The organism is Serinicoccus kebangsaanensis, from assembly GCF_008919445.1.
Lineage (GTDB): Bacteria > Actinomycetota > Actinomycetes > Actinomycetales > Dermatophilaceae > Ornithinicoccus > Ornithinicoccus kebangsaanensis.
The window spans coordinates 1-56196 of sequence record NZ_VSLG01000017.1 but is presented as its reverse complement, the minus strand read 5'-3'; the positions used below and the strand labels follow the sequence as shown (position 1 = coordinate 56196).

52 protein-coding genes (1 of these 52 only partly in view) are annotated in these 56196 nt (G+C 71.6%); 28 read left to right on the top strand and 24 right to left on the bottom strand.

The genetic code is table 11. The features are described 5' to 3' along the window. The 3 genes in view from FXF60_RS14915 to FXF60_RS14905 are tightly spaced (each overlapping or abutting the next) and all read left to right on the top strand, a layout consistent with a single transcriptional unit that may run on beyond the window. Positions 1-358 carry the final stretch of a sulfotransferase family protein gene (locus FXF60_RS14915; RefSeq protein ID WP_151526766.1) on the top strand. It extends 461 nt beyond the left edge of the window, so the window shows 358 of its 819 coding nt (coding positions 462-819); the start codon falls outside the window, past its left edge; its stop codon occupies positions 356-358. Further along, positions 355-2904, top strand: a complete 2550-nt coding sequence (locus FXF60_RS14910) for a hypothetical protein (protein ID WP_151526765.1) — start codon at positions 355-357, stop codon at positions 2902-2904. The genes FXF60_RS14915 and FXF60_RS14910 overlap by 4 nt, the downstream gene beginning before the upstream one ends. Then, complete coding sequence (locus FXF60_RS14905; protein WP_151526764.1) at positions 2901-3812, top strand: glycosyltransferase family 2 protein; 912 nt, start codon at positions 2901-2903, stop codon at positions 3810-3812. Before FXF60_RS14910 ends, FXF60_RS14905 begins: the two co-directional genes overlap by 4 nt. 15 nt (positions 3813-3827) lie before the next feature. Here the strand turns inward: FXF60_RS14905 and FXF60_RS14900 are convergent, their stop codons facing one another. The 5 genes from FXF60_RS14900 to FXF60_RS16695 are packed head-to-tail and all read right to left on the bottom strand — an operon-like array spanning position 3828 to position 13224. Beyond that, a complete protein-coding gene (locus tag FXF60_RS14900) occupies positions 3828-4703 on the bottom strand; it encodes a sulfotransferase domain-containing protein (RefSeq protein ID WP_151526763.1) in 876 nt (291 codons plus the stop codon). Further along, positions 4700-6538, bottom strand: coding sequence for a sulfotransferase family protein (locus tag FXF60_RS14895; protein WP_151526762.1), 1839 nt, complete (start codon positions 6536-6538; stop codon positions 4700-4702). The genes FXF60_RS14900 and FXF60_RS14895 overlap by 4 nt, the downstream gene beginning before the upstream one ends. Positions 6539-6572: 34 nt before the next feature. Further along, positions 6573-7379, bottom strand: coding sequence for a hypothetical protein (locus FXF60_RS14890; protein WP_151526761.1), 807 nt, complete (start codon positions 7377-7379; stop codon positions 6573-6575). Next, positions 7376-8065 (bottom strand): hypothetical protein, encoded by a 690-nt coding sequence (locus FXF60_RS14885; protein ID WP_151526760.1) that lies wholly within the window; start codon positions 8063-8065, stop codon positions 7376-7378. The genes FXF60_RS14890 and FXF60_RS14885 overlap by 4 nt, the downstream gene beginning before the upstream one ends. 14 nt (positions 8066-8079) lie before the next feature. Then, the gene (locus tag FXF60_RS16695) at positions 8080-13224 is read right to left on the bottom strand and encodes a PKD domain-containing protein (RefSeq protein WP_202879655.1); all 5145 of its coding nucleotides are present in this window, start codon (positions 13222-13224) and stop codon (positions 8080-8082) included. Between the two features lie 234 nt (positions 13225-13458). Between FXF60_RS16695 and FXF60_RS14860 the strand changes: the two genes are divergently transcribed. After that, a complete protein-coding gene (locus tag FXF60_RS14860) occupies positions 13459-14151 on the top strand; it encodes a winged helix family transcriptional regulator (RefSeq protein ID WP_151526759.1) in 693 nt (230 codons plus the stop codon). 16 nt (positions 14152-14167) lie between these two features. On the opposite strand, the gene FXF60_RS14855 is transcribed toward FXF60_RS14860, so the two are convergent. After that, on the bottom strand, positions 14168-15409 hold the full coding sequence (locus tag FXF60_RS14855; RefSeq protein WP_151526758.1) for an ATP-grasp domain-containing protein: 1242 nt from the start codon (positions 15407-15409) through the stop codon (positions 14168-14170). Positions 15410-15491: 82 nt separating this feature from the next. On the opposite strand from FXF60_RS14855, the gene FXF60_RS14850 reads away from it, so the two are divergent. Next, the gene (locus tag FXF60_RS14850) at positions 15492-15947 is read left to right on the top strand and encodes a DUF3817 domain-containing protein (RefSeq protein ID WP_238335878.1); all 456 of its coding nucleotides are present in this window, start codon (positions 15492-15494) and stop codon (positions 15945-15947) included. Between the two features lie 298 nt (positions 15948-16245). Then, positions 16246-17145, top strand: coding sequence for a PDDEXK family nuclease (locus FXF60_RS14845; RefSeq protein WP_151526756.1), 900 nt, complete (start codon positions 16246-16248; stop codon positions 17143-17145). A gap of 307 nt (positions 17146-17452) precedes the next feature. Here FXF60_RS14845 and FXF60_RS14840 read toward each other — a convergent pair whose 3' ends face one another. Further along, the gene (locus FXF60_RS14840; RefSeq protein WP_151526755.1) at positions 17453-18196 is read right to left on the bottom strand and encodes an esterase family protein; all 744 of its coding nucleotides are present in this window, start codon (positions 18194-18196) and stop codon (positions 17453-17455) included. 155 nt (positions 18197-18351) lie between these two features. On the opposite strand from FXF60_RS14840, the gene FXF60_RS14835 reads away from it, so the two are divergent. The 11 genes from FXF60_RS14835 to FXF60_RS14785 all read left to right on the top strand — a co-directional run bounded on the left by FXF60_RS14835 (position 18352) and on the right by FXF60_RS14785 (position 29198). After that, positions 18352-18972, top strand: a complete 621-nt coding sequence (locus FXF60_RS14835) for a DUF4956 domain-containing protein (RefSeq protein WP_151526754.1) — start codon at positions 18352-18354, stop codon at positions 18970-18972. Further along, the gene (locus tag FXF60_RS14830; RefSeq protein ID WP_151526753.1) at positions 18969-19727 is read left to right on the top strand and encodes a polyphosphate polymerase domain-containing protein; all 759 of its coding nucleotides are present in this window, start codon (positions 18969-18971) and stop codon (positions 19725-19727) included. The genes FXF60_RS14835 and FXF60_RS14830 overlap by 4 nt, the downstream gene beginning before the upstream one ends. Before the next feature lie 37 nt (positions 19728-19764). After that, positions 19765-21324, top strand: a complete 1560-nt coding sequence (locus FXF60_RS14825) for a carbohydrate-binding domain-containing protein (protein WP_151526752.1) — start codon at positions 19765-19767, stop codon at positions 21322-21324. Between the two features lie 93 nt (positions 21325-21417). Continuing rightward, positions 21418-21807 (top strand): hypothetical protein, encoded by a 390-nt coding sequence (locus tag FXF60_RS14820; RefSeq protein WP_151526751.1) that lies wholly within the window; start codon positions 21418-21420, stop codon positions 21805-21807. A 124-nt stretch (positions 21808-21931) separates the two neighbouring features. Beyond that, a complete protein-coding gene (locus FXF60_RS14815; protein ID WP_192796765.1) occupies positions 21932-23167 on the top strand; it encodes a sensor histidine kinase in 1236 nt (411 codons plus the stop codon). Further along, positions 23164-23829: a response regulator gene (locus FXF60_RS14810; RefSeq protein WP_151526749.1), complete on the top strand. Its 666-nt coding sequence runs from the start codon at positions 23164-23166 to the stop codon at positions 23827-23829. The genes FXF60_RS14815 and FXF60_RS14810 overlap by 4 nt, the downstream gene beginning before the upstream one ends. A gap of 426 nt (positions 23830-24255) precedes the next feature. Beyond that, positions 24256-24957, top strand: a complete 702-nt coding sequence (locus tag FXF60_RS14805) for a 4-hydroxy-tetrahydrodipicolinate reductase (RefSeq protein ID WP_151526748.1) — start codon at positions 24256-24258, stop codon at positions 24955-24957. Then, positions 24954-25982: a 4-hydroxy-tetrahydrodipicolinate synthase gene (dapA, locus tag FXF60_RS14800; RefSeq protein ID WP_151526747.1), complete on the top strand. Its 1029-nt coding sequence runs from the start codon at positions 24954-24956 to the stop codon at positions 25980-25982. Before FXF60_RS14805 ends, dapA begins: the two co-directional genes overlap by 4 nt. Continuing rightward, complete coding sequence (locus FXF60_RS14795) at positions 25979-26782, top strand: 2,3,4,5-tetrahydropyridine-2,6-dicarboxylate N-succinyltransferase (protein WP_151526746.1); 804 nt, start codon at positions 25979-25981, stop codon at positions 26780-26782. The genes dapA and FXF60_RS14795 overlap by 4 nt, the downstream gene beginning before the upstream one ends. Continuing rightward, complete coding sequence (locus tag FXF60_RS14790) at positions 26779-28005, top strand: pyridoxal phosphate-dependent aminotransferase (protein WP_151526745.1); 1227 nt, start codon at positions 26779-26781, stop codon at positions 28003-28005. The genes FXF60_RS14795 and FXF60_RS14790 overlap by 4 nt, the downstream gene beginning before the upstream one ends. Then, the gene (locus FXF60_RS14785; protein WP_151526744.1) at positions 28002-29198 is read left to right on the top strand and encodes a type III PLP-dependent enzyme domain-containing protein; all 1197 of its coding nucleotides are present in this window, start codon (positions 28002-28004) and stop codon (positions 29196-29198) included. The genes FXF60_RS14790 and FXF60_RS14785 overlap by 4 nt, the downstream gene beginning before the upstream one ends. Positions 29199-29234: 36 nt before the next feature. Here the strand turns inward: FXF60_RS14785 and FXF60_RS14780 are convergent, their stop codons facing one another. After that, a complete protein-coding gene (locus tag FXF60_RS14780; RefSeq protein ID WP_151526743.1) occupies positions 29235-30158 on the bottom strand; it encodes an NADP-dependent oxidoreductase in 924 nt (307 codons plus the stop codon). A 65-nt stretch (positions 30159-30223) separates the two neighbouring features. Beyond that, complete coding sequence (locus FXF60_RS14775; RefSeq protein ID WP_151526742.1) at positions 30224-31489, bottom strand: MFS transporter; 1266 nt, start codon at positions 31487-31489, stop codon at positions 30224-30226. Between the two features lie 72 nt (positions 31490-31561). Between FXF60_RS14775 and FXF60_RS14770 the strand changes: the two genes are divergently transcribed. Beyond that, a complete protein-coding gene (locus tag FXF60_RS14770; RefSeq protein ID WP_151526741.1) occupies positions 31562-32104 on the top strand; it encodes a CGNR zinc finger domain-containing protein in 543 nt (180 codons plus the stop codon). 13 nt (positions 32105-32117) lie between these two features. Here the strand turns inward: FXF60_RS14770 and FXF60_RS14765 are convergent, their stop codons facing one another. Further along, positions 32118-32693: a GNAT family N-acetyltransferase gene (locus FXF60_RS14765; RefSeq protein WP_151526740.1), complete on the bottom strand. Its 576-nt coding sequence runs from the start codon at positions 32691-32693 to the stop codon at positions 32118-32120. Positions 32694-32770: 77 nt separating this feature from the next. Here FXF60_RS14765 and leuE point away from each other — a divergent pair, with 77 nt between their 5' ends. Beyond that, positions 32771-33421, top strand: coding sequence for a leucine efflux protein LeuE (leuE, locus tag FXF60_RS14760; RefSeq protein WP_202879654.1), 651 nt, complete (start codon positions 32771-32773; stop codon positions 33419-33421). Positions 33422-33576: 155 nt separating this feature from the next. Here the strand turns inward: leuE and FXF60_RS14755 are convergent, their stop codons facing one another. Then, the gene (locus FXF60_RS14755) at positions 33577-34071 is read right to left on the bottom strand and encodes an Lrp/AsnC family transcriptional regulator (protein WP_238335877.1); all 495 of its coding nucleotides are present in this window, start codon (positions 34069-34071) and stop codon (positions 33577-33579) included. 110 nt (positions 34072-34181) lie between these two features. Between FXF60_RS14755 and pdhA the strand changes: the two genes are divergently transcribed. The 4 genes from pdhA (at position 34182) to FXF60_RS14735 (ending at position 38779) form a co-directional block, all read left to right on the top strand. Then, positions 34182-35321: a pyruvate dehydrogenase (acetyl-transferring) E1 component subunit alpha gene (gene pdhA, locus FXF60_RS14750; protein WP_151526738.1), complete on the top strand. Its 1140-nt coding sequence runs from the start codon at positions 34182-34184 to the stop codon at positions 35319-35321. Beyond that, a complete protein-coding gene (locus tag FXF60_RS14745) occupies positions 35321-36346 on the top strand; it encodes an alpha-ketoacid dehydrogenase subunit beta (RefSeq protein ID WP_151526737.1) in 1026 nt (341 codons plus the stop codon). Before pdhA ends, FXF60_RS14745 begins: the two co-directional genes overlap by 1 nt. Then, positions 36343-37719 carry a dihydrolipoamide acetyltransferase family protein gene (locus tag FXF60_RS14740; protein ID WP_151526736.1) on the top strand — a complete coding sequence of 459 codons (1377 nt, stop codon included), beginning with the start codon at positions 36343-36345 and terminating at the stop codon, positions 37717-37719. Before FXF60_RS14745 ends, FXF60_RS14740 begins: the two co-directional genes overlap by 4 nt. Positions 37720-37846: 127 nt before the next feature. Next, on the top strand, positions 37847-38779 hold the full coding sequence (locus FXF60_RS14735) for an aminoglycoside phosphotransferase family protein (protein WP_192796764.1): 933 nt from the start codon (positions 37847-37849) through the stop codon (positions 38777-38779). 156 nt (positions 38780-38935) lie between these two features. Here the strand turns inward: FXF60_RS14735 and FXF60_RS14730 are convergent, their stop codons facing one another. From FXF60_RS14730 to FXF60_RS14695, 8 genes are all read right to left on the bottom strand, one after another. Continuing rightward, a complete protein-coding gene (locus FXF60_RS14730; RefSeq protein WP_151526734.1) occupies positions 38936-39907 on the bottom strand; it encodes an electron transfer flavoprotein subunit alpha/FixB family protein in 972 nt (323 codons plus the stop codon). Then, entirely contained in the window at positions 39904-40674 is a 771-nt protein-coding gene (locus tag FXF60_RS14725; protein ID WP_151526733.1) for an electron transfer flavoprotein subunit beta/FixA family protein, read from the bottom strand. The genes FXF60_RS14730 and FXF60_RS14725 overlap by 4 nt, the downstream gene beginning before the upstream one ends. Further along, positions 40671-43220, bottom strand: coding sequence for a GcvT family protein (locus FXF60_RS14720; RefSeq protein ID WP_151526732.1), 2550 nt, complete (start codon positions 43218-43220; stop codon positions 40671-40673). The genes FXF60_RS14725 and FXF60_RS14720 overlap by 4 nt, the downstream gene beginning before the upstream one ends. Further along, on the bottom strand, positions 43217-43933 hold the full coding sequence (locus tag FXF60_RS14715; protein ID WP_151526731.1) for a hypothetical protein: 717 nt from the start codon (positions 43931-43933) through the stop codon (positions 43217-43219). The genes FXF60_RS14720 and FXF60_RS14715 overlap by 4 nt, the downstream gene beginning before the upstream one ends. After that, positions 43914-45191, bottom strand: coding sequence for an RNA polymerase sigma factor (locus FXF60_RS14710; RefSeq protein ID WP_238335876.1), 1278 nt, complete (start codon positions 45189-45191; stop codon positions 43914-43916). The genes FXF60_RS14715 and FXF60_RS14710 overlap by 20 nt, the downstream gene beginning before the upstream one ends. Beyond that, positions 45175-45567 (bottom strand): YciI family protein, encoded by a 393-nt coding sequence (locus tag FXF60_RS14705; RefSeq protein WP_151526730.1) that lies wholly within the window; start codon positions 45565-45567, stop codon positions 45175-45177. Before FXF60_RS14705 ends, FXF60_RS14710 begins: the two co-directional genes overlap by 17 nt. 94 nt (positions 45568-45661) lie before the next feature. Further along, the gene (locus tag FXF60_RS14700; protein ID WP_151526729.1) at positions 45662-46030 is read right to left on the bottom strand and encodes a nuclear transport factor 2 family protein; all 369 of its coding nucleotides are present in this window, start codon (positions 46028-46030) and stop codon (positions 45662-45664) included. 221 nt (positions 46031-46251) lie between these two features. Further along, positions 46252-47469 carry a WD40/YVTN/BNR-like repeat-containing protein gene (locus tag FXF60_RS14695; RefSeq protein WP_238335875.1) on the bottom strand — a complete coding sequence of 406 codons (1218 nt, stop codon included), beginning with the start codon at positions 47467-47469 and terminating at the stop codon, positions 46252-46254. Between the two features lie 167 nt (positions 47470-47636). Here FXF60_RS14695 and FXF60_RS14690 point away from each other — a divergent pair, with 167 nt between their 5' ends. Beyond that, positions 47637-49004: an aminomethyl transferase family protein gene (locus FXF60_RS14690; RefSeq protein ID WP_151526728.1), complete on the top strand. Its 1368-nt coding sequence runs from the start codon at positions 47637-47639 to the stop codon at positions 49002-49004. Positions 49005-49081: 77 nt separating this feature from the next. Here the strand turns inward: FXF60_RS14690 and FXF60_RS14685 are convergent, their stop codons facing one another. From FXF60_RS14685 to FXF60_RS14675, 3 genes are all read right to left on the bottom strand, one after another. Further along, the gene (locus FXF60_RS14685) at positions 49082-49885 is read right to left on the bottom strand and encodes an IclR family transcriptional regulator (RefSeq protein WP_151526727.1); all 804 of its coding nucleotides are present in this window, start codon (positions 49883-49885) and stop codon (positions 49082-49084) included. 70 nt (positions 49886-49955) lie between these two features. After that, the gene (locus FXF60_RS14680; RefSeq protein ID WP_151526726.1) at positions 49956-50822 is read right to left on the bottom strand and encodes a methylenetetrahydrofolate reductase; all 867 of its coding nucleotides are present in this window, start codon (positions 50820-50822) and stop codon (positions 49956-49958) included. An 82-nt stretch (positions 50823-50904) separates the two neighbouring features. Then, the gene (locus tag FXF60_RS14675; protein WP_151526725.1) at positions 50905-52131 is read right to left on the bottom strand and encodes a metal-dependent hydrolase family protein; all 1227 of its coding nucleotides are present in this window, start codon (positions 52129-52131) and stop codon (positions 50905-50907) included. Positions 52132-52205: 74 nt separating this feature from the next. Between FXF60_RS14675 and FXF60_RS14670 the strand changes: the two genes are divergently transcribed. The 4 genes from FXF60_RS14670 to FXF60_RS14660 all read left to right on the top strand — a co-directional run bounded on the left by FXF60_RS14670 (position 52206) and on the right by FXF60_RS14660 (position 55335). Continuing rightward, positions 52206-53081: a MurR/RpiR family transcriptional regulator gene (locus FXF60_RS14670; RefSeq protein WP_151526724.1), complete on the top strand. Its 876-nt coding sequence runs from the start codon at positions 52206-52208 to the stop codon at positions 53079-53081. A 93-nt stretch (positions 53082-53174) separates the two neighbouring features. Further along, positions 53175-53975: a sodium:solute symporter family protein gene (locus FXF60_RS16900; protein WP_254712346.1), complete on the top strand. Its 801-nt coding sequence runs from the start codon at positions 53175-53177 to the stop codon at positions 53973-53975. Between the two features lie 11 nt (positions 53976-53986). Continuing rightward, positions 53987-54613 carry a sodium:solute symporter family transporter gene (locus FXF60_RS16895; RefSeq protein WP_254712345.1) on the top strand — a complete coding sequence of 209 codons (627 nt, stop codon included), beginning with the start codon at positions 53987-53989 and terminating at the stop codon, positions 54611-54613. Next, complete coding sequence (locus tag FXF60_RS14660) at positions 54613-55335, top strand: HAD-IA family hydrolase (RefSeq protein ID WP_151526723.1); 723 nt, start codon at positions 54613-54615, stop codon at positions 55333-55335. The genes FXF60_RS16895 and FXF60_RS14660 overlap by 1 nt, the downstream gene beginning before the upstream one ends. Before the next feature lie 4 nt (positions 55336-55339). Here FXF60_RS14660 and FXF60_RS14655 read toward each other — a convergent pair whose 3' ends face one another. Then, on the bottom strand, positions 55340-55729 hold the full coding sequence (locus tag FXF60_RS14655; RefSeq protein ID WP_151526722.1) for a type II toxin-antitoxin system VapC family toxin: 390 nt from the start codon (positions 55727-55729) through the stop codon (positions 55340-55342). After that, complete coding sequence (locus tag FXF60_RS14650; RefSeq protein ID WP_151526721.1) at positions 55726-55995, bottom strand: type II toxin-antitoxin system VapB family antitoxin; 270 nt, start codon at positions 55993-55995, stop codon at positions 55726-55728. Before FXF60_RS14650 ends, FXF60_RS14655 begins: the two co-directional genes overlap by 4 nt. Positions 55996-56196 lie beyond the last annotated feature (201 nt).

Sequence of the window (56196 nt, the reverse complement as noted above, 5' to 3'; positions counted from 1 at the left end):
GACCAGCCTGAGCTCCCTGGTGGAGCACTGGTTCGTCGCGCACGACGCCCTGCTGCGTGATGTGGCCGACCTGGAGCGGGTGCACGTCCTGCGGTACGAGGACCTCGTCGCCGACACGGACGCCGCCCTGGCCCCTCTCACGAGCTTCCTCGGCCTGAGCTTCCCGCTGGTCAACAGCGGTCAGGTCAGGTCGACCTACTCCGACCGGTACCGCAGCGCGTGGTCCGCGATGTCCGGTCCCCTCTCGGGGCGCGAGCGTCGCCGGATCGTGAGCCGGTTCGACGACGCCGCCCGCCGCTACGGCTACGACATCGAGGATGTCGACGCACGCCACGACTGGAGCCTGCCGGCACCATGAGCATCGACAGCCCTGCACGGCCCGACGTGCGGTCACCGAGGGGCGGCGCCCCTGAGCCGGTGACCGACGAGGAGGCACCGACGGCGCTGCTCGCCCCCGGCTGGCCGCTGACGATCGCCTTCGTCGGCATCCCCCTGTGGTGGGTGCTGGGACTCTTCCAGGTCGTGTTCTTCCTGGCCTGCATCCCCATGGTCATCCAGCTCGCGCAGCGTCGGGTGATGGTGCCGCGCGGCTTCGGGACCTGGCTGCTGTTCCTGGTCTGGGTGATCGGCGGAGTCTTCGTCCTGCAGGTGGACGCCCCGGCGACGATCCCGGGCGAGGGGGCGTCGCGCTACTTCACCTTCGGCTACCGCTACGGGTGGTACCTCGCGGCCACGATCGCCTTCCTCTACACGGTCAACATGCGGGCCGAGCTGTCCACCCTGCGCATCAGCCGGGCGATCGGCTGGATGTTCGTCATGCTGGCCTCCGGCGGCATCCTCGGCCTGCTGGTCCCGACGCTGGAGTTCCCGTCCGTCGCCGAGCTGCTCCTGCCCGGGGCGATCGCCAACAACGGTTTCGTCCAGTCCCTGATCCATCCCCAGGTGGCCCAGCTGCAGGACTTCCTCGGCTACGTGGAGCCGCGCCCCAGCGCGCCTTTCGCCTACGCCAACCAGTGGGGCATCGCCACCGCCGCGACCATCCCGCACTTCGTGGCGTCGTGGTGGGTCGGCAACACGTGGCGGCGCTGGGTCGTCATCATCGGGCTCCCGCTGGCCATCTTCCCCATCGTGGGGTCCCTGAACCGAGGGATGTGGGGTGCCCTGGTGATGATGACGCTCTTCGTCATCGTCAAGGTCGCTCTCACCGGCCGCCTCCAGGTGCTGTGGGCCAGCCTCGTCGTGGTCATCCTCATCGGGGCCGCGCTCGTCGTCTCGCCCCTCGGGGACCTCATCCTGGACCGGCTCAACACGCCGCACAGCAACGAGGGCAGGGCGAACCTCAGCACCCAGGCGGTGGTCAGCACCTGGCAAGGCTCACCCTTCGTCGGCTACGGGTCCACCCGTGACGTCCAGGGCAACTTCAACTCCATCGCGACCGGGTCCAGCGCCCTCTGCCCCAACTGCTCCCCGCCGCCGCTCGGCACCCAGGGACAGCTGTGGCAGGTGGTCTTCGCGACGGGCTTCGTGGGCGCCGCCCTCTACGTCGGCTTCATCGTCGGTCAGTTCTTCCGCTCGCTGCGCCGGTCGACCGTCATCATGGTGGCCGCGCAGGCCAGCACGGTGGCGGCGCTGGTCACAATGCCGGTCTACACCGTGATCCACCCCGCCATCGTGGTCATCTTCATCTCCCTCGGTCTCCTGGTGCGGGAGAACCCAGGGGCGCACCTGAGACCCCTCAACAGCCTGATCGTCCCGCCACGGAGGAACGTCGCGACCGTCCTCGTCCTGACCGTCGTCGGCGCTCTGGCCGGGGCCGGTCTCCAGCTGACCAAGGAGCGACCCTACGCCGCCACGCAGTCCGTGCTGCTCAGCACCACGTCGCTGGTCAACGCGCCGCAGGCCCGTCCGTTCACCCTCGACACCGAGGCCCAGCTGGCCACCTCCAGGGTGGTGCTCGACGCGGTGGCCCAGGCGACGGGCATACCCGGCGGTGCGGACGAGGCACGTGAGCGGATCCTCATCACGGCCGAGCCCAACACCCGGATCCTCAACCTGACCTTCTCCCACCCCGACCGCGAGGCGGCCGTCGCGGGAGCCCGTGAGGGCGCGAACCGCTACCTGGACCTGCGGCTGAGCATGGCGGAGGAGGCCAGCAGCGAGCGCGCGGAGGACCTCCAGAACTATCAGGAGGCGCTGGCGGAGTCCGTCTCCCTCACCAGCGGCGTGGTCGAGACGGACGAGCCGACCGGCCCCGAGGCGGAGGACGAGGAGGAGCCGCTCGTCTTCGGTGCGCTGCAGGGCACTCTCATCGACCTGCGGCGCGAGTACGCGCAGGTCTCCTCGACCTGGCTGGGCCTGCGGCGCGAGAGCATCAATCCTGGCCAGGAGTTCAACGACGTCACGGTCACCCGCTCCCAGGACCCGTGGTTCGTCTATCTCACCAGCGGCGCGATGCTCGGACTCTTCGCCGGTCTGCTCGTCGCCCGGGCCACGGACGGTCGACGGGACCGTCTCGGCCAGGACCCGGCCGAGCGTCTCGACCTCGGCGTGCCCGTGGTCGGCCGGGTCGGCGTCACCGCGTCCGGCGGCTTCGCAGCGGCAGAGCTCGAGGAAGCAGCCTGGGTCGCGCGCACCTACACCCCGCTGGCCGGGATCTTCCCGGTCACCACCTCGATGGTGGCCGTCGACCTGGCCGAGCAGCTGGACGGGGCGCTGCGCGGACCCGTCGACCGCCGCGGCGAGCGCGTGCTGCTCGTCGCCACGTCGGACTCCGCCGCCCGACCCGTGCGGCGGCTCTACCGGGAGGCCACCGCCATGGGCCTGCAACCGGTCGGTCTGCTCCTGGTGGACTGGTCGGAACGGACCGCCGAAGCCAGCACCGCCAGTCGAGGAAGGACCCCATGACCCGCCCCAGCGTCACCGCTGTCGTCCCCGCCCATGCACGACCTGAGGAGCTGCGTCGTGTCATCCGGGCCATCCGCGACCAGGACTACGACGGCGCCCTGGACGTCGTCGTCGTGTTCGACCGTGCCGAGCCGGACCTGTCCCTGGTCGAGGAGGGCGAACGACCGGTGCGGGTCCTCGAGAACACCCGGACCCCCGGCCTGGCGGGCGCGCGGAACACCGGCGTCCTGGCCGCCGAGGGCGAGCTGGTCGCGTTCTGCGACGACGACGATTACTGGCTCGCGCACAAGCTCGACCGGCAGGTGACCCTCGTCGAGCTGGACCCTGCAGCGGTGATGGTCTCCTCGGGGATCTTCATCGACAACCACGGCCGGTCCACCCCCCGGACCACCGCCACCCCGTACGCGACGCACGCCATGCTCAGACGCTCTCGGCTGTCGATGCTCCACTCCTCGACGTTCGTCTTCCGTCGGGAGGCCCTCATCCACGACATCGGCCTGGTGGACGAAGGGCTGCCCGGCAGCCAGAGCGAGGACTGGGACCTCCTGCTGCGCGCCTCGACCCTCCATCCGGTCCTCGTCGTCGTGGAGCCCCTGGTCACCGTGACCTGGGGCCAGAAGTCGTTCTTCCGGCACGACTGGCCGACCAAGATCGCCAGCAACCAGTACCTTCTCGAGAAGCACGACGACGTCCGGAAAGACCGTGTCGGCGCGGCCCGGCTCATGGGCAAGATCGCCTTCGCCCAGGCGTGCTCGGGTCAGCGCGGTGCTGCGTGGCAGTGGGCTGCCCGCACCGTGCTGGCCGACCCGAGGCAGTGGCGCGGGCCGCTGGCCGCCGCAGCGGCAGTGCACCCACGGGTCGGTCGCACCGTCCTGGACACGCTCAACAAGCGCGGTCGAGGCGTCTGAGCCGACGGGGGTCCGCTAGTCGCCCGTCGGCCACGGCGCAGGCCGCCCGACGAACTCCTCCAGCGCACCACGACCCTCGGCGAAGTGCGCGCTGAGGCGCGACCGCGCCGCTGCCGGCATCGAGGCGCTGGGGCGGGCGTTGTACTGCTTCGCCTCGAGGGTCTCCAGGGGGTCGATCCCCAGGAAGGAGCACAGGCCCGAGAACTCGCCTCTCGGGTCACGGAAGAAGTCCTCGCTGTACATCACGTACAGCTGATCGCGGGACAGCAGCGAGGTGTAGCGACGAAGCTGGTCGAGGTACTCCCCCCGCCCGCGGTAGGCCTGGTGCCGGTGGACCGCGCTGTAGTAGCCGGGGTCCTTCCGCATCCGGGTGACCTCCGGACGCACCCTCTCGTCCTCCAGCTCCAGCGCATCCTCGAAGCTCGCGGTCTCGAAGCCGCGGGCGTGCTCGTGCTTCCACGCCGAGTAGGCGCGCTCCACGGGGTCACGGAGCAGCGCCACCAGCTTGATGTCCGGGAGGTCGGCCGCGATGCGCTCGGCCGCCCACGGGTGGAACATGTAGTAGCCGCTCGCCTCGAAGGCGACGGGTGACTCCGGAGCGGTGCTCGCCTCGGCACGCCGCTGCAGCGGGAAGTGCGCGGCATACCACTCCGGACCACGGTGGTAGCTGACGTCGAAGTAGTTGATCCCCTTGTGGAAGGAGGGTCGGATGACGCGGGGATGCTGCATCAGGGCACGGAACAGCGACGTGGTGCCGCAGCGCTGACCGCCGATGAGCAGGAACTGCGGCTGCACCCGCTGCAGCCCTGGGACGAGCCGGCCCGTCTCGACGTAGGCCTGCCTCCCGACCCGCTGCAGCGGCGCAGGGACGCGTTGACGCAGTGCCGTCATGCGGTCCACCCCCAGCGCTCCCGGAGGTTGAACCCATACCGGTCGTCGAGGTCGGCCACGTCGTCCGCGAGCTCGCGGTGCACTCGGGCTCGATCCTCGGCCGACATGCGTGGCGCCTCGCCGCCGAACGGGACGTACAGCACCCGGTGCACCAGCGGGGAGCGCTTGACCTGACCGACGAGCTCGGCACCGTTGAGGCTCCGCACGACGTTGGCCGCGAGGCGGACGCTCCAGGCGAGCGGGACGTTGCGTGCCCGGCTGGCGGGAAGCTTGCTGTCCTCGTCGCCGTCGCTCAGATCCATCCTGTCCACCTCCAGCCAGTCCAGGACCCTGTCCAGGAACGACTGCGGGTCCGCCTTGAGGTCGTCGAACACCGCGACGTGCAGCGCCTCGTCCGGGAAGACCTCGCGGTAGTTCTCCAGCAGGGCACCGTAGCGGCCGTGCTCCACGAGCTTGGGGATCCGGTCCAGGGCCTCGCTGAAGGTCGCCGGTGCACGACCGTGCTTGCGCATGTAGAGGTAGGACGAGAAGGCACGCTCGGAAGGATCGCGCAAGGTCACCATCATCTTCGGTGTGCCCAGCACCTCGCGGATCCGCGCCGGGGCGGCCGGGTCGAAGAGATAGTCCTGGCAGACCTCGCCGACCACCCGCTCGTGGTCCGCGCCCGCGAAGAACCTGCGGTACCACTCGACCCCGCGCTGGTAGTACCGGTCGAAGAAGTACAGATCCTTGGCAGGGGTCAGGAAGATGTCCGGGTGCTTGACGAGCACCTCGTGCAACCACGTCGATCCAGCCTTGTCGGGTCCGATGTAGAGGAAGTTCGGCAACGGACCGCGAGCCCGGGTGGCGGGAGCCGACGACGTCCGGGGCTCAGCGCCGGCCGGGTCCTCACGGCGCCGGGTCAAGGTGGACAGCACGAGATAGGGCGAGGCCACGGCGCCGACGGCCAGCTGCTGCGGTCGCGGCATCGAGCCCTTCCAGGCCTCGTCCATCCGCAACGGCACCTCGCCCTGCTGGAACCTGGACGGGTTGCCCGACAGGCCATGGCTGGACGGGAGATGGGCGACACCCTCGCCGACATGGTCGAGCGCGTCGGGCGCGACATCGACCCCCAGCTCCCCCAGAGCCGTCTGGATCACCTCTCGCGGAGAGGGGATCAGGTCCTCGTAGCGCACCGTGGCGGTCCGCTCACCCAAGCGGGCCAGCAGATCGATCTCGGTCTGGCAGGCCAGCCACCGTCCGGCCGCCTCCAGCGGGGCCTGTCGGTGCATCGTCTCCCGGGCCGCCACCGAGTGAGGGCGGGCGACGTCGCGCTTGGCCTGCGACCAGGAGACCCCACGCACGTCACGGAGCAGGTGCAGCACCCTCACGTCGATACCTGACCCCCGCAACGCGAAGAGGTGGGCAGGCTGCTTGCTGGCGTCCACCACGAAGTCTGCCCCCGAGACGGTCTGGATGGCGTTGTAGAGCCGCCGGTAAGCGTCCTGGTACTCACGCCGCGCTCGAGCAAAGTCGGTGCGATGGCGCACCTTGAGGTGCAGCGGGATGTGCCGTTGCCGGGCCACCTCCCGCTGCAGCGCGGCCACCTCGGCCAACGGCGCCCGGGACCAGCCGCCCCAGCCGTAGTCGCCGACGGACGTCCAGAAGGGGCAGGCGGAGAAGGCCTGTCCGCAGCCGCACAGCTCGTCACCGGCATGGACCCGGCGGAAGATGTCGGTCACCTCACCGACGTTCACGAGGTTCGGCATGGAGCCCAGGAGTCGCTCCAGGAGGGTGCTGCCCGACCGCCCCGATCCAGCGATGTAGAGAACGTTCGGTCGGCTGTCGGTGCTCATCCGTGTCTGTCCCTCTTCCGTCGACCGCCCCACGTCAGCCGACACGTCGTGTTCTTCCGCGCAGCCAAAAATACGCGACGAGCAGCAGGAAGCCGACGAAGGCCTCGTGCGACCTGCCCAGGTAGTTCAGCATGAGCGGGAGCCAGGTGTCCCCCGCCCGCGCCGCCCGACCGAGCCCGGAGACCACCACCGGGACGAGCAGGAGGCCGACCAGGGTGGGCACCAGCAGGGCACGACCCCGCCGGGACCGGTCCAGGATCCAGGGGCAGGTCAGGTCGAGCACGATCGGCGCCAGGAAGATGAGGGCCATCATCTCGGCCGTCGCGATGACCCAGTTGACCGATCCCAGCTGCACACCGGGCTGCGGATCTCCCGCCCAGAGGCCGATCGCAACGATGATCAGCACGACCAGCGACAGTCCCAGCGGGGCCCAGCGCGGGAGCGGTCGAGGCAGGCTGGCGTACGGCACGAGCACCGCCAGCGCCAGAGCCGGCTCGTTCAGCGTGGCGATGGACGAGCGCAGCCCGTCGATCGACAGGAGTGCCAGCCCGAGTGCAGCGAAGGCCACCCCGGCACCGGCCGCTATCGACAGGCCACGGGAGCCCGACGGCAGCCGCGGCAGGCCGAACTGGATCCAGGCGGCCATGAAGAAGGCGAAGAAGTAGCCCTCGGAGTTGTAGGCGAACGTGCTCGCCGCCGCCCCGGGCAGGACCCGTGTGTGCAGCCCGAGGATGATCACCAGCATGGCCAGGCCGAGGCCACCGTAGAAGATCCAGGCCAGCCGCCGGCCGCTCTCGGTGGCTACCGGTGCCGGGCCGACCGAGACGGGCGAGCCGCTCACCGGTCGCACCCGACCTCGGAGACGGCGGCCTGCGACGGGAGCTGCTCGATCAGTTCGTTCGCCTCGCTCAGGTAGGCCGCTTCCTCTGCGGTCAGTCCTTGCTGCGACGCGGCGAGGGCGTTGTCCCAGTGCTGCAGGATCACCCCCGCACGACGGATGTCCTCGGCCGCGTCGGGGTACTGCTCCTGCAGCCCCGTCCAGATCCCGACCTGATCGCTCAGACCCACGACGGTCAGCTGCATGCTCTCGGAGACCCGGCCGTCCACCAGCGAGGCGTCGCGCTGACCCACGAAGTAGTCCCGCGTCAGGTTGCACAACGTCTCCACCTCCTGCGGCGCGGGTTCCGGCACATCCTCGTACTCGAACTCGCCGACGGCCGTGGGTTCAGCCGCTGTGGTGACGCTCACCGAGGCCTCGGGGTCCGTCTCGCCCTCGTCGGAGCCGGCGCTGTCGCCGCCGTCCGTGCCGGACGTGGGGCTCGCGCCGGCGTCGTCGGTGCCGGTGGGCTCAGCCCCCTCGGATCCGGACGGCTCTCCTGCCGCCTCGCCGGTCGTGGGAGAGGCGCTGGACGTCGCCTGGTCCTCCCCGTCGTCGGACCCGCTGCAGCCGGTGAGCAGCAGCGACCCGACCAACAGGCAGGCCGTGAGGAGCCGTGGGCGACGCGCTCGCGAGGTGGGTGGGCTCATCACCCGATTATCCGTCATGCCTCGTCAGGTGCGAGGACGAGGGTGATGACCATCGACCGCGGCGACTGGGGCGTGCTCGTCGCCACCAGGCTCGGGTAGGTACCCGGACCAGAGGTGTCGTCCACCAGCAGCGAGGACACGCGTCCACCACCGGCACCGACCTGCGTCGACCGGACCTCCACACCCGACGGGGCCTGCCAGGCCGTGGTCGAGCTCGACCGGTCCGACCAGTAGGTCACCACCGTGCGACCCGGACCAGCCACCGCGACCTCCGCACTCGGGTGCTGGGTCTGGTTCACCAGCGCCACATCGGCCATCGCCTCGATCGGGTCACCCGCGACACCGCGGTACACCGACATCGTCATGTCCGTCTTGGTCCAGTCCGTGACGTCCAGGGTGATGATCTCGTCGCTCTCCGCGCCCGAAGCCACCCGGGAGTAGACCACGACGTTCTGCGGACCGTTGTCCAGCCGCGTCACGACCTCCCACTCACCGACACCGGTCGGCGGAGCAGGGTCACGATCCTTGCTCATCACCACGTGCAGCAGGAGCAGGTCACCCTCCTCCACACCTTCAGGCACCCGCATCGACGAGGTGTTCCCGTGCGTCTGCACCGCACCACTGGTCACGAACGCCGGCGCACCCACCGGAGCATCGGAGACCGTCACCTCCTGCGAGGACGTACCCTGCGCGCCCTCGTCGTCGGTCACCGTCAACGTCACCGTGTACGTCCCGGACTCCGCGTACGTGTGCTCCGCGGTCACCCCGGTCGCCGACCCACCGTCACCGAAGTCCCACTCGTAGGACACGACCTCACCGTCCGGGTCAGCCGACCCCGACGCATCCACAGCGCAGCTCAGCTGGTCGCAGGGCGGCAGCGTGAAGGCGGCACTGGGTGCCACGTTCGCCGGGGGCGGGCTGTCACCGGGTGCGAGGACGAGGGTGATGACCATCGACCGCGGCGACTGGGGCGTGCTCGTCGCCACCAGGCTCGGGTAGGTACCCGGACCAGAGGTGTCGTCCACCAGCAGCGAGGACACGCGTCCACCACCGGCACCGACCTGCGTCGACCGGACCTCCACACCCGACGGGGCCTGCCAGGCCGTGGTCGAGCTCGACCGGTCCGACCAGTAGGTCACCACCGTGCGACCCGGACCAGCCACCGCGACCTCCGCACTCGGGTGCTGGGTCTGGTTCACCAGCGCCACATCGGCCATCGCCTCGATCGGGTCACCCGCGACACCGCGGTACACCGACATCGTCATGTCCGTCTTGGTCCAGTCCGTGACGTCCAGGGTGATGATCTCGTCGCTCTCCGCGCCCGAAGCCACCCGGGAGTAGACCACGACGTTCTGCGGACCGTTGTCCAGCCGCGTCACGACCTCCCACTCACCGACACCGGTCGGCGGAGCAGGGTCACGATCCTTGCTCATCACCACGTGCAGCAGGAGCAGGTCACCCTCCTCCACACCTTCAGGCACCCGCATCGACGAGGTGTTCCCGTGCGTCTGCACCGCACCACTGGTCACGAACGCCGGCGCACCCACCGGAGCATCGGAGACCGTCACCTCCTGCGAGGACGTACCCTGCGCGCCCTCGTCGTCGGTCACCGTCAACGTCACCGTGTACGTCCCGGACTCCGCGTACGTGTGCTCCGCGGTCACCCCGGTCGCCGACCCACCGTCACCGAAGTCCCACTCGTAGGACACGACCTCACCGTCCGGGTCAGCCGACCCCGACGCATCCACACCGAGGTCGAGCCCCGAGGAGTTCGCGGTGAAGGAGGCCGACGGCGAGACGTTGGCCGCCTCGACGCTCACCTCCTCGGTGGCGGTGCCGGTGTCACCGTCGTCATCGGTGACGGTCAGCGTCACCGTGTACGTGCCGCCCTCGGCGTAGGTGTGCTCAGCCGTCACACCGGTCGCCGACCCACCGTCGCCGAAGTCCCACTCGTAGGACACGATGTCGCCGTCGGAGTCGGAGGACCCCGAGCCGTCGGTGACGATCATGAGATCGGTCGCCTCGACGGTCAGGGCCGCCGTGGGCTCCACGTTGGCCAGCGAGACCGTCACCTCCTGCGCGACGAGGTTGGTGGCCTCGTTGTCGTCGGTGACCGTGAGCGACACGGTGTAGGTGCCGGCCTCGGCATACGTGTGGTCCACCGTGGCACCCGTGCCGGACTCGCCGTCGCCGAAGTCCCAGTCGTAGGAGACGATCTCACCGTCCGGGTCGCTGGAGCCGGTCGCGTCGAAGCTCGCCGTCAGGCTCGTCGACTCGACCGTGAACTCCGCCACCGGGCTCTCGTTCTCGAAGACGACCGTGACGTCCTGGGTGGCGGTGTCGGTCGCACCCTCGTCGTCGGTGACGGTCAGCGTGACCTGGTAGGTCCCGCCCTCGTCGTAGGTGTGCTCGGCCTCGATGCCCTCAGCCGTGCCACCGTCGCCGAAGTCCCACTCGTAGGAGACGATCTCGCCGTCGGAGTCGCTCGAGCCGGAGGCGTCGAAGGACGCGGTCAGGCTGGTCGAGGTCGACTCGAACGCGGCGACCGGGTCGATGTTGGGGACCGGTGGCGGGTCGCCCGGACCGGGGAACACCGCACGGAACGCCCAGTTGACCCCGTCCACGTCGGGACCGCTGACCACCTCGGAAGTGCCCGAGACTGACGTGCCGTCCAGGTCGATCCGGGAGAGGTTGCCGGTCGTCGCGGTCGCGAAGTAGAGCGACTCACCGTCCTGGTCGACGAAGATGCCGGCCGGGGAGGGGGCGGAGAAGCCGGCGACCGTGCGCTCGGCCGGATAGATCACGCCGCTGTCGGGACTGAAGGTCCGGTAGAACAGCTGGTTCGAGCCCGCGCGGGTGTAGTAGAGCCGGCCGTCGTCGTAGGCCATGCCGGTCAGGTTCGGGATCTGTGCGTAGAAGTTCGGCACGGTCCCACGGAACGTCTGGCCCGATCCGGTGTCGACGTTCACCCAGTCCGGGTCGTTGTAGGGGTCGATCAGGACCGGGTCGCCGTAGTCCGTGCCGTCGAAGGTCCGGCGCACGAACGTGCCGTTGGCCGTCCCGTAGAAGAGCTCGCCGTCGATCATGGTGGCCCCACGGACCTGCTGCCAGTCGATGTCGCCCGCCGGGGCCGGCTGGGCCGGGAACGGCGAGGCGCCGCCCTCGTAGTAGAGGTAGCTGAGCCCGGTGTCCTCCGCCGGAGGCTCGGTGCCGTCCGTGCGTCGCACGATCTCGATCCCGTTGATCAGCGGGTTCTCCGTGACGTGCCCGAAGACGATGTCGACGGTGCCGTCCGAGGTGATGTCGAACGACTTCATCGTGCCGACGTCGTGACCCACGTCCGCGCTGATGTCGTAGTCGTTCAGCACGGTCGAGCCCTCCAGCTGGACGTCGAAGCGCCGCTCGCCGGGGTCGTTGGTGCAGGTGCACCGGTTGGCCAGATACAGGCGGACGCTGATGTCCTCGCCGGCCGGGATCGGGATGGCCCAGGTCATCTCCGGGTCACCGTTCGGGTCCCACCTCTCGGACTCGTAGAGCGCCCTGGGCGCGGACGCCGGGACGTTGGGCGTGACCGTCGGGACCGCCCCGTAGCCCGCCGCGTTGCTGCCGCTGTTGCGCACGTCGCTCGCCGCGTCGGTGTCGGCGCGCCACGACGGGCCACCGTCGAAGGCCGGGATGGCCGGACCGCCCGCGTTCACGCGGAACAGCGCGTCCGCGCCGGCACCGGCACCGGTCTCCGCCCGGTAGACGTTGGAGGGCAGCGATCCGCTCTCACCGGCACCGAGCTCATACCCGCCCGAGAGGGGGAAGAAGGCGATGCCCGGGCGCCACTCGTCGCGGTCACCGATCCAGTTGGTGTCGTGACCGACCCACAGTCCCTGGTCGGTGGCGAGGAGAGCCTCGGCGCCTGCCCCGCGAGGGTTGCGGCCCGGGTTCCACTCGATGGGGATGCCGCTGTTGGGGTCGACGGCGCCGATGCCGGGCCGCGGCACCGCACCGGGGTTCGGCCGGTCCCGACCGTTGAGGTTGTTCATCCAGCGCTGGTGCCCACCGGCATACACCGTCGCCCCGCTCGACGCCACGCTCAGCAGCGTGTCGCCGCCGGTCTCGTCGGTCCACAGCGGGTCGACGTCCTGGCCCGTGGCCTCCGGGTCGAAGCGCGTCAGCGTGTCGCACAGGGTGCCGGGGAAGGGGCCACCGGTCGTGGCGACGGAGAAGTACTCACCGTCGGGCGAGAAGTGGACGTCACGCACGTAGGAGTCGAAGGCACCCGATGCGCAGGTGGCCTCGTAGCCGGTCGTGCGCCAGTCCGTCCGCAGCTGGGCGCTGCCGCCGGAGATGTCCAGGAGGGCGAGCTGGTCGCGGGTCAGCCCGTCGACGGTCTTGAAGTTGCCCATGACCGCGAGGTGCTGACCGGTCGGGTCGATCGTCAGCGCCTTGGGACCGACCGGCGCCTTCGCGCCGTTGGAGCCCTCGAACCAGTTGTGATTCCCAGCAACGGTGGAGGTCAGGAAGCCGTCGACCGCTCCCGTGGTCGGGTTCATCGTCACCAGCCCGCCGCGAGGCTGGTTGTTCACCATCGTGAAGGAGCCACCGACGAAGAGCCGGCCGTTGCGGAGCACGACGTCCTGGACGGCGCCGTTGGTGCGCACCGGCGTGAAGGAGCTCACGCGCGCGCCGGTCTGCGCGTCGAGCAGGAAGAGCTTGCCCGTGACGCCGTCGATGCCCTGGAACGTCCCCCCGACGTAGACCGTGCCCGGTGTCGGTCCGGGCTCGATGGCCCGCACGTCACCGACGATGCTGGGGTCGAAGCCCGTGTTGATGGCCCCGCTCGTGGCGTTGAAGGAGACGATGCTGCTCCGGCTCAGCACGGGCGAGCCGTTGCTGCCGGCCACCTCGGCGAACCGGCCGCCGGCGACCACGCTCTGGCCGGACTGCGCGATGTCGAAGACTCGGCCGTCCCGGATCTGCGGGGTCCAGTTGACCGAGGACTCGGACACGATCGAGTCGTGCGGTATGACGTCTGGGACGACCGTGGGAATCGCGATCGCGGTCGCCGCCGGCTGGGGGACCGCTGCTGCGGCCTGTGTCCCCCCGACCGTGAGCCCGACGAGGAGAGCCGCGAACATCGCGGTGGCACGTTGTGCGAGTGAGTACATGGCGATTCCACTTCGATCTGGTGTTGCGGCATGGCGCCTACGGGCAAGCCCCTGCGATCCCTGACAGACGGGAACGATACGCTGGTTTGGCGCGAATGCGAGGAATCGTTACCTGATCGTGACAATCTCGATTTTCCCCGCGTGGCTACAGGCCTGAAGGCGCCTGGCTATGGTCAAGATCGTGTCAAGACCCTCGCGAATCTGGTGTGATGGTCCCGAACACAGGAGTGACCGATGCCAGAGCACACGATGTGGATCATCCCGACGGACGGGGTGATCCCCCCGCAGGAGCCGACCATCGCCATCAGCCGTGCCCTCGGCTGCTCGGTGGTGTCGGTCGCGCCTGGGGGCCTGCAGGAGCGCATGTCCGCGGAGCAGCCGACCACCGCGGTGATCCATGGTGGGTGCTTCTCGACCGCCATGGTCGAGGCCCAGCGGTGGCTGAACCAGGGACGGGTGCCGACGCTCATCCTGGCCGAGAAGCTGACCGAGCAGCACGAGGCCTTGCTCCTGGGGCGTGGGGCCAAGGACGTCATCGGCCTGCCCGTGTCCGAGACCCGGCTGCGGAGTCGGCTCGAGGTGTTCGTGCGCAACTACGCCGACCGTCCGCGGCACGAGCTCCATGAGGAGTCCCTCGCCGACGTGCACCTGGACCTGCAGGGACGCTTCGTCCTGGCGTCGGGGGTGCCGGTGGCCCTCACCCGCTCGGAGCTGGACCTGCTGTCCCTCCTGGCCGATCAGTCCGGCCAGGTCGTGTCCCGCCGCGACCTGGCGACCGCCCTCGGCAAGGCGCAGCTGAGCGACCGCGCGCTGGAGTCGCACATCAGCAGGCTCCGCCTCAAGTTCCAGGCCGCCGGCTCCAAGCGTGTCATCGAGTCCGTCCGGGGCCAGGGCTACCGACTGATCGGCACGACCGAGGTCGTGTAGAGACCAGGCCTGAGGGTCAGGCCCGCTGGTCCTTCGCCCACAGGCCGGTCAGGCCCCGGAAGTGCGCGATGAACTTCTCGTGCTCGTGCTCGGGATAGTGCCCGCGCACGGTGTCGACGAGCAGCCGGTCGAAGTCGTCCGAGCCGACCCAGTCCAGCACCCGCTCGGGCAGGTGCGGCAGGTGCTTCTCGCACCACTCCCAGTAGCGGTCGGTCTCGAACTCGGCGTCCGCGAGCTCGCGGTAGCCCTGCATCTTCTCCTGGTAGGTGCGGTCCGGGTCGTCACCGATGGCGAAGTAGTCACGCGGGTTGCGCACCCCGATCGCCGACTTGCGACCGGTCACCAGGCAGTAGGTGGACCAGCGCACCAGCGCCGTGATGGCCCAGGGGAAGTAGTAGTGCAGCGAGGTGATCGCCACGTCGGGGCAGGCGTTGGCGTAGTCGATCGGGTAGACCTCGTCGCCCGCGACCAGCATCTCGGCCGAGTTGAACTCCCAGCCGAAGAAGGCGTTGACGACCTTGCTCACCGTCTCGGCCTCCCACCCTGCCTGGGGTGACAGGAAGTCGTGCGTGACGGCATACCTGTCGTGCATCGGCTCGTCCGGGCGGAAGTCCATGACCATGGTCTCCGGACCGATCGTGAGCGCCCGGGCGAACTTGTCGTAGTCGACCGTCGCCTGCAGGTGCATGAGCATGTTGCCGGACTCGTCGTAGGCCTTGTGCAGCCCCTCGACGTCCTTGACCTTGGAGACCCCGCGCCAGCCGCCACCGTCGAACGGCTTCATGAAGAGCGGGTAGCCGATGTCGGCGGCGATGGTCTCCAGGTCGAAGGGGTCGTTGTACTTGCTCGAGGTGTAGGCCCAGCGCACATTGTCCACCGGGTTCTTGTAGGGCACCAGCACCGTCTTGGGGATCTTCATGCCCAGGCGCAGCATCGCCACGTAGGCGCTGTGCTTCTCCATCGACTGGAACGTGAACGGGCTGTTGAGCAGGTAGGTGTCGTTCATCAGCGACGTCTTCTTCAGCCACTCGCGAGGGTGGTAGTACCAGTACGCGAGCCGGTCGATGACCAGGCCGTGCCGCACCGGGTCGGTCAGGTCGAAGGGATGGATGCGCACCCGCTCGCTGGTGATGGAGTGCGTGGCACCATCGGCCTCCACCGGCCCGACGAGCGACAGGATGGACTCGAAGGCGCGGGGCCAGTCCTCCTCCGCGCCGAGCAGCAGACCGATCAGGTGGGTGCGCACGTCGTTGCCCATGGTCGGAACGTTAGCGCTTCCCGGTCCTCGCGTCAGGAGGGGTCCGTATGCCCGCGGCCGGCCGGTGATCGACAATGCAGGGGTGCTCTCCCCCGGACCCGGTCGCCTGCTCCGCCTGCTCGCCGACGCCGAGGCGGTGACGTGGGCGCTGCTGCTGCTCGGCATGACGCTGAAGTACCTCACCCGCACCACCGACCTCGGCGTGAGCATCGCCGGCCCGGTCCACGGCTTCGTCTTCCTGGCCTACTGCGTCGTGGTGCTGGTGGTGGGCGTGGACCAGCGGTGGGGCGCCCGGCGGATGGTGCTCGGGCTGGCCAGCGCGGTGCCGCCGTTCACCACGATCCCCTTCGAGCGGTGGGTCAGGCGTCGTGGGCTTGCCGGTGAGCGGTGGCGGCTGCGCGAGAGCGGTGCCAGGACGGCGGTCGAGCGCGCGCTCGCGGCCGTGCTCCGCCGCCCGTTGCCCTCGGCCGTGGTGGCGCTGCTGGTCGTCGGTGCCGTCTTCAGCGCCCTGCTGGCGATCGGCCCTCCCGTCGGCTGACCTGCCGGGCTCCCCCCAGGGCTCCCCCGCCACGGGCATACCCCTGGCCACCGCGGTCGGTAAGCGTGGCCCTGGCAACCTCTAGCCACCGCGGTCGTTATGCGCGCCCCTGACAACCTCTAGCCACCGCGGTCGGTGCCAGCAGGGAAGTCACCGCGGTGGGAAAGTGTCGCCGGAGCCACACGAAGCCACCGCGGTCGGTATGCCTGTGGATGACTTCGGCGCCCGGTCGGTCCGAGCAGCCACTCTGGAGCCCATGAGAAAGGTGACCTCGCGCCGCCAGGCACTCGCGGACGGCATGACGATCGCGCAGATCCGGCACCGACTGGACAAGCACTCCTGGCAACAGGTCTTCCGAGCGACGTATGTGACCCACACCGGGCAGGTCACATGGCTCGAACGCGTCGAGGCGGCGGTCTTGGCGCGCGGGGCTGGGGCAGTCGTCAGCCTGCGCTGCGCCTTGCACCTGTGGGACCTGACGTCGGACCAACCAGCCATCATCACGCTGGCGGAGCACTTCGACACGCACCGCACCAGCACGTTCACGGGCGTCAAGACCCGTCGGCGTCGCCGGTTGACGGTGGCACGGCGACACGGACTTCCGTTGACCACGCTGCCGCAGACCATCATCGACGTCATCGCCCTCCGCCCGAACGACATCGACGGTGCCATGGCGCTCATCACGCGTGCCGTCTCCTCACGCAAGGTCACCGTGGCTGAGCTGCGCGCCGAGCTCGTGCACCATCCACGTCACCCCGCACGCGATGTGCTCACGGAGGCCCTGATGGCCGCCGAGGACGGGCTGGGTAGCGCCGCCGAGGCACGCTACGTCCGCGATGTCGAGACGGCGCACGGCCTTCCGCGCATGTGCCGTCAGGATCCGATCGGCGGCGCGGACGGTCGCGCCCTCGGACGGACCATGGATTTCCGTGACCGTGCGCGGGCGCTGGGCGTCGAGATCGACGGCGCACTGTGGCACCGGGAGAAGCAGCTCGCTGACCGGCGGCGCGATCGAGAAGCCGTTGGGGAGGGTGGCGTCGTGCTCCGAGCCGGCTGGGTCGAAGTCGTGAGCGATCCGTGCCGGCTCGCCGCCGACGTGGCCGCTGCCCAGCAGGCGCGAGGCTGGACGGGGTCACCCAGGCCCTGCGGGCATACCTGCGCGATCGCCCTCGACTCCCGGTGGGCACGGTCTGGGTGACCGCGCCCACCGCGAGCGGCCCTGACCGCGGTGGGAAGGTGTCGTCAGGGCAGCACGAACCGACCGCGGTCGGCTCCAGGGGGATAGTCACCGCGGTGGGAACGTGTCGCCAGAGCCACACGAAGCCACCGCGGTCAGCCCCGGCAGGGAAGTCACCGCGGTGTGGGAACGTGTGGCCAGAGCAGCACGAAGCCACCGCGGTTGGCGCGGCAGGGAAGTCACGCGGTGGGAAGGTGTCGCCAGGGCAGCACGAACCGACCGCGGTGGGCGTGGTGGCCTCACCTGCAACGGAGAGCACCCCGGGGGGTCAGCAGAAGCGGGGTAGGTGGTGGGCGAGCTGCTTGCGCCACCAGGGCCAGTCGTGCGCGCTGTCGTGGCCCCACAGGTCGAGCTCGTGCGGTATGCCCTTCTCCGCCAGGATCCCGGCCATCATCTGCGCGCCGGGCAGCGACCGGGTCGGGTGCACCTCGAAGGCTCCCTGCCCGGCGACCAGCAGGATGTTGGCGTGCTCGCGCACCCACTGCAGGTGGTCGCCCTCCATGCCGGACACGTATGCCGTGGGGTTGGCGAAGTAGGTCGCCTCACCCAGCTCGCCCCACCCGTGCCAGGAGCTGGGGTCGAAGTTGCCGGACAGGCTGATGCCCACCCCGAAGACGTCCGGCCGCTTGAGCGCGAAGTTCACCGCGTGGAAGCCACCCATGCTCGCCCCGACGGTGACGATGCTCGCGTGGCCCGGTGAGTCCTGGTCGATCAGGGGCACCACGGTGCTCAGGATCCAGCGCTCGTAGCCGCCGTGCCGGCGGGCCCGCTCCTCGGTGGGCAGGCTGTTGTCGCTCCACGTCAGGTGGTCGAAGGAGTCGACGCAGTAGAGCTTGACGCGACCGCCCTCGAGCAGGTCGGCGATGCCGTCGAGCATCCCGTTGTTCTCGAAGTCCCAGGCCCGGCCCGCCTCGGAGGGGAAGACCACGACCGGCCTGCCCCAGTGGCCGTAGCGGATGATCGCGCCGCGTCCCACGCCCTCGGTGTCGAGATCGATCTGCTCGCGCTCCATGGCTCTCCTTCGCCCAACTCGACCGTCGGCCGGACCCGACGTGGGGGCAAGCCTGCCACACCTCATACAGGCAGCACCGCCCGTTCACAGCGGGCACATAGCCCCGCGCCGCGCAATGGAGGGACGACGCACCGCACCACCCACGAGGAGCCCTCATGAACGCCCTGATCCTGCCCGCCGTCGACCTGGTCGCGATCATCCTGCTGACCTTCGCGATCTACCTGCCACGGCACCGCCGCACCGAGCTGGTGCCGGCCTTCCTCGGGGTGAACGTCGGGGTGCTCGCCGTGAGCATGGCGCTCACCTCCTCGGCCGCCACGATCGGTCTCGGCCTGGGCCTGTTCGGCGTGCTGTCCATCATCCGGCTGCGCTCGAGCGAGCTGAGCCAGCGCGAGATCGCCTACTACTTCGCCTCGCTGGCGCTGGGCCTGCTCGGCGGCATCGGCGTCACCAGCCTGCCGATCGGTGCCGGCCTCATGGCCCTGGTGGTGCTGGCCCTCGCGATCGGGGACCACCCGCTGGTCTCCGGGCGGCAGGCAGAGCTGCGGCAGCAGCTGGTGGTGCTGGACCATGCGGTGACCGACCCCGACGACCTCGTCGCGCGGCTGCAGACGTTGCTGGGCGGGGAGGTCGTCAGCACCCGCACGGTGCGCCTGGACCTCGTCGACGACAGCACCCACGTCGAGGTCGGCTGGATGCCGTCGGCCAGCACCCGCAGGACACCCGCGGCGGCGACCACGACGTCGGTCTCGACGCGCGAGGCGGTGGCCCGATGACGCCGCTCGCCTCGCTCGCCCCGATCAGCCTCACCGACCTGGTGGCCGAGTCGGCCCTGCTGACCCGGGTGGACCGCAAGTACCTGCTCGCCCGGCACGACCTCGACGACGCCCTGCTCCACCTGCCCACCGGCACCAGGGTGCTCGAGATCGACGGGCGCCGGTCGCAGCGGTATGCCTCGACCTACTTCGACACCGGGGACCGGGCCAGCTACCGCTCGACCGCGACCGCCCGCCGTCGCCGGTGGAAGGTCCGCACCCGCTCCTACCTCGACACCGGCACCTGCTGGCTCGAGGTCAAGACCCGCGGTCCGCGCGGCACCACGGTCAAGGCACGCCAGCCGCACCCGGTCGGTATGCCGTCCGCACTCACCGCGGAGGCGACCGGCTTCGTGCAGCGCACCCTCGCGGGGTGCGGGGTGCCGGTCCCCCGCACCGGGTGGAGCGGCGCGCCCGCGCTCGACACGGCATACCGGAGGACGACGCTGGCGCTGCCCGACGGCGCCCGCGCCACCGTCGACACCGCCCTGCGGTGGGTCGCACCTGACGGCACGGTGCTGGCCCCCGAGGGCGTGGTGATCGTCGAGACCAAGGGCGGCTCGACGCCCTCCGGCCTGGACCGCCGGCTCTGGGCCGCCGGCCATCGCCCGGTCCGGATCAGCAAGTTCGGCACCGGCCTGGCCCTGCTCGACCCCACGCTGCCCGCGCACCGCTGGCACCGCCTGCTCACCACCGCCGGTCCGCTGGCCGGCTGACCCCGCACCACCACCCGCACCACACCGAGGAGAGACCATGACCATCCGCACCCGGCTCCGCACCACCGCCGCCAGCCTCGCCGTCGCCGCGCTCATCGCCGGCTGCGGCATCCAGGAGACCTCCAGCAGCACGGCCGCCGGCACCACCGTGGCCACGACGACGTCGAGCACCGAGCGCACGGAGGAGGCGACCAGCAGCACGGGCGCCCAGGAGGCGAGCGACGAGTCCACGACCGAGGAGCCCATCGGGGTCGTCGGCCTCACCACCCACGCGGACGGCGACGAGGCCGACGACGACGAGCAGAGCGCGGTCGCGGTCGCCCTGGCCGACGGTGCTGGCACCACCGCCGACAACGGCGTCCAGGTGACCACGACCGAGGAGGGGACCGACCTGGTCACCGTCACCGAGGCCGGCACCTACGTCCTCTCCGGCACCCTCGGCGACGGTCAGGTCGTCGTGGCCGTGCCCGAGGAGGAGGACGTCACCGTCGTGCTCGACGGCGTCGACATCACCAGCTCGCTCGGGCCGGCGCTGCAGGTCAGCTCCGCCGAGGACGCGACCGTCGTGCTCGCCGACGGGTCGGACAACTCGCTGACCGACCCGGAGACCTACGCCCAGACCGACGCCGGCGTCGACGAGGAGACCGGCGAGGAGGTGGACGCCCCCAACGCGGCGCTCTACTCCACCGCCGACCTCACCATCGCCGGCGACGGCTCGCTGACCGTCCAGGGCAACGGCGGCGACGGCATCACCAGCAAGGACGGCCTGGTGATCCTCTCCGGCGACCTCGACGTGATCGCCGCCGACGACGGGATCCGGGGCAAGGACTTCCTCTCCGTCCAGGGCGGCACCGTGACGGTCACCGCCCAGGACGACGGGCTGACGTCGGACAACACCGAGGACGGCACCGGGATCATCGCCCTCTCCGGGGAGGACACGACGGTGAGCGTCGCCGCCGGCGACGACGCGGTCACGGCGGAGAACGTCATCGACCTCGTGGGCGGCACCCTCACCGTCAGCGGGTCCCTGGAGGGTCTGGAGTCGGCCCGCATCATCGTCGAGGGAGGCAGCACCGACGTGACCGCCACCGACGACGCGCTCAACGCCGTGTCCGACACGATCACCCCCTCGGTCGAGATCAGCGGCGGCTCGCTGACCCTGACCTCCGACGGCGACGGGCTGGACTCCAACGGCGTGGTCACCATGACCGGAGGGACGGTGGTCGTCAACGGACCCACCATGGACGGCAACGGTGCGATCGACGTCGACGGCGACTTCCTCGTCTCCGGCGGCACGCTCACGGCCCTCGGCAGCGCCGGGATGATGATGGCACCGTCCACCGACAGTGACCAGGCCTCGATCGCCGCCGCCCTGTCGGGCGTGGTCGCGGCCGGGCAGACGCTCACGGTCACCGACGCCCAGGGCTCCGTGGTCGCCGAGGTCCCGGTGACCAAGGACACCGCGTCGCTCGTGCTGTCCACCACCGACCTGGAGGCGGGACAGACGTATACCGTCAGCGCCGGCGACACCGAGCTCGCCTCCACCACGGCCGGCGAGTACGCCCTCGGCGGGATGGGCGGTGGCCCCCGACCCTGATCCCGCGAGCGCCATCTGCCTCCTGCACCTGCCTGACGGAAATCAGTCTTGAGGATGACGCCCCGGTCTGGTGACACCATCAGACTGGGGCGCGTGCAGTTCAGAGGTCACGTGCGTGTCGTGGAGGGTGATGCAGAGGGACACTCGGGCCGGACCCTAGGTCAGGCCGAGCTGGTCACCCCGGAACACGCCGTGATGCGGGTGGGCGACAGGGAGCCCACCCCATCCCTTCCGCTGCATGTCGTGCTCGTCCCTGTCGCGGCAGGGGGCGACAGGGACGAGCACGACCGCATCGACGTGGTCGAGGTGCTGACGGCCCAGGACGGCGAACGGATGATCGCGCTGAGGTTGGCTCGCGCGGTCGCGCTCGCTCGACCAGGGCGGGCCACACCGGCCTCGTCGATGCAGCTGGTGTCCATGGATGCCGATCGGGCCACCACGGACAACTGGTTCTGTCAGATGTTCCCCCGGTTCTGCCGCTAGGTTGGGTTCCCTTCCCGCCCCATCGGCCCGACCAAGAGAGAGAGCGACCGTGACCAGCTCGACCTCTGGCCCGCCAGACATCCCGCATGGACGCCGGTGGCGGCTGCTGATCAGAGGTTTTGGCGTGCTCGCCATCGTCCTGGCCACGATCTTCGACCTCGGCACGACCGGCGTGCTCATCGACGACCTGGCCCTCGCCGGTGGTGGCACCGCACCCGCGTGGCTGATCGCCCTCCTCGTGCTGGTGATGAGTGTCGTGCTGGCGCTCCGCTATCGCTTCCCGGTGCCGTCCTTGGTCATCGTCGGGGTCATCACCATCGGCCTCACCCTCGCCCTGGAGTACGGCCAGCCCATCTTCTGCCTGCTCGTCGCGATCCACGCGGCCGCCCGACGTGGGGGGCTCCTGCGCTGGTGGGGCTCGCTGGTGGTGGGCCTGGTCCAGGTGCCGCTCATCGTGCGCAACGTCGCCAAGTCCTTCACCGCCCCCGAGTTCGGTGACTACCTGTCCTCGACGACCTTCTTCGCGGCGCTGGTCCTCGCGGCCTGGGGCTCCGGGACGGTCGAGCGCTACGCACAGCGACGCGCCACCGCACTGCACGGTGAGATCGACGTGCGCGCCGAGCAGGCCGCGCAGGCCGAGCGCCACCGCATCGCCCGGGAGCTGCACGACATCGTCGCCCACTCGGTCAGCGCCATGATGATGCAGGCCGCCGGCGCCCGCGCCATGAGCCAGTCGGTGGGCCGGGACCTGCCGGAGGACGCCAGGGTGGACACCATCCAACGCGCCCTGGGCACCATCGAGACGACGGGCGCCCAGAGCATGCGCGAGCTGCACCGCCTGCTCGGCGTGCTGCGGGACGAGGAGGGCGAGCCCCGCGCGGGCGAGCTCGACCGCGACCTCTCCCCCAGTGCCCAGCCCGGCCTGGACGACATCGAGGCTCTCGTGGAGGTGCCCCGCAGCAGCGGTCTCATCGTCGAGGTCCACCGGTCCGGCACCCCGCAGGAGGTCGACCCCTCGGTCGGCGGCGCGGCATACCGAGTGGTGCAGGAGTCGCTCACCAACGCGCTCAAGCACGCCGGACGGGGAGCCCTGGTCGACGTCTACCTCGCCTGGCAGGGCAGCGAGCTCCAGGTGCAGGTGCGGTCCCGCGCGAGCCACGGCGCCCGACCCGCCACCCCCAACGGAGGCACCGGGCTGCGCGGTCTGCGCGAGCGCGTCGGGCTGGTCGGCGGCAACTTCGACGCCGGCTGGTCGGGCGAGGAGTTCGTGAGCACCGCCGTGCTCCCGGTGCGCCCGCCGAGCTCCGGTGGCCCGCCGTCGGAGTCCCGTAGCACCCGCAACCGGGCCGAGCCGGAGTGAGCATCAGCGTCGTCGTCGCGGACGACCAGCGGGAGGTCCTCGAGGGTCTGGAGATGCTGCTGGGGGTGCACGACGACATCGTCGTGGTCGGCCTGGCGCGGGACGGTGCCGAGGCGGTCGAGCTCACCGCCAGCACCCGACCCGACGTGGTCGTCATGGACATCCGGATGCCGGGGATGGACGGGATCCAGGCGACCCGCCTCATCGTGGAGCAGGGGGCCGACCGGGCGACGGTCACCACGGTGCTCGTGCTCACGACGTTCGACCACGACGACGCGCTCTACGGCGCTCTCCGGGCGGGGGCGTCGGGCTACATGCTCAAGGACGCGGCTCCCAGCCGGCTGCCGGACGCGATCCGGCAGGTGGCGGCCGGCGAGTCCTGGATCGACCCAAGCGTCGCCGGCAAGGTGATCGAGACGCTCCGGGAGACGGCGCCCCGGGACGACCACGGGCTGCCGAGCCTCGACGCCCTTTCCCCCCGCGAGCTCGAGGTGCTGACTCTGATGGGCGACGCACCCTCCAACAAGGACCTCGCCCAGCAGCTCTTCGTCTCCGAGGCGACCGTCAAGACGCACATCTCCCGGCTGCTCATGAAGACCGGCAGCGCCGAGCGCTCGCAGCTGGTGGCCCTCGCCTACAAGTCCGGCCTCGTCCAACCCTGACCTACGACCGACCGAGCGTCGCCTGTGGTTATCCCTGGCCCCACCGAGCGTCGCTTGTGGTTGCCCTCGGCCCGACCGAGCGTCGCTTGTGGTTGCCCTCGGCCCGACCGAGCGTCGCGAGTGGTTGGCTCAGACTCCAACAGCGCCGCCGGCTCGCCCCCAGGTCGATCGCGAGACAACCACAAGCGACGCCCGGTGACAGGAGAAACAACCACAAGCGACGCCCGGTGACAGCTGGGACAACCACAAGCGACGCTCGGTGGGACGAGTGGCATACCAACTTTGTCGGGTCCGGCGGGAGGACGGCGAGCCCTGCCGGGGCCATGCAGGACATCGTCCGGCGAATGGCCCACTTGCCAGGAAAGGCGCCCTGACCTGCGAAAACGTGCCTTGCACGTGCCCCCGGAGCCTGGACATACTCCTCTGGTGCCCCTCACCATCGGACTCTTCGGGACCGGACGCCTCGGGTCGGCGATCCGGCGCGTCGCCGACGGCCGCGAGGACGTCGAGGTGCGCTGGGCGGTCGGCAGCAGGGACCGCCTCGACCTGAGCCCGGTGGACGTCGCCCTCGACGTGAGCACCGGGTCCGCCGTCGCGGAGCACGTCGACTGGGCCGCCCGGACGGGCACCGACCTCGTCATCGGGGCCACCGGATGGGACCCCGCGACGGTGGAGCGCGACCTGGGCATCCGGGTGCTCGTGGCCCCCAACTTCTCCCTCGGTGTCGCCCTCGCGCGCCGGGTGAGCAGGCTCCTCGGGGAGTATGCCGCCGCAAGCCGCGCGGAGGGCATACCCGTCGACCTCGCGGTCACCGAGACCCACCACCGGCACAAGGTGGACGCGCCCAGCGGGACCGCGGTCGTGCTGCGCGAGGCGCTGGCGCGTGGCGCCGGCACCGGGACCGAGGACGTGCAGACCACCAGCCTGCGTCTCGGGGAGGTCGTCGGCGACCACGAGGTCACCCTCGCCACGGCCACCGAGACGATCACCCTGCGGCACACCGCCCACGACCGCGACCTCTTCGCCGCCGGTGCCCTCACCGCGGCCACCTGGCTCACCACCCGGCCCGCACCGGGCCTGTTCACCCTCGACGACCTCGCCGAGGACCACCTGAAGGAGACAGCATGAGCACCAGCCTCACCGCAGCACCGTTCACCGGTCTCGGCGTCGCGCTCGCGACGCCGTTCACCACCGGGGCCGACGCCGTGGGCGGGGCGCGAAAGCCAGCGGTCGACCACGCGGCCTTCGGACGACTGGTCGAGCACGTCCTGGCCGACGGCCACGGCGTCGACTGGCTGGTCGTGCTCGGCTCCACCGGCGAGGCCGCCACCGTCTCGGACGTCGAGCGGCACGCCCTGGTCCGCCAGGCCGTGGACCTGGCCGGCCGGCAGGAGCGGACCGTCCCGGTCGTCGTGGGCGTCGGTCACAACGACACCGAGCGCACCTGCGAGCTGGCCGCGCAGGCCGCGGCGGCGGGTGCTGACGCCCTGCTCGTCGTCACCCCCTTCTACAACAAGCCGCAGGTCAGCGGTCTGGTCGCGCACTACCGCGCGGTCGCCGCGGCCGCCCCCGAGCTCCCGATCATCGCCTACAACGTGCCCGGACGCACCGGCTGCAACATCACCCCCGACGCGATGCGGCAGATCTGGCAGGTCGAGCAGGTCGTCGCGGTGAAGGAGAGCTCGGGCGACCTGCGCCAGGTCGGCCGCATGTGCCAGGACGCGCCCGCCGGCCGGGCCGTGCTGGCCGGGGACGACGACCTCGCGCTCGCCGGCATCGCGGTGGGTGCCCACGGCCTGGTGTCGGTCTGCGCCAACGTCGCCCCGGTGGAGACCCGTCGCCTCGTGCACGCCGCCCTGGGCAGCGACCTCACCGCGGCCCAGGACGCTGCCGCGCTGCTGGCGCCGCTGATGGACGCGATGTTCGTCGAGACCAACCCGGTGCCGGTCAAGGCGGCGCTCGCCTGTCTCGGGCTCGCGACCGCGAACGTCCGCCTGCCGCTCTCCCCCGCCGAGCCGGACACGTGGACGCGGGTGCAGACCGCGCTCGCGGACCTGCACGCCGCGCGGCGGCAGGACGGCGGCGAGGCCCGTCCCGGGCTGCTGCCGGTGCAGGTCACCGTTCCCCACGACGCGGCGGCACTCGCCTCGTGAGCAGCGCGGCGACGGTGGGTCTGCAGGAGGTCTTCGCCGAGGAGAGCACCCCGACACCTGAGCAGGTCGCGGAGCTGCTGGAGGCGCTCGAGTCCGGCGCCGTCCGGGCCGCGACCCGCGACGAGGCCGGCCGGTGGGCCGTGCACGGGTGGGTCAAGCGCGGGATCCTCGCGGCCTTCCGGCTGAGCGAGACCGTCGAGCTGGACTGGCCCGGCGGCGCGGTCGACAAGTCGCTCGTCCCGGCGCGCCGGATCAGGGCGGGAGACGGCATACGCCTCGTGCCGGGCGGGACCTCCGTGCGCCGGGGCGCGCACCTGGCCCCGGGCGTGGTCGTCATGCCGCCGAGCTACGTCAACATCGGGGGGTATGTCGGCGCCGGCTCGATGATCGACAGCCACGTCCTCGTCGGGTCCTGCGCCCAGGTGGGCGAGCGCGTCCACCTGTCCACCGCGGTGCAGCTGGGCGGCGTGCTCGAGCCGATCGGTGCGCGGCCCGTCGTGGTGGAGGACGACGTCTTCGTCGGCGCGCAGTGCGGGCTCTACGAGGGTGTCGTGGTGCGGCGTGGTGCCGTGCTCGCCCCCGGGGTCACCCTCACCTCGGGGACCACGATCTACGACCTGGTCCAGCAGGAGGAGGTGCGCGGCGAGGTGCCGGAGAACGCGGTCGTCGTGCCCGGCTCCCGCCCGGCGCGGGGGGACTACGCCGACGTGCTGGGGCTCTCGCTCTACGCCCCCGTCATCGTCAAGTACCGCGACGCCTCCACCGACGCCGCGACGGCGCTCGAGGAGTCGCTGCGGTGAGGCCGGCCGCGCGGGTGGCGGGCGAGAGCCTGTCACCCATCCGACGCATGTCGCTCGGCGCCCCGGCTGACGCGATCAACCTCGGCCTCGGCGAGCCCGGCTGGTCCCTTCCGACCGGACAGGCCCTCGGGGACTCCTCCACCCCGACCGGACAGGCCGTCGGCGACCTCTCCACCGTGACCGGACAGGCCGTCGACGACCTCTCCTACGGGCCGAACACCTCGGACCCGGCCCTGGTGCGAGCCGTCGCGTCCTTCGCGGGCACCGACGACCTGGCACAGGTCATGGTCACCGCCGGCAGCCAGGCCGCGCTCTTCGCCCTCTTCCAGTCCTACGTCGAGGTCGGCTCAGTGGTGCTGGTCCCCGATCCGGGCTTCGTCGCCTACGCGACGCTCGCCCGGCTCTGCGGGGCGACGCCGGTCGGCTACCCGCTCGGACCGGGCGGCGACCTGGACGCGGACGCGCTGACCGACGTGCTCGGCGAGCACGGGCATACCTCGCTGGTGGTGCTCAACCACCCCGCGAACCCGACCGGTGGCCTCGCGTCCGAGGCCGCGCTCGACCGGGTCGCCCGGGCGTGCGCCGATCGCGACGTCCTGGTGGTCAGCGACGAGGTGTATGCCGAGCTCTGGGTCGACGAGCGCCCCGCGTCGCTGCGTGACGTGACCGGGCAGGGGGTCGTCTTCGGCTCGATGAGCAAGGCCTTCGCCGCGCCCGGCCTGCGGATCGGCTGGGCCTCCGGTGACGCCGACGTGCTGGCGCCGGCCCGGTTGGTGCACAACGCCATGACGACCGCCCCCTCCCGGCTCTCGCAGCGGGCGGCGCTCGCCCTGCTCGAGCGGGCGGACGAGGTGCTGCCGGCGGCGCGGGAGGAGGTCCGCGCGCGCTGGGAGTGCGTCGATCTCGTCGCGCCGCATCTCGTGGGGCCCCACCTGCGCTCACCCGGAATTCGACCATCGGAAACGTCGCCATGGCAGATAGAACCACCGTTGAATTCGGGGCAGCGGGCGGGCTTCTACCTGTGGCTGCCGCTCACGGACGACGTGGACCCGGCCGACACCGAGGCCTTCGCGCTCCGGCTGCGGGACGAGGGCGGGGTGACCACCATCCCCGGCACGGCCTTCGGAGCGCGCGGCGCCGGCTTCCTCCGCGTCAGCCTCGGTGGACCGGTGGATGATCTGGAGGAAGGACTGCGGCGCCTCGCGCCCTGGTGGAAGGGATGATCTTGACCGCTGCCACGACCGACCTGTTTGCCTTCGACGAGGCCGGGCTCGACCATCTCGCGAGCACGCACACCTCGCCCTTCTTCGCCTACGACCTGGCCACCGCGCGCGAGCGCTTCACCCGGCTGCGCGCGGTCCTGCCGCCCCGGGTGCGTCTGGCCTATGCCGTGAAGTCCAACCCCGGCCTCCCGCTGCTGGAGGCCTTCGCGGCGCAGGGCGCGTGGTTCGACTGCGCCAGTGCGGGCGAGGTCTCGACGGCGCTCGCGGCCGGGGCGACCGGGCCCGGCATGGTCTTCGCCGGACCTGCCAAGACCGAGCGCGACCTCCAGGCGGCGCTCTTCGCCGGGGCACGGGTGCAGGTGGACGGGATCGAGGACGTGGCGCGGCTGCACCGGCTGCACACCGGCGACCGCCCGCTACCGGTCAACGTGAGGATCAATCCCGCCGGGGGTGTGTCGGAAGTGGCGACCATCATCGGTGGTGCTGGCCCGAGCGCCTTCGGTGTCGACGAGGAGGTGATGGAGGACTTCGTGGCCGAGGCGGCGCACTACGACCGGGTCGAGATCCGGGGCCTGCAGGTCTTCTCCGCCAGCAACGAGCTGGACGCCGGCCGGCTGCTCGGCAACCACCGGACCGCGCTGCGGATCGGGCGGCGCTTGCAGGAGCTCGTGGGGCGCGAGCTGGACCTCATCGACCTCGGCGGCGGCCTCGGCATCCGGTATGCCCTGAGCGAGGCCACGCTCGACATCCGTGCCGTGAGTGCCGGTCTGGGTCGGATCCTGACCGAGCACGACTGGTTTACCGGGGAGCTGATCCTCGAGCCCGGACGGTGGCTCTCCGGCCCCACCGGGGTGTATGCCGCGCGGGTGGTGCGCACGAAGACCTCCCGGGGCGAGCGCTTCGTCATGCTGGAGGGCGGGATCAACCACCTGCTCAGGCCGCTGCTCACGGGGCAGTCCTTCCCGACGCTCGCCGTGCGGCCGGGCGAGGGCGTGCTGGGCGGTGAGACGTCAGCGGCCACCCTGGCCGGGCCGCTCTGCACCTCGCTGGACCGCGTCGGGAGCGGGGACCTGCCGACCGACCTGCGACCGGGTGACGTCGTGGTGTTCGGGCAGGCCGGTGCCTATGCCTACACCCAGGCGATGAGCCACTTCCTGTCGCACGCGCTGCCGGAGCAGCACTGGATCGGCTGAGCCGACCGCCGCCGCCGGCCGTCGCTCCCGTCCGCCTCAGATGGTGACGGCGATCTTGCCTCCGGGGCTGCCCTGCTCGGAGAGCCGGTGCGCCTCGGCGATGTCCGCCAGGTCGAAGGTGCACGCGAGGTTCACCCGCAGAGACCCCTGGCCCACCAGGGCGGCGAGCGCGTCGAGGTGCTCGCGGTCGGGCCGCACGAAGACATACCTGCCGCCGAGCTCGGCCACCGCCGCCGCGTCGATCACCGAGGCGACGCGAGCCGGGTCCTGGACCTGCGCCGCCGCGTCCGCGAGCGCGTCGCCCCCGACCAGGTCGAGCACGGCGTCGACCCGGCCGTCGAGCTGCTCGCTCACCGGCCCGGCGTGGTGGTCGATCACCTGCGTGGCGCCCAGGCTGCGGACCAGCTCGTGGTGCGTGGGCGAGGCGGTGCCGATGACCTCGGCACCCAGCGCAGCCGCGATCTGCACGGCGAGGTGGCCGACGCCCCCGGACGCCGCGTGGACGAGCACCCGCTCCCCCTCACGCACCTGGAGCGCCTCGGTCAGCGCCTGGTATGCCGTGAGCCCGGCGAGCGGGATGGCGGCCGCCTCCTCGAAGGACAGCCCGGCCGGCTTGCGCGCGACGGTGCGCTCCGGCGCCGGGACGAGCTCCGCGGCGGTGCCGTGCGAGACGTCGTCGCGCCGGACATACCCCCACACCTCGTCACCGACCTGCAGTCCCGTGCGCACGGACGGGCCGACCGCCTCGACCACGCCCGCGACGTCCCAGCCGGGGATGATCGGCAGATGGTGCGGGTAGGCGCCCTGCAGGTAGCCCTCGCGGATCTTCCAGTCGACCGGGTTGACGCTGGTCGCGCGGGCGCGGATCAGGACGGTGTCCGGGCCGACCGGCGGGTCGGGCCGCTCGCCGACGGTCAGGACGTCGGCTCCCCCGAAGGTGTCGTAGCTCGCTGCGCGCATGGTCTCCTCCTCGGGTCGGGACGTGCAGGGTGCCGCACGGCAGGGACAACGCCGGCAGCAGGTGACTATTCCGCGGGCGCGGCGGCCGGCTCCGGGTCGTCGTCGAGATCCCGCATGTGCCGCACGGGGGACAGCGCCACGGGGAGCGTCGCCAGCGTCATGAGGGCGGTCCCGACCACCGCCGTCGCCCACGGGCCCCAGAGCGTGACCAGCACCCCGGCCAGCATCGCCCCCACGGACAGCGCACCCCACGACAGCAGCCGGTAGGCCGAGTTCACCCGTCCACGCAGGCGCTCCGGCACCGCGAGCTGGCGCACGGTCACGGCCTGCGAGTTCGCCACCCCGATGCCGACACCGGATGCCAGGAAGGCCACCCCGAGCACGATGAGCGAACGCAGGCTCGTGCTTCCGCTGAGCACCACCCCGAGCAGGGGTGCAGTGTTGCCGAGGAGCATCGCCCCGACGAGGGACCGGCCGTAGCCAACCCTGGCCGTGAGTCGCGCGCTCAGACTGGCGCCGACGAAGGCGCCGACACCTCCTGCCATCAGCACCAGCCCGAGGACCAGCGGACCGTCGCTGCGCCCGCCCACGACCGCGACGGTGAGGGCCAGCATGAACACCTCGTTGCCGAGGTTCCACACCGTCGCCTCCGCGGCCAGCGCCCGCACGACCCTGTGCCTGAGCATCGTGACGAGCCCCTCCTTCGCCTGCGCCAGCGTGCCTGCTTCGGCTGGTTCCACCGCCGCCTCCTCGACCCGCACGCGGCGCAGCAGCAGCGCCGAGACGAGGTGGGTGAAGGCGTTGACCAGCACGGCGACCGGTGCCGTCACCGCCTGGACGAGAGCACCGCCCAGCCCGGACCCGCCGATGCCGACGGCCGACTGGGTCGCCGTGATCCGGGCGTTGGCGTCGGGCAGCTGCCCGGGGCTGACGACGTAGGGGAGGAAGGAGAAGTCGGCCAGCATGTGCAGCACCGCCAGCGCGCCCACCCCGAAGGTCGCCGCCACGAGGATGGGCACGCTCAGCTGGCCGGTGAGTGCCAGGGCGCCCACCGCCACCAGGAGGGCCGCGCGTCCGACCTCGGCGCCGATCATGAGCGGGCGACGCCGCCGGTTGTCCACGACCACCCCCAGCCACAGCGTGAGCAGCAGGTAGGGGAGGAAGGTCGCTGTGCGCATCCAGGACAGCTCCTGCGCGCTCGCCCCGAGGGTCACCAGGGCCAGCACCGGAAGCGCCAGCTCACCGATCTCGCCTCCCACCGCGCCGGCGGTGCTCGCACCCCACACCCGGCGGTAGTCACGGCTGCTCCAGGCGCTCATAACCTTTGTCATGATGACGAAGGTTATCCTTGCTCTCACCGGGCCTGCAACCGGCGTCAGCGTTTCGCCGGTTAGGATGAGGGTATGCCCGCCACCGACGCCCCCACCGCCCCCGGAGAGCTGGAGCTCGTGCGCGCCTTCGTCAACACCCTGGACCTGGAGGACGGTGTCGACCAGCTGGCCGACCCCGCCTCATGGTCCGCGTGGGCGGACGGTCTCGGCATACCGGAGCCGGCGTCGAAGGCCGAGCTGGCGCGGCTTCGTGAGCTGCGCGAGGCGTTGCGAGCCGGACTGCTGGCCAACCACGACCGCGCACCACTGCCCGCCCACGCCCGGCAGAGCCTCGACGAGGTCCTCCTGTGGTCGCGTGCCCGGCCGGTGCTGACCGACGCGGGCATCGCCCTCGAGGTCGGTGGCGCCGGAGCGCGCGCACTCGCGGGGAAGGTGGTGGCGATCGTCGGCCACGCCCTCGCCGACGGCACATGGTCCCGCCTCAAGGCCTGCCGGGACGACACCTGTCGATGGGCGTTCTACGACCGGTCCCGCTCCCGCACCGGCCAGTGGTGCTCGATGGAGGTCTGCGGCAACCGCAACAAGCAGGCACGCTGGCGGGAACGGCAGGCCTGAGCCTCCTCGCTCGTCACGGGCGGCGCGTATCGGAGGCCGGGGCCCGGTCCAGAGCGGCGTCGACCTCGAGGGGTGGGAGCCCGGATGCCGGGTCACCCACCAGCCGCCCGTAGGTCAGCACGTCCACCCGCTCGCCGTCGACGAGGAACTTGCCCCGCTCCCGACCTTCGACGACGAACCCGGCAGCCACCGCCACCCCGCCGGACGCCGGGTTGTCCACCCGGTGGCCGAGCTCGAGCCGGTCGAGCGCTCCGGCCAGCAGTCGGTCGCACACCGTCGCCACGGCCCGCGTCGTCAGCCCACGACCACGGTGGTCGGCGTGCATCCAGTAGAAGACCCAGCCGCTCCGGTTCGCCACGTCGACCGTGACACCGACCAGCCCGACCATCGCGTCGTCGCAGGTCACGGCATACGCCAGGCGTCGGTCCGCACGCAGCCAGGCGACGTAGCGGCGCGCCGAGCCGAGGTCCGCGACCTCCCCCTGGCGCGCCATGTCGGGTGCGCTCCGGAAGGCCGCGAGCACGGCCGCGGCATCGTCCTCCAGCACGGGCCGCAGCCGGTATGCCGTCGGCGCAGGCTCGGGGGTCATCTCGCCACCGTAGGCGGGTCCGGTGTCGCGGCGCACAGGACTTTTCACGGGTGGCATCCAGGCCCTACGCTTCTCTGGTGTTCCTGGGGATCCCTGACTACGGGACGTTCTTCGTTGCCGCGCTGCTCATCGTGCTGCTGCCCGGACCGAACTCGATGTTCGTGCTGTCCGAGGCGGCCCGGCGCGGCATCGGTCGCGGCTGGTCGGCCGCGGTCGGGGTCTTCGTCGGCGACTCGGTGCTCATGGGACTCACCTTCCTCGGCGCCGCCTCGCTGCTGCAGGGCAACCCAATCGTCTTCAGCGTGGTGAAGTATCTCGGCGCCGCCTATCTCGCCTGGATCGGGCTCCGCCTCGTCCGTGCGGGGATCGGCGCGGTGCGGCACGCCGGGCCCGAGCCGGCGGAGGAGCCGGTCGCCCCGCCACGCCGCGGCGGCTCCTTCCTCACCGCGCTGGTGCTGAGCCTGCTGAACCCCAAGGCGATCCTCTTCTTCGTCGCCTTCTTCGTGCAGTTCCTCCGCCCGGACTCGACCCGGCCGCTGCTCGACTTCGTCGTGCTCGCGACGACCATGCAGGTGCTGAGCATGATCTACCTCGGCCTGCTCATCGTCAGCGGCACCGCCCTGGCCCGCGGCTTCCGGCGGCACCGACGCACCTCGGGCGGCCTCACCGGTCTCGTGGGCGCGGTCTTCGTCGGCTTCGGCGCCAAGCTCGCCGCCGCCTCGCTCTGAGGCCCTCCCCCCGAGGAGTGTGGTCGGGATAGCACAACCCTCATCGGGAAGTTTGCCGATGAAGGTTCTGCTAGGCCGACCACACTCCGGGAAGGGACGGGCGGGACGGCGAGCGGGAGGGGGTGGGCAGAGCGACGGGTCGGCCGGGCGGCCGCTCAGCGCTCCCACTCGTCGAAGATCAGCCAGGTGCGGGTCGCCCGGACGCCGGGGACCCCCTGGATCCGCCCGAGCACGACGTCCCGCAGCTCGTGGTTGTCGCGCGCCCGCACCTCCACCAGCATGTCGAACTCGGCGCCCACCAGGGCCACCCGCTCCACCCCCGGCAGCACCTCGAGCGCGTCCAGCACCTCCCGCCACGAGCCCTGCTCGATCGAGACCGACACGTAGGCCGCCGTCGCCAGCCCGAGCTTGTCGGGGTCGACCTGGGCGGCATACCCCGTGATCACCTTCTCCCGGTGCAACCGCTGGAGTCGTGAGTATGCCGTCGCCCGGCTGATGTGGACCCGCTCGGCGAGCGCGCGCACCGAGAGTCGCCCGTCGCGACGCAGCTCGGAGACGATGGCGCGGTCGGTGTCGTCCAGCTCGGGTGCCACCTGTCCGGCACGCGACGCACTGGCCACTCCGGACTCGGACATATCGCCCTCAGACATGCATTGATCATGCCAGACCTCCAGAGTCATCGAGAGAAGTAGTCCGGATGTAGGCCGACGCGGGACGATAGGGGTCAGACGTCTAACCGTGAGGACTCGAGGACTCGACGATGAGTGAGATCACCGACCTGCTGCCCTGCCCCGAGCCGGTGCAGCTGCTCGCCGCTGACGGCACCGCCGTCCCGCCGACTGAGCAGGCCCGCGAGCGCGGCTACGCGATGCCCGCCCCCGAGGACCTGCTCGCGGTCTGGCGCGCGATGGTCATCGGCCGCCGCTTCGACGCCCAGGCCACCGCCCTCACCAAGCAGGGCCGGCTCGCGGTCTACCCCAGCTCCCGAGGCCAGGACGCCTGCCAGGTCGCCCCGATCCTGGCGCTCGGCGAGCAGGACTGGCTGTTCCCCACCTACCGCGACTCGATGGCCCTGGTCACCCACGGCATCGACCCGGTGGAGGTGCTGACGCTGCTGCGCGGCGACTGGCACTGCGGCTACGACCCTCAGGCCCGCCGCACCGCGCCGCAGTGCACGCCGCTGGCCACCCAGGCCGTCCACGCCGCCGGTGCCGCGCACGGTCTGGCCCGGCGCGGGACCGACGCCCTCGCGCTCTGCCTCATCGGCGACGGCGCCACCAGCGAGGGCGACTTCCACGAGGGCCTCAACTTCGCCGCCGTCTTCGAGGCGCCTGCGGTCTTCCTCGTGCAGAACAACAAGTACGCCATCTCCGTCCCCCTGGCCAAGCAGACCAAGGCCCCGGCCCTGGCCTACAAGGGCGTGGGCTACGGCGTGCGCAGCGAGCAGGTCGACGGCAACGACCCGGCCGCGGTGCTGGCCGTCATGCGCGCGGCCTACGAGCACACCCGCGCCGGCCATGGCCCGGTGCTGGTCGAGGCACACACCTACCGGATGGAGGCGCACACCAACGCCGACGACGCCACCCGCTACCGCACCCAGGACGAGGTCGACGAGTGGACCGGGCAGGACCCGATCGTCCGGCTCCAGGCATACCTCGTCGGTCAGGGGCACCTCGACGACGCCCGGATCGAGCAGGTCCGCGCCGAGGCCGAGGACCTCGCCGCCGACCTCCGGACCCGGATGAACGCCGAGCCAGCCGTGGAGCCGCTGGAGCTCTTCGAGCACGTCTACGCCGAGCCCACCCCGCAGCTCGCCGAGCAGCGTGAGCTGGTCCGGCACGAGCTCGCCGCGAGCGCGTCCGCGGCGCACGGCGGCACCGAGACGAAGGACACGCAGTGATGTCGACGAGCACGACCACCTACGCCAAGGCGCTCAACACCGCGCTGCGCGACGCCCTCACCGCGGACCCCGACGTGCTGATCATGGGCGAGGACGTCGGCGCCCTCGGCGGCGTCTTCCGCATCACCGACGGGCTGACCCGCGACTTCGGCGAGGACCGCTGCATCGACACCCCGCTCGCCGAGGCCGGGATCGCCGGCTTCGCCGTCGGGCTGGCGATGCAGGGCTTCCGCCCGGTCGTCGAGATGCAGTTCGACGCCTTCGGCTACCCCGCCTTCGAGCAGGTCACCTCGCACATCGCCAAGATGCGCAACCGGACCCGGGGCGCGCTGCCGATGCCGATCGTCATCCGGATCCCGTATGCCGGGGGCATCGGCGGGGTGGAGCACCACTGCGACTCCTCCGAGGGCTACTACGTCCACACCCCCGGCCTGCACGTGGTGACGCCCGCGACGCCGGCCGACGCCTACTCCCTGCTGCGCGAGTCGATCGAGTCCGACGACCCGGTGATCTTCATGGAGCCGAAGTCGCAGTACTACTCCAAGGCCGAGCTGGAGCTGCCCACCACGACCGAGCCGATCGGCCGGTCGGCGGTGCGCCGCGAGGGCAGCGACGTGACCCTCGTGACCTACGGCCCGCAGCTGGCCACGGCACTCAAGGTGGCCGAGGTCGCCGCCGCCGAGGAGGACTGGGACGTCGAGGTCGTCGACCTGCGCACGCTCGTGCCCTTCGACGACGCCGGGGTCGAGGCGTCGGTGCGCAAGACCGGCCGCGCCGTCGTGCTGGCCGAGGCGCAGAGCTTCGCCGGGATGGGCGCCGAGATCGCCGCCCGGGTGCAGGAGCGCTGCTTCCACTCGCTCGCGGCGCCGGTGCTGCGCGTCTCCGGGCTCGACATCCCCTACCCGCCGCCCAAGCTGGAGCACACCCACCTGCCCGGCGTCGACCGGATCCTGGACACGATCGCGCGGCTGCAGTGGGACGACGAGCCGGACCACACGCATACCCCCGCGGAGGTGTCGGCATGACGCAGGTCTTCCGGCTGCCCGACCTCGGCGAAGGACTGACCGAGGCCGAGATCGTCGAGTGGCACGTCGCCGCCGGCGACGAGGTCACCGTGGACCAGGAGGTCGTTACGGTCGAGACGGCCAAGGCCGCGGTGTCGGTGCCCTGCCCGTATGCCGGCACCGTCGCGCAGGTGCACGCCGAGGCCGGGCAGGTGCTGCCCGTCGGCGAGCCGTTGATCACGATCGGCGGGGGCACCGGTGGGGGCGACCCGGCCAAGGGCGCCGGCGAGGCGTCGCAAGGGACCGTCGAGGCACCGCAGGGCGCCGGCGGTGAGCAGTACCGCACCGAGGAGCGGGCCGGCGCCCGGCTGCGTGAGCCTGACACGGCCACGGGCGAGCAGGCTGCCGCCGGAGAGGAGGAGCCGGAGCGGCCGCTCATCGGCTACGGCGCGGGCCAGGGCCCGGCCCGGCGGGCCCGGGCCTCCCGGCGGAACCGCCGCTCGGCCGCCCCCTCGGCTGCCGCGGCTTCGGCGGTGCGCGTGATCTCGCCGCTCGTCCGCCAGCTGGCCCGCGAGCACGCGATCGACCTGGCCGCGGTGACCCCGGGGCCCACCGGCGTGATCCGCAAGGCCGACCTCACGGCATACCTCGCCTCCATCGACGACCGTGCGGCCGGTCGGGAGAGGGGCGAAGCAGGCCGGGGCGAAACCCGCATCCCGATCCAGGGCGTCCACCGGCTGATGGTGGAGCGGCTCAGCACGTCGCGGCGGGAGATCCCCGACGCCACCACCTGGGTCGACGTCGACGCCACCCGGCTGATGAAGGCCAAGGACGCGCTGCGCGCCACCCGCCCCGACGCCGGGATCGGTGTGCTCCCGCTGCTGGCACGGATCACCGTCGCCGGGCTGGCGGCATACCCGGCGCTCAACTCCTCGGTGGACACGGCGGCGGGCGAGATCGTCCACCACGGCGCGGTCAACCTGGGCTTCGCCGCGCAGAGCCCCCGCGGCCTGGTGGTGCCCGTGGTGCACGGCGCGCAGGCGATGACCACGACCGAGCTGGCCGCCGCCCTGCGCGAGCTCACGCTCAAGGCCCGGGACGGCAAGCTGTCGCCCGCCGAGCTGACCGGCGGGACGTTCACGCTCAACAACTACGGCGTCTTCGGGGTGGACGGGTCGACGCCGATCATCAACCACCCGGAGGCGGCCATGCTCGGCGTGGGACGGATCGTCGACAAGCCGTGGGCGCACCGGGGCAAGGTGCGGGTCCGCAAGGTGACCCAGCTGTCCTTCACCTTCGACCACCGCGTCTGCGACGGAGGCACGGCCGGCGGCTTCCTGCGGTTCGTCGCCGACGGCGTCGAGCACCCCACCACACTGCTCGCCGACCTCTGAGGCACACCGCCCGGGGTGCTCGGCATGCCCCCGGGCACGGCCGCGGAAGCCCTCCCCAATGCAGCGACATCCCCTGCGTCAGGGAGGGCTTCCGTGCTCGTCCGGCGCGTCTGGCACGATCACCCCTGTGGAGCAGTCGGAGGTCGTCGCCCTCGCGCGCGCCCGCCCGTGGGCCGACCAGGACTGGGCCGCCCCTCTCCTCGACTCCTTCCCCGACGTGCTGGCGCGCACCGTCGACCACTGGGGCCTGGTCATCGAGCGTGCCCACCTCGACGGGGTGGGCCTGCCGGTGCTCGAGGTGCGCCGCGGCGAGCACCCCGCGGCGGTGAAGTTCGACGACGCCGGCACCGACCTCACCCAGCAGGTGCGGGTGATGAGGGCGGCCGAGGGACGCGGCTACTGCCGCCTCCTCGACCACGCCGAGCACATCGGGTCGGCCCTGCTAGAGCGGCTCGGACCCTCCCTCGCGCGGACGACCCCGGACGGGGTGGCCCAGGTCGAGGTGCTGGTCGACCTCCTGGAGCAGGCCTGGGAGCTGCCGCTGTCGGTCGCCGACGACGAGCAGCTCGGGGAGAAGGCCAGCCAGCTGCTCGCGATCGTCGAGACCGAGGTCGCCGACGGCGGGTGGGTGAACGGGCATACCCCTGCCTTCACCCACGCGGCGACCCTCGCCCGCGCCCTGGTGGAGCAGCCCCTGACCGACCGGGTCGTCGTGCACGGCGACGCGCACAGCCTCAACGTGCTCGAGCGGCCCGGGGTCGGTCACGCCTTCATCGACCCGGACGGCTTCCTGTGCGAGCGGGAGTACGACGCCGGCGTCGCGCTGCGCGACCTGATGGCCGAGCTGGAGTCGCTCGCCCGCACCGAGAGCCCGGCAACCGTCCGCGACTGGCACCGCTCCCAGGTCGACCGGGTCAGCGCGCGGCTGGAGCTGGAGGCGGACCGGGTGAGCGCCTGGGCCTTCGTCGAGCGCGTCAGCACCGGCGTCTGGCTGCACCGGCTGGGCTTCCTCGACGAGGCCGAGCGCTGGCTGCGCTCCGCCGACCTGCTGACCCCCTGACTGCCCGAATTCGACCTCTGCTTCGTCTGCCATGGCGACGATTCGGAAGGTCGAAAAGGAGCACGCCCGAATTCGACCTCTGGTTCTTCTGCCATGGCGAACATTCGAGAGGTCGAAAACGTGCAGGGGTCAGCCGAGCGAGGCGCCGGGCAGCGCTCAGCCGAGTTCCTCGAGCACGGCGGGGATCACCTCGTGCATGTCGCCGATGACGGCATACCGCGCCTTGGTCACCATCGGCGCCTCGGCGTCGGTGTTGACGGCGATGATCGTCTTGCTCGAGCTGCATCCGGCCCAGTGCTGGATGGCGCCGCTGATACCGCAGGCGAGGTAGAGGTCCGGCGCGATCCGGCTGCCGGTCTGGCCGACCTGCTCGTGGTGCGGACGCCACCCCAGGCTGGTCACGACGCGGGAGACACCGACGGCGCCGCCGAGCCGGGCGGCGAGCGCCTCGACGTCGGCGAACTGCTCGGCCCCACCGACACCGCGACCTGCCCCGACGACGACGTTGGCGCCGGTCAGGGCGGAGGTGTCGCCACCCTCGCGCTCCTCGAGCCGCACCACCTGCGCGGCGCGGTCGGCGTCCGCCAGCTCCGCGGTGACCCGCTCGACCCGCGCCTGGCCCGGGGCCTGCGCGGGCTCGGGCGCGAGGGCGTGCCCGGCGACCGACGCGATCGCCGGCTCACCGGTCAGCGCCACCCGCTCGAGCACCGCACCGCCGGCCACCTGACGCTCCACCTCGAGCGGCTCGGGCTGGGCGATGCTCACGACGTTGGTCGCCATCGGCGCCTCCAGCACGGCCGCCGCGTGGGCCAGGATCTCGTTGCCGCGCGCGGTCCCGCCGGCGATGAGGTATGCCGCACCGCTCGCCTCGGCCGCGGCACCCACGACCCGCGCCCAGGCGAGCGCGGCATACCGCTGCAGCCGCTCGTCGTCCGTGACGTAGAGCGCGTCGACACCGTGCTCGCGGCAGTGCGTCAGCACCGAGTCGTCGGGCTCGCCGACCGCGTCCACCAGGACCGCGCTCACACCGTCCCCGGGCAGCTGGCGGGCGAAGGTCAGCGTCTCCTGCGAGACGACGGACAGCCCGTCCCCGCCCTCGTCCGGCTCCACGACCACCAGCACACTCATCGCACGACTCCGATCTCTCGCAGCACGGCGACCAGGCTCGGCGCTGCGGCCGCCCCCTCGCCGAGCACCTCGACGTTGCTCTCCGGCGGCGGCAGCACCCGCAGCCCGAGCCGGCCCGACCCCTGCGGGGCCACCCCGGGCTCGACCACCTCGATCTGCGCCTTCTTCGCCTTCATCCGCCCGCTGATGTTGGGATAGCGCGGCTCGACGCCGCCCTCCAGCACGGTGAGGACCGCCGGCATCGGCACGTCGTAGACCTCGGTCCCGGAGGCCGTGCCGACCCGGACCTCGAGGCGGTCGTCGGCCGCGGTCACCTCCTGCGCGCCGGCCACGACGGGCCGCCCGAGCAGGTGCGCCAGCCGGATCCCGACCTGGTGGTCACCGGTGTCGGCCGCGTCGTTGCCGACGAGGATCAGGCCGAAGCCCTGGCCCGCCGCCTCCCGCGCCCGCGCCACCTCCGCGATCGCGCCGGCCACGTCGGCCGGCCCGTAGTCGTCGGCGCGGGCGTCGATCCGCACCGCCTCGCCGGCACCCACGGCGAGGGCCGCGCGCAGCTGCTCCACGCTGTCCTCGTCGCCCAGCGTCAGGACCGTCACCGAGCCGCCCGAGTCCCCGGCGACGCCGGCCGCGATCTCCACCGCGCACTCCTCGTGCGCGCTCATCGTCCAGCCGGCATACCGACCGTCGACGGCGTCACCGTCGGCGGTGAGCACGACCTCGCCGGAGGTGTCCGGCACCCTCTTCACGCAGACCAGCACGTCGGTCATCGCGCCGCGGCCTCCTCGATCTCGTCGTAGCGGTTCTTCACCCGCAGGTTGTCCGGGTCCAGCAGCGGGGTCGCGTCGACGCCGGCCACCGTCACCGGGTAGAGCTCCTCCATGTAGGAGACCGCGAGCTCGGTGCCCACCTCGGCCCGGTCCGGCGGCAGGAACGCCATCAGCACGTGCTTGCCCAGGCTCGGGGCGGAGGCCGCGGACGTGACATAGGGGTGGTGCCCGTGCCCGTCGGTGAGCGGCTCCCCCGCCCGCGTCAGGATCGGCTCGCCGCCGAGCATGTAGCGCTTCATCCCGCTGGCCGAGGTGTGGTCGTCGACGGTCAGCGCGCACAGGACCGCCTGCGGCGCCTCGTCCGCCTGCGCGAGGATCGCGTCCTTGCCGATGAAGTCGGCGTCCTTGACCTTGGCCCGCTGCATCCCGGTCTCCTCCAGGGTCCGCTCCGAGTCGAGCTCGGCGCCGTAGGCGCGGTAGCCCTTCTCGATCCGGCCGGTGGCGGTGTAGACACCGATGCCCACGGGCACGACACCGTGCTCACGGCCGGCCTCGATCAACCGGTCCCACAGCGCGGCGCCGGTCTCGATCGGGGCATACAGCTCCCAGCCGAACTCGCCGACGTAGGAGATGCGCGAGGCCAGCACGGACAGCTCGCCCACCTCGATCAGCCGGCAGGTGCCGAACCGGAAGCTCTCGGGCGCGAGGTCGTCGTCGGTCAGTGCACCCAGCACATCTCCCGCGCGCGGCCCCCAGACCCCGATCGTGGTGTATGCCGAGGTCAGGTCGACGAGCGAGGCTCCCTCCGGAAGGTGGTCGGCGAACCACTTCGCGTCGACCATGCCGTGGGCGCCACCGGTCACCACGCGGAAGCGGTCGTGGGCGAGCCGCATGACGGTGAGGTCGGACCGGAAGCCGCCCTTCTCGTCCAGGACGGGGGTGTAGATCACCCGGCCGACGGCGACGTCGGCCTGCGCCACGACGACCCGCTGGACCGCGTCGAGGGCGGCGGGGCCGACGATGTCGAAGATCGCGAAGGCGGTGAGGTCGACGATGCCGCCGCGGGCCCGCAGCGCCAGGTGCTCGGCGTTGATGATCGGGCTCCACCACCGGGCGTCCCACTCGTGCTCGCGCGGCATCACCGCCTCGCCGAACTCCTCGAGCAGCGGCTCGTTCGAGGCATACCAGTGCGGGCGCTCCCAGCCGACCGCCTCGAAGAACTCGGCGCCGAGCGCCTTCTGGCTCTCGTGCATCGGCGACTTCCGGACCGGTCGCGAGCTGGACCACTGCTCGCCCGGGTGGACGATGCCGTAGGTCTTGTTGAAGGCCTCCGAGGTGCGGGCGCGGACGTGCTCGCGGGTGCGCTGGTGGGGGTAGAACCGGGCGATGTCGCTGTGCCCCAGGTCGATCTCGGGTATGCCGTGGGTCATCCACTCGGCGACGGCACGGCCGACCCCGGGTCCCTCCTTGATCCACACGGCGGCACAGCTCCACAGGCCCTTCACCTCTGGTGTCTCGCCCAGGACCGGGGCGCCGTCGGGGGTGAGGGAGAGCAGCCCGTTGATGGCGTAGCGGATCTCGGCCCGCTCGTCCCCGAGCAGCTCGGGCATGAGCTCCAGGGCCTGCTCCAGCTGCGGGTCGAAGTCGTCCTCGGTGAACGGCATCTCGGTCGGCGACAGCTTGGCCTGGGCGATCGAGGGGATGTCGTCGGGCTCGTGCAGGATCGGCCGGTGGGCGTAGGAGCCCACCTCCATGTCCGAGCCGTGCTGGCGCTCGTAGCAGAAGGTGTCCATGTCGCGGATGATGGGGAAGCTGATCTCTCCCGGCTTCTCCGCCAGCGGCTCGCACGGGCCGACCGAGATCATCTGGTGCACGGCCGGGGTGAGCGGGATGTGCGCGCCGGCCATCCGGGCCAGCCGGGGGCTCCAGACACCGCAGGCGATGACGACGACGGGCGCCTCGATGTCGCCCTTGTCGGTCTGCACCGCCGAGATCCTGCCCTCGGTGACCGTCATGCCGGTGACCTCGACGTTGGGGACGGTGGTGAGGACGCCCTTGTCCTGCGCCCGCTCCCGCATGATCGTGCCCGCGCGCAGCGAGTCCACGACGCCCACCGACGGGGTGTAGAACCCGCCGACGATGACGCCAGGGTCGAGGAAGGGCACCATCTCGGCGACCTCCTCCGGCGTGACCAGCCGGGCCTCGATCCCCCAGGCCTTGGCCGAGCTCATCCGCCGGCGCAGCTCCTCCATCCGCTCCTCGGTCCGGGCGACCTCGATGCCGCCGGAGGTGGTGAGCACGCCCATCTCCTCGTACTGCCGCATCGAGTCGAGGGTCAGGTCGGTGATCTCACGGCTGTGGTCCACCGGGAAGATGAAGTTCGACGCGTGACCGGTCGACCCGCCGGGGTTGGGCAGCGGCCCCTTGTCGATCTGGACGATGTCGGTCCACCCGAGCTCGGCCAGGTGGTGGACCAGCGAGTTGCCCACGATCCCTGCGCCGATGACCAGGACGTCGCAGCGGGCGGGGAGGGAGGAGGTGCTCATTGTTGCCCTTCGTCGATGCGTATTGCGCAACTGCGCGCGTATCGCGCAATAAGTCTCGCCCGGCAGATCACCGGTGTCAAGGATCTCGGACGGGCCGGCGTGCACGATGCGCGATCCCGGCGGGTATGCCGCCTTCGTCTGCCTCGGTGCACGCCGGGATGCTCGCGCGGCTGGTGCAGCTCAGGGCAGCCTGCCCAGGAGCGCGAGGTCAGCTCGTCCTCGAAGTAGCGCAGCGGCATACCTGTGCAGCCGCTGTCGACGAGGTCGAAGGAGTCGCCCGGGAGGATCTGCTCCGTCTGCTCCCGCGGCCACCATCGGGTCCAGGGCGGCAGCATGCCGTCCTGGCCGGTCATCGCCCGGAGCCCGTCGAGCATGGGGCCGGGGGCCATCCGGTGGGCACCGACGCGCGGGGGCAGCGCGGCGTCGACGAAGACCGTGGCGACAGCATGCGGCGCGAGGTGCGGCGCCAGCAGGCCGGCGTTGCTGTGCGGGACCAGGACGTCCTCCGGCCCGACCTGATCGCGCCAGGCCTCCAGCACCGCGGCGGCGGAGCGCGGCGACGGCGGGGTGGTGGCGACCCGGGCGGGCAGGCCGAGCCGGGTCAGCGCCGCGGCCAGCCCGGCGTATGCCGTCGGACCCAGGAGCGGGCTGGGCAGCACCAGTACCGAGCTCGGTCGCTGGCGGTGCGCGCGGTCAGGCTGGGTCGTGCTCATCGTCACCCATCTCGGTCAGGAGCCGGTTGAGGTAGCGCTGCTCGGGGATGCTCCGCGTCAACCGGGCCGCGGTGGCGAAGGCCTCGCGCGCCCCTCGCGCGTCGCCCAGGCGTCGCAGCAGGTGGCCTCGGACGGCGTGCGGCCGGTGCCACCGGTCCCCCTCGATCCTCGCCAGGACGTCGAGCCCGGCCCCGGGACCCTCCACCTCTGCGGTGGCGACGGCGAGCGCGAGGGTGGTGGACGCCGACGGAGCCACCCTGTCGAGCATGCGGTAGAGCACGAGGATCTGCGGCCAGTCGGTCGCCTCCACGTCGGCGGCCTCCGCGTGCACCGCCGCGACGGCCGCCTGCAGCTGGAACGGCCCCACCTCGCCCGCAGGCAGGCACTCCTGGAGCAGCCGCACCCCTTCGACGATGAGTGCGGGGTCCCACCGGGCGCGGTCCTGCTGCCCCAGCGGCACCAACCGCCCGGCCCCGTCGACCCGGCCGGGGGTCCGGGCATGGGTGAGCAGCAGGAGGGCGAGCAGGCCGGCGTTCTCGGTGTCGGCCGGGTCCGCCGCGTGGAGCGCCCGCGCCAGCCGGATGGCCTCCCGGGCGAAGGCCTCGTCCACCACCTCGTCTCCCGAGGAACGCTGGTGGCCCTCGGTGAAGATCATCGAGACGACGTGCCGGACGGCCGTGATGCGTTCGGGGAGCTCGTCGACGGTGGGGCTGCTGAAGCGCGCGCCGGTCCGGGACAGGGTCGCCCGGGCGCGGCTGATCCGCTGCGCCATGGTCGACTCCGGGACGAGGAAGCCGGCCGCGATCTCCCGGGTGGACAGGCCGCCCACCGCCCGGAGGGTGAGCGCGACCCTGGAGGTCGGCGACAGCGAGGGGTGGCAGCAGCGGAGCATGAGCTCGACGGTGTCGTCGGCCACCGCCGTCTCCTCGTGCTCGGACGGGTGGTCGTCCTCGGTCGCCCCGCCGTGCAGCGCGTGCTCCTGCAGCCCGGACCGCTGCTCCCGCTCCCGCCGGGCAGCGTCGGCGCGGACCTGGTCGATCAGCCGACGCGACGCGACCCGGATGAGCCAGGCTCGGGGCCGGTCGGGCACGCCCTCGGACGGCCACGACTCGGCGGCGGCGAGGAAGGCCTGCTGCGCGGCGTCCTCGCAGTCGCCGCGGTCGCCGTGCCGTCGGGCGAGCGCGGCGACGACGTGACGGTGCTCCTCGCGCCAGATCTCGTCGTAGGCCGTGTCGTCCACCTCAGTCGACGTCGCCACCGCCCCCCATGACCGGCCGCAGCTCCACGGTCTCGCCCGGCCCGCTGAACGCCTCGGCGATCTGCTCGGCACGCTCCTGGCTCTCGACGTCGATGAGGAAGAAACCGGCCAGGTGCTCCTTGCCCTCGGCATACGGCCCGTCGCTGACCACCCGGTCGCCGTCCGCCCACCGGAAGAGTCGCGACGTCGCCGGGTCACCCAACGCCTCTCCCCCCACGAGCTCGCCGCGTTCACCGAGCTCGCCGAGCATGTCCTCGAAGTCTGCGTTCGCCCGGTCACGGGTCTCCTGCGACTGGTGCTGGTATGCCGGCAGGTAGTCGCTGGTGGGGTGGCCCCACGGCTGGGGGTTGGACTGGATGAGGATGACGTACTTCATGGTCTCCCTTTCGGTTCGTGGCGCCGCGGTCGCAGGCGCTCACCCTGGACGTCGGAGCACAGCCCGGCTTCTCGACATGGCTGCCGTCGACCCATCATCCGGGCCGGGTGCCCTCCGGCGGACTGCTGTCGCCGTCGGCCCAGACCTCGGTCATCTCCTGGATCACCCCCTCGGTCACCGTGACGAACATCGCCACCTCGAAGTGCGCCGTCCGCCCCTCCGTGACGCCGGTGACGTGCGCCCGGCAGGCGGCCCGGTCGCCCTGGGCCACCAGGTCCTCGAGGTGCATCCGCTCGAAGCCGGGGTAGTCGGCGTTGAGCCGGACCCACGCGTCGCGGTCGAACGTCTCACCGGTATGCACCAGGCGGCTGCTGAAGCCCGGAGCCAGCAGGTCGGGCAGACCCTCCCACCGGTGGGCGTCGATGGTGTCGACGAGCCTGCGCACGACCTCTGCTGCATCCATGCGCCGGACGCTACGCCCTCACCCCGACAGAGGGGCTGGTGTCGCTGCGGGAGAACTGGTGCAGCAGGATCCTTCACGTCGACGCCGGGGGTCGCCTCATGGTGGGCCGACATCATGACGCCCGACCCGCTGGCCGTCGTCGACCCCCTCCTCGCGGCGACAGCCCTTCGCCACGACCTCACGTTCGCAGCACGCGACCCTGCGCGCCGTCGGCGCACGCCTCAGCTGCGCTCGAGCACCTCCACCGACAGCACCGTGGGCAGGTGGCGGGCGATCTCGTCCCAGGACTCCCCCTCGTCCCTGCTCGCGAAGACGGAGCCGGTGTTGGTGCCGAAGTAGATCCCGGCCGGGTCGGCGGTGTCCCCGGCCATCGCCTGCCGGAGCACCGTGAAGAAGCAGGACTCCTGCGGCAGGCCGGCGCGCTGGTCCTGCCAGGATGCCACGCCGTCGGTGGAGCGCCACACCGCTGCTGCGGCGTCGGGCGGGTAGCGGCCCTCGGTGTCCCCGTTGAGCGGGATGGTCCAGATGGTGTCGGGGTCGCGCGGGTGCACCCGCATCGGGAAGCCGAAGGTCGAGGGCAGGCCCGCCGTGATGTCGACCCACGTCATGCCGCCGTCCCCGGACCGCCACACCCCGACGTGGTTGCGCTGGTAGAGCACGTCGGCCGCTCCCGGCGCCTGCACGATGTTGTGCACGCACAGCCCGACCTGTCCTCCCTCGGGACCGCCGGGGTGCCCGGCGTCCGCCGCCGAGCCTGCGCCGGACGACTCGGCCAGGGAGTTCCGCCGCTCCCAGGCGGCACCACCGTCCTTGGAGGCGAAGACCCCGGCCGCCGAGATGCCCAGCCACAGCTTCGCGGGGTCGGCGCGGTCCGCCACGATGGTGTGCAGCACCAGACCTGCGGCACCCGGGCTCCACTCGTCGGCCGACGGGTGCTGCCGCAGGCTCTCCACCTCGGCCCAGGTCGCTCCGCCGTCGTCGCTGGCGAGCAGCGCGGCCGGCTTGGTCCCGGCATACACCCGGTCTCCGGCGAGCCCCAGCGACCAGACCTGGCTGAACTCGTCCCCGAAGGGCGCCTCGGGCCTGCTCCAGCCGATGCTCTGCGCGAAGTCGGGGTCGTCGGCCGCCCAGGCGTCCAGCTCTCCCGTCGTCAGCTTGCTCAGCTCCCACGAGTCCCCGCCGTCGGACGACCTCCACACCCCCGCACCGCTCCACGCACCGCCACCACCGGCCCAGATCGCCCCCGTCGCCGGGTCACCGACCATGTGGTTGATCGGCCAGCCGTCGCAGAACGGACCCCGCACCGACCACGTCGACGCCTGCGGGTCCGGCCGCAGCATGAACCCACCCTTGGTCGTCCCCACCAGCAGCTCCACGTCGGCCACCCTGATCGCCGCCTCTCCTCCGCGCCCGACGCCGTCGCTGGGCGATGCGCTCATGCTGGCACGGACCACCGACGCAGGTCACGACACGCCGAAGTGTTGCGCATGGCGAAGACCATTGCATCACGCGAGACGTGAGGTGTAGCGTCCAGAGCACGCTGGAAACCAGCCCACCGTTCGGTCGACCCCCGGGGTCGACCCCGCACGACAGGAGGGCGACGCCCATGGCGGCAACCCCGATCATCACCGAGTCCCAGGACCAGCCCACCGGAGCCGCGGCCCCGGACACGGCACCCACGAACCACAACCACCCGACGGTGCAGCAGGGGCGCTCCGTCCCCGTCAACCTGAGGCAGACCGGGCCCACCCCGGTCGAGCTGCTCATCTCGACCCGCATCCGCAAGTCGCCCTACTGGCACCTCTCGGTCGAGGCCGGGGCCTGGCGCGCGGAGGTCTACAACCGCGTCTACCACCCGCGCGGCTACCTCTCGATGGAGGAGGGCGGCCCGCTGGCCGAGCACAACTCGGTCGTCAACGACGTCACGCTGTGGAACGTCGCGGTCGAGCGGCAGATCCAGGTCAAGGGCCCGGACGCGGAGGACTTCGTCAACTACGTCATCACCCGGCAGGCCAAGACCATCACCCCGATGCACGCCCGCTACGTCATCCTGTGCAACGAGGCCGGGGGGATCCTCAACGACCCGGTGCTGCTGCGGATCAGCGAGGACGAGTTCTGGTTCAGCCTGTCCGACTCGAGCCTGATGTTCTGGCTCCAGGGGGTCAACATCAGCAAGGGCTACGACGTCACGATCGACGAGATCGACGTCTGCCCGGTGCAGATCCAGGGCCCGAAGTCGGAGGCGCTGATGCGCGACCTCATCGGTCCGATCGTCTCCGACATCCCCAACTACGGCCTCGCCGCGGCAGAGGTCGCCGGGCTGCCGGTGATCGTCTCCCAGACCGGCTTCACCGGGGAGAAGGGCTACGAGATCTACCTCTACGACGCCACCCTCCACGCCGAGGAGATGTGGAACGCCATCCTCGAGGCGGGCGAGGCGCACAACCTGCGCGTCATCGCCCCGGCCCACCCGCGCCGGGTCCAGGCCGGGATCCTGTCCTGGGGTCAGGACATGGACGCCGAGACCTCGCCCTTGCAGACCAACCTGGACTACCAGGTCCCCCGCAAGAAGGAGGAGGACTACATCGGCAAGGCCGCCCTCGAGGCACAGCGGGAGCAGCTCGAGGCGGGGTCACCCCCCTTCGACCTGATGCTCGTGGGGATGCGGTTGGGCGGCAGGCCGATCACCGACTACGCCCCGGACTTCTGGCTGGTCAGCACCCCGGACGCGGACGAGCCCGTGGGCTACCTCACCTCGCCGTGGTACTCGCCCGAGCTCGAGACCAACATCGCCCTCGGCTACGTGCCGGTCGGCATGAGCGCCGTCGGGACGCCGATGCGGGTGTGGCTGCCGGAGCAGTATGCCGAGACGCCGGGTCAACCGGTGGAGGCGACGATCGTCGACGTGCCGTTCCGCCCCTCGGTCAACCCGAACACCCGCGAGGTGCTCAAGCAGGGGCAGCAGTCCTTCTGAGCCGAGCACCCGCCGGCACACGGCACCGGGGCCCGACCGCAGCGACGGTCGGGCCCCGGTCTGCATGCGGCGGACCGTCAGCGCGGCACGGACAGGTCCGCGACCGACGCCCGGTGCCAGCCCAGGCGCGAGGACACCTCGGCCGCCGCCGCCAGCAGCGTCGGCACCACCTCGTCGACCCGCTCGGCGTCCATCCGGAAGCTCGGCCCGGAGACGCTCATCGAGGCGCAGATCTCTCCGTGCGCGTTGCGCACGGGGGCGGCCACCGCCGTCAGCCCCACGTCCAGCTCGTCCCGGACGACGGCATACCCCCGGTCCCGCGCCGCGTCCACGAGCTGGTCCAGCTGGTCGACGTCGGTGACCGTGCTCTCGGTGTATGCCGTGAGCTCACCCCACGTGCTGCGGCGCTCGCGGGGCGAGAGCTCGCTCATCAGCACCCTGCCGTTGCTCGTCGCGTGCAGCGGGATGTGCTGGCCGACCCAGTTGTGGGAGGTGATCGTGGACGGTCCGATCACCTGGTCGATGTAGAGGGCGGAGTGCCCGCCCAGGACAGCGATGTTGACCGTCTCGTTGGTGTCCGAGGCGAGCTCCTGGCAGATCGGGCGGGCCTCCTGCACCAGGTCCAGCCGGGCGCTGGTGGAGCCGGCGAGCCGCAGCACGCCGACGCCCAGCCTGGCCCGGCCGCGCTCCCCCGTCAGCTCGACCAGGTCGTGGGCGGCCAGGGTGGACACCAGCCGGCTGGCCGTGGACTTGTGCACCCCGAGCGCCGTCGCCACCTCGCCGACCCCCGCCTCGCCGACCCTCGCCAGGATCTCGAGGATCGTCAGGGCTCGGTCGACGGACTGGACGGTGGTCCCGGTGGCATCGTCATCGTTGCGCATACCGCAACCCTACGCGTCCTGCGCGACAGTGCGTGCGCGGGGGTGCGTTGCCCCTCCGGCATCCACCCTCTCACGGCCCGGCCGAGGGGTCACGCAGCTCGGACACCGCGGCCAGCTGGGTGCGCCGCCAGGCCTCGGTCCGGGCCACCTGGTTGAACGTGTAGAGGTGCAGCCCGGCGATGCCGAGCCGTTCCGTGGCGGCCAGGGCCGCGACGCGGTGGGCGAACTGGGTCGTGGAGAAGCCCGGGAGGAACATCCTGGTGAAGACGCTGCGCTGCTTGCTCAGGAAGCGCATCGAGTCACCCACCCCGATCGTGCTCGCCATGCGGAGCAGCTTCCCCGCGTCGACCGGCCCGGGCACCCCCACCCAGACCGGCAGCTCGACACCGCGGCGACGCACCCGCTCCAACCACTGGCCCACCACCTCGTCGTCGAAGGTCATGTTGGAGACGACCGCGGTGGCATACCGTCGCTTGTCCCACATCGACTGGACGATCACGTCGTCGTCGATCCCGGGGTGCGACTCGGGGTAGCCGGTGATGCCGACCCCCGCGAACGGCGAGCCGAGCTCCTGCAGCTCGATGAGCAGGTCCAGCGCGTTGCCGAAGGTCGCGTCGGTGGGCTCCGCGTCTCCCCCGGGGACGAAGATCTCGCTGACCCCGGCCTGCTTCAGCCGGGCCACGAGGTCCGGCAGGGCGGCGCGCTCGACCATGCGGGCCGCGACGTGCGGCACGACGTGGTATGCCCCGGCGAGCGCCTCGGTCAGGGCCAAGGTGGCCTCGAGCCCCTTGGTCGGCGAGGCGGTGACGGTCACCGTGCGCCCCGTCTCGACGTGCGCGTGCACCTGCTCGGCGACGGACTCGGTGGGCAGGATCTCCAGCCGCGCCTCGCGCAGCAACCCCTCCAGCACGACCGAGGGGTACTTGTTGCTCAACATGCAACGTACTTCGCTATACGCACACAGTCAGCGTAGGAGCGGTGGACCCTGCTGGCAAGACACCGGGCCGGCGGAGCTGCGGTCAGACCTCGTGCACGACCTGCCCGCCCTGGACGACCATGCGCAGGTGCTGGTCCGGCGAGGCCAGCACGGTGATGTCCTCCAGCGGGTCGGCGTCCACCAGCAACAGGTCCGCCGTGGCCCCCTCCCGCACCTGGCCGACCTCGCCCTCGAGGCCGAGCAGCTCGGCGCCGACCTCCGTGGCGGCGCGCAGGATGTCGGCCGAGGGCTGCACCTGCGCCCGGATCCGGAACTCCTCGCTCTGATGGCGGTGCATCGACCCCAGCAGGTCCGTCCCGAGCGCGATCTTGACGCCTCCCCGGGCGGCGAGGTCCAGGGCGTGCAGCCCTGCCTCGAGCACGTCGGCGACCTTCGCCTGGCTGGCCGGTGGCAGCCCGGCCTCAGCCCCCTCCCGCTTGAGGAACTCGTAGGTCACCAGCGTCGGGACGAGGAAGGCGTCGTGCTCGAGGAAGCGCGCGACGCTGGACTCGTCGATGAGGTTGCCGTGCTCGATGCACCGCACCCCGAGGTCCAGCCCGCGGTTGACCGCGCGGGCGGTGTAGGCGTGGCCGGTGACGTAGCGGTTGGCCATCTGCGCCTCCTCGACGGCAGCCCGGACCTCGTCCGCGGAGAACTGCAGCGAGTCGACCCGGTCCGTGGGCGAGGCGACCCCGCCGGACAGCATGAGCTTGACGTGGTGGGCTCCGGTGCGCAGCTGGTCCCGGGCGCCGCGTCGCACCGCGTCCACCCCGTCGCAGACCGTGCCGATGTTCGGGCAGCACACGTGGTTGTCGAGCACGGTCCGCCCCGCGGAGCGCAGGTCGGCGTGCCCTCCGCTCGGCGAGAGCGCCTTGCCCCCGAAGATGACCCGCGGACCGGGCCACAGGCCGTCGGCGACGGCCGCGGCGACCCCGTGGTCCGCCCCCCCGACGTCGCGCACGGTCGTGAAGCCGCGGCGCAGCATCCCCCCGAGGATCTGCTGCGTCTGGGCGGCGACGTAGTAGGGCGACATCTCCGCCTGCCCGGCCAGGTCAGCGGTGCCGGCGGTGACGTGGACGTGGGCATCGATGAGGCCGGGCGTGAGGAACAGCCCGCCGGCGTCGATCTCGACCGCCCCCGGGGGCACGTGGACCCCCCTCCCCACCTCCTGGATCGTCCGGTCGACGACGACCACGTCGGCGGCTGCGGCGCTCGCGGTCGCCGGGTCACACACGGTGGCACCGCGCACCACGAGAATCTGCTCGGGCATGGCTCTCTCCTCGGGAAGGGACGTCCTCGACTCAGCCTCGCACAGATCTGGCAAAGAATGTTGCAGAATGCAGCATGAGCACCGACCTGCCGGACTGGATCACGAGCCGACTGGGCGAGAGGAGCGCCAGTCGCGGGGTGCGCAAGGTCCTGGGACTCGTGGTCACCCACCAGCGGCAGCTCGCCTACGCCTCGACGGCCAAGGCTGCCGAGCTCGCCGGGGTCAACCCCGCGACGGTGGTGCGGGCGGCCCAGCAGGTCGGCTACACCGGCTGGCCCGCGATGCGCATGGAGGTGCGCGCACGCTACCTGTCCCAGCTCTCGGCCTCCGAGGTGCTGCATGAGCACGCGGACGAACCCGGCGACGGCCTCGGCCGAGCGGCCGTGCGCCGCGACCTGCACAATCTCCAGGACCTCGCCGGCCTGCTCGACGACGACCAGCTCCGCCGGGTCGCCGGCATCCTCATCGAGGCACGGGTGACCCTCGTCCTGGGCTCGGGGAGCTTCGCGGCGCCCGGGCTGCAGCTGGCCCACCTGGCCCAGACCCTCGGGCACGACGTGCGTCTCGAGCGCGCGGGCGGCACGGCCCTGCTCAACTCCGTCCGGCTGCTCCGGCCCGGGGACGCCCTGGTGCTGTTCGACCTCTGGCACACGCCGCAGGACCTGGTCCGCATCGCGGGGTTGACCGGAGAGCACCGGGTCCGGCTGGTCGTGATCGCGGACTCGGTCCGACCCGGGGTCGCGGACGCCGCGGACGAGCTCGTCCTGGTGCCCAGCGAGGGCGCGAGCATGTTCCCGTCCCTCGTCCCGGCCGTCACGGCGGTGCAGGCCATCATCGCCGCCGTCGTGGAGGCCGACCGTCGGGCCGCCTCGGCCGCCGCCGACGCCGCCGACCGGTTGTGGCACGACTTCGGCCTCTTCCCGGATGAGCACGCCCGGTGGCGCGAATGATGCAACAACTATTGCAATCCTGAGCGCGAGCCGGTTGTATGGACGCCCGGCGGAGTCCACGCTGTCCGCCTGTCGCGCTCCCCGGAGGTTCTCATGCAGACGGTGCAGGTCACGATCCTGGTCCTCTACCTCATCCTGATGGTGGGCATCGGGGTGTGGTTCAGTCGCCGCAAGCACGTCGCCAGTGGCGAGGACTTCCTCTTCGCCGGCCGCAACCTGCCGCGGCCGGTGATGATCGGCACGCTGCTCGCGACCTGGGTGGGGTCCGGCACCATCATCGGCGGTGCCAGCTTCGCCTACTCCTACGGTCCGCTCGCCTCGATCTTCTTCATGGCCGGGACACCGGTCGGCATCGTGGTGCTCTACTTCATCGCCAAGCGGGTGCGCAGGCTGTCGACGCACACGGTGCCGGAGCTGCTGGAGGGCAAGTACGGCCTGGGCGTGCGCAGCATCGCCGCGCTCATCACCGTCCTCGCCTACACCGGCATCACGGCATACCAGTTCACCGGCGGCGGCTACATCGTCAGCGTCATCACCCCGCTCTCCCCCGAGTCCGGCGCCATCCTCGTGGCCCTGGTGATCACCTTCCTGGCCGTCGGAGGCGGGTTGAAGTCGGTCGCCTGGAGCGACTTCATCTCGGCCCTGGTCATCGTCGCCAGCCTGGCCATCGCCCTGCCGCTCATCCTCGGCGGGGAGATCGGCGGCTGGTCGTCCTACTGGGACGGTATGCCGGCCACCCACACCACGCTGTCCGGCGGGCTGACGCCGCTCGCGCTGCTGGGGTACTTCCTGCCGCTCTTCCTGCTGATCCTGGCCGACCAGAACATGTACAGCGGCTGGGCGCCGCCCGCACCGAGGAGGAGGCGCGGAGCTCCACGACGGGCTTCTTCCTGACCAGCTTCCTGGTGACCGTCCCCGTGGCGCTGCTGGGCTCGGCGGCCGTCGTGCTGATGCCGGACATCGCCCCGGACACCGCGATCCTCTCGCTCGCGGGCGAGGGCTACCTGCCGGTCGTGATCGGCGGGCTGCTGCTCGGCGGTGCCCTGGCGTTCATCATCACCACCGGCTCGTCCTTCCTGCTCTCCGGTGCCGGCAACGTGGTCTACGACGTCGTGCAGCGGATGCTGGGCCGGGACCTGGGCGAGCAGGGACGGTTGCGGGTGCACCGGCTGGCGGTCCTGGGCATCGCCGCCATCGCCTACGTGCTGGGCCGCTTCTTCCCCACCGTGCTGGAGCTGCAGCTCTACTCCTACACCGTCTACGGCGTCGCCCTCGCCCCGCCGGTCCTCGCCATCTTCTTCTGGCCCCGGGCGACCAGGTGGGGCGCGCTGGCCTCGATGACCCTGGCCGTGGTCGTGACCATCACCTGGGAGCAGCTGGGTCGCCCCGGGGACGTGCACTCGGTCCTCGTCTCGCTGCCGCTCACCCTCCTGACGCTCGTGGTCGTGAGCCTCCTGACTCCCGGATCACGCGACGACGACCTCGATCGCGTCGATGCCGCGCCCGGGTCGGCCGAGGGAGGTGCCCGCTGATGCGACTGCGCTCCTACCGCTCCCTGAGCTTCGACGTCTACGGCACCCTCATCGACTGGGAGTCCGGCATCGGGAGCGTCCTCACCTCCTGGGCCGCCGAGGCCGGGCTGGACCTGGACCAGGAGGCGCTCCTGCTGGCGTATGCCGAGCACGAGGCCGCCACCGAGCGCGAGCAGCCGACCTGGCTCTACCCCGATGTGCTCGCCGAGGCCTTCCGCCGCACCGGCGAGCGCCTCGGGGTGTCGGTCGGCCCTGCCTGGGCGGAGAGGCTGGGCGCGTCCGTGCCTGACTGGCCGGCCTTCGGCGACAGTGCCACCGCGCTGCAGGCCCTGGCCGAGCGCTACGACCTCATCATCCTGTCCAACGTGCACCGCGACGGGTTCGCCGCGAGCAACCTCCACCTGCGGTCGAGACCGACGGCGATCATCACGGCCGAGGACGTGGGCGCATACAAGCCCGCGGACCCGCACTTCGAGAGCCTGCGGAGCACGCTGCACGACCTGCAGCTCGCGCCGCACGAGCACCTGCACGTCGCTCAGAGCCTGTTCCACGACCACGTGCCGGCCGCGCGGCACTCCCTGTCGTCGGTGTGGATCAACCGGCGGCACGCCCGCCCCGGCTGGGGGGCGACCCCCGAGCCGGCCGGCACGTGGAGCTACCAGGCGGAGTACCCCTCGATGGCCGCCTTCGTGGAGGCTGCCGAGCGCGACGACGAGGTCTGAGCGCTCACCACCGGGCCGCCGCGACGTCGGTCTCGCTGAAGTCGGACCCGACGAAGAGCAACGGCTCGCCCAGCTCCACCGCCAGGGCGTAGGCAAAGCAGTCCCCGAAGTTCAGCCTCGCCGGCGATCCGGAGCCACGGCCGAATCTGCGGTAGGCCAGGCGAGCGACCTGGGCCTGCCGGATGCTGACCGGGACCGCGGTGATCTCCAGGACATCGATGAGGCGGTCCAGCCGCTCCCCGTGCGCGCTGGAGCGCGCGTCCGCCACGATGCCCACCTCCAGGAGGGTGGCCGCGGAGATGTGGCAGGACGAGGAGGCGATCGCCTGGAGCAACCGGTCGGCGGGGGCTTCCTGCTGCAGGATCGCGACCAGCGCCGAGGAGTCGACGATCACCGGGACAGTCCGGTCACGTCGTCGTAGAGCTCCTCGGGTGCCCGGATCGCCGGCTCGCGCGTGCCAGGGTCGGCGGAGTACTCGGCCAGGATCAGGTGCGCCTGGTCGACCTTCCGAGCGGTGGCCGCGGACCGGGGATCGACGCCATAGGACGCCAGCAGCCGGGTCAGCGCCTCCTCGATCACGCTGGTCTGGCTCTGCCCTGTCAGCCGCGCCGCCTCGCGCGCGAGCCGATGGACGCGCTCGTTCTTGATGTTGAGGCCCATAGATAGATGGTACCTCTACGAATTTTCTACCCTCTACCTCTCATGAGGCAAGGCCCAGAGGTCCGGCCTCGTCGGAGGCCGCGGTTAGGGTCGTCTCAGTGTCAGGGTGAGTCTTGCTGCCTTCGGCGGCTGGTTGGATCCTGAGCACCTGGTGTCTGGCTCATAGGGTCGTTGTCGCCCCTTCGGGGTTGATGCGCATGC

What these genes read in the sequence shown, in the direction of transcription:
- FXF60_RS14860 (WP_151526759.1), top strand. Translation starts at nt 13,459, where the DNA reads ATGCCAGAGCACACGATGTGGATCATCCCGACGGACGGGGTGATCCCC.
- FXF60_RS14785 (WP_151526744.1), top strand. Translation starts at nt 28,002, where the DNA reads ATGATCTTGACCGCTGCCACGACCGACCTGTTTGCCTTCGACGAGGCC.
- FXF60_RS14885 (WP_151526760.1), bottom strand. Translation starts at nt 8,065, where the DNA reads ATGAGCCCACCCACCTCGCGAGCGCGTCGCCCACGGCTCCTCACGGCC.
- FXF60_RS14825 (WP_151526752.1), top strand. Translation starts at nt 19,765, where the DNA reads ATGACCATCCGCACCCGGCTCCGCACCACCGCCGCCAGCCTCGCCGTC.
- FXF60_RS14695 (WP_238335875.1), bottom strand. Translation starts at nt 47,469, where the DNA reads ATGAGCGCATCGCCCAGCGACGGCGTCGGGCGCGGAGGAGAGGCGGCG.
- FXF60_RS14680 (WP_151526726.1), bottom strand. Translation starts at nt 50,822, where the DNA reads ATGTTGAGCAACAAGTACCCCTCGGTCGTGCTGGAGGGGTTGCTGCGC.
- FXF60_RS14895 (WP_151526762.1), bottom strand. Translation starts at nt 6,538, where the DNA reads ATGAGCACCGACAGCCGACCGAACGTTCTCTACATCGCTGGATCGGGG.
- FXF60_RS14830 (WP_151526753.1), top strand. Translation starts at nt 18,969, where the DNA reads ATGACGCCGCTCGCCTCGCTCGCCCCGATCAGCCTCACCGACCTGGTG.
- FXF60_RS14690 (WP_151526728.1), top strand. Translation starts at nt 47,637, where the DNA reads ATGGCGGCAACCCCGATCATCACCGAGTCCCAGGACCAGCCCACCGGA.
- FXF60_RS14740 (WP_151526736.1), top strand. Translation starts at nt 36,343, where the DNA reads ATGACGCAGGTCTTCCGGCTGCCCGACCTCGGCGAAGGACTGACCGAG.
- FXF60_RS16900 (WP_254712346.1), top strand. Translation starts at nt 53,175, where the DNA reads ATGCAGACGGTGCAGGTCACGATCCTGGTCCTCTACCTCATCCTGATG.
- pdhA (WP_151526738.1), top strand. Translation starts at nt 34,182, where the DNA reads ATGAGTGAGATCACCGACCTGCTGCCCTGCCCCGAGCCGGTGCAGCTG.
- FXF60_RS14650 (WP_151526721.1), bottom strand. Translation starts at nt 55,995, where the DNA reads ATGGGCCTCAACATCAAGAACGAGCGCGTCCATCGGCTCGCGCGCGAG.
- FXF60_RS14845 (WP_151526756.1), top strand. Translation starts at nt 16,246, where the DNA reads ATGACGATCGCGCAGATCCGGCACCGACTGGACAAGCACTCCTGGCAA.
- FXF60_RS14910 (WP_151526765.1), top strand. Translation starts at nt 355, where the DNA reads ATGAGCATCGACAGCCCTGCACGGCCCGACGTGCGGTCACCGAGGGGC.
- FXF60_RS14670 (WP_151526724.1), top strand. Translation starts at nt 52,206, where the DNA reads ATGAGCACCGACCTGCCGGACTGGATCACGAGCCGACTGGGCGAGAGG.
- FXF60_RS14705 (WP_151526730.1), bottom strand. Translation starts at nt 45,567, where the DNA reads ATGAAGTACGTCATCCTCATCCAGTCCAACCCCCAGCCGTGGGGCCAC.
- FXF60_RS14755 (WP_238335877.1), bottom strand. Translation starts at nt 34,071, where the DNA reads ATGTCTGAGGGCGATATGTCCGAGTCCGGAGTGGCCAGTGCGTCGCGT.
- FXF60_RS14675 (WP_151526725.1), bottom strand. Translation starts at nt 52,131, where the DNA reads ATGCCCGAGCAGATTCTCGTGGTGCGCGGTGCCACCGTGTGTGACCCG.
- FXF60_RS14765 (WP_151526740.1), bottom strand. Translation starts at nt 32,693, where the DNA reads ATGACCCCCGAGCCTGCGCCGACGGCATACCGGCTGCGGCCCGTGCTG.
- FXF60_RS14900 (WP_151526763.1), bottom strand. Translation starts at nt 4,703, where the DNA reads ATGACGGCACTGCGTCAACGCGTCCCTGCGCCGCTGCAGCGGGTCGGG.
- dapA (WP_151526747.1), top strand. Translation starts at nt 24,954, where the DNA reads ATGAGCACCAGCCTCACCGCAGCACCGTTCACCGGTCTCGGCGTCGCG.
- FXF60_RS14840 (WP_151526755.1), bottom strand. Translation starts at nt 18,196, where the DNA reads ATGGAGCGCGAGCAGATCGATCTCGACACCGAGGGCGTGGGACGCGGC.
- FXF60_RS14715 (WP_151526731.1), bottom strand. Translation starts at nt 43,933, where the DNA reads ATGAGCACGACCCAGCCTGACCGCGCGCACCGCCAGCGACCGAGCTCG.
- FXF60_RS14720 (WP_151526732.1), bottom strand. Translation starts at nt 43,220, where the DNA reads ATGAGCACCTCCTCCCTCCCCGCCCGCTGCGACGTCCTGGTCATCGGC.
- FXF60_RS14700 (WP_151526729.1), bottom strand. Translation starts at nt 46,030, where the DNA reads ATGGATGCAGCAGAGGTCGTGCGCAGGCTCGTCGACACCATCGACGCC.
- FXF60_RS14835 (WP_151526754.1), top strand. Translation starts at nt 18,352, where the DNA reads ATGAACGCCCTGATCCTGCCCGCCGTCGACCTGGTCGCGATCATCCTG.
- FXF60_RS14685 (WP_151526727.1), bottom strand. Translation starts at nt 49,885, where the DNA reads ATGCGCAACGATGACGATGCCACCGGGACCACCGTCCAGTCCGTCGAC.
- FXF60_RS14855 (WP_151526758.1), bottom strand. Translation starts at nt 15,409, where the DNA reads ATGGGCAACGACGTGCGCACCCACCTGATCGGTCTGCTGCTCGGCGCG.
- FXF60_RS14730 (WP_151526734.1), bottom strand. Translation starts at nt 39,907, where the DNA reads ATGAGTGTGCTGGTGGTCGTGGAGCCGGACGAGGGCGGGGACGGGCTG.
- FXF60_RS16695 (WP_202879655.1), bottom strand. Translation starts at nt 13,224, where the DNA reads ATGTACTCACTCGCACAACGTGCCACCGCGATGTTCGCGGCTCTCCTC.
- FXF60_RS14775 (WP_151526742.1), bottom strand. Translation starts at nt 31,489, where the DNA reads ATGACAAAGGTTATGAGCGCCTGGAGCAGCCGTGACTACCGCCGGGTG.
- FXF60_RS14905 (WP_151526764.1), top strand. Translation starts at nt 2,901, where the DNA reads ATGACCCGCCCCAGCGTCACCGCTGTCGTCCCCGCCCATGCACGACCT.
- FXF60_RS14745 (WP_151526737.1), top strand. Translation starts at nt 35,321, where the DNA reads ATGTCGACGAGCACGACCACCTACGCCAAGGCGCTCAACACCGCGCTG.
- FXF60_RS14780 (WP_151526743.1), bottom strand. Translation starts at nt 30,158, where the DNA reads ATGCGCGCAGCGAGCTACGACACCTTCGGGGGAGCCGACGTCCTGACC.
- FXF60_RS14725 (WP_151526733.1), bottom strand. Translation starts at nt 40,674, where the DNA reads ATGACCGACGTGCTGGTCTGCGTGAAGAGGGTGCCGGACACCTCCGGC.
- FXF60_RS14660 (WP_151526723.1), top strand. Translation starts at nt 54,613, where the DNA reads ATGCGACTGCGCTCCTACCGCTCCCTGAGCTTCGACGTCTACGGCACC.
- FXF60_RS14770 (WP_151526741.1), top strand. Translation starts at nt 31,562, where the DNA reads ATGCCCGCCACCGACGCCCCCACCGCCCCCGGAGAGCTGGAGCTCGTG.